Source organism: Bartonella sp. AD24XZML, from assembly GCF_042196485.1.
Lineage (GTDB): Bacteria > Pseudomonadota > Alphaproteobacteria > Rhizobiales > Rhizobiaceae > Bartonella.
This window is the reverse complement of sequence record NZ_JBHIQH010000034.1, coordinates 57,672-115,342: the sequence shown is the minus strand read 5'-3', so window position 1 is coordinate 115,342 and position 57,671 is coordinate 57,672. Positions and strand designations below refer to the sequence as shown.

Annotated in this window: 48 protein-coding genes, 1 tRNA gene and 1 other RNA gene (2 of these 50 cut by a window edge); 32 read left to right on the top strand and 18 right to left on the bottom strand. The window is 35.9% G+C overall.

Annotated features, from left to right (window positions below):
- Together ACFIMX_RS03365 and ACFIMX_RS03360 are read left to right on the top strand one after the other, a co-directional pair.
- On the top strand, window positions 1-473 hold the final stretch of the coding sequence (locus tag ACFIMX_RS03365) for a Gfo/Idh/MocA family protein (protein ID WP_375618255.1). The gene continues 484 nt to the left of window position 1, outside the view; the window shows 473 of its 957 coding nt (coding positions 485-957); its start codon lies beyond the left edge, outside the window; it ends in the stop codon at window positions 471-473.
- Window positions 474-522: 49 nt separating this feature from the next.
- Window positions 523-1,641: a DegT/DnrJ/EryC1/StrS family aminotransferase gene (locus tag ACFIMX_RS03360; protein ID WP_375618185.1), complete on the top strand. Its 1,119-nt coding sequence runs from the start codon at window positions 523-525 to the stop codon at window positions 1,639-1,641.
- Between the two features lie 324 nt (window positions 1,642-1,965).
- Here the strand turns inward: ACFIMX_RS03360 and ACFIMX_RS03355 are convergent, their stop codons facing one another.
- From ACFIMX_RS03355 to ACFIMX_RS03345, 3 genes are read right to left on the bottom strand one after another with little or no spacing between them, the layout of a single operon-like run.
- The gene (locus ACFIMX_RS03355) at window positions 1,966-2,232 is read right to left on the bottom strand and encodes a hypothetical protein (protein ID WP_375618186.1); all 267 of its coding nucleotides are present in this window, start codon (window positions 2,230-2,232) and stop codon (window positions 1,966-1,968) included.
- A complete protein-coding gene (locus tag ACFIMX_RS03350) occupies window positions 2,222-2,608 on the bottom strand; it encodes a hypothetical protein (protein ID WP_375618187.1) in 387 nt (128 codons plus the stop codon). The genes ACFIMX_RS03355 and ACFIMX_RS03350 overlap by 11 nt, the downstream gene beginning before the upstream one ends.
- 27 nt (window positions 2,609-2,635) lie before the next feature.
- Window positions 2,636-3,232 (bottom strand): DUF1134 domain-containing protein, encoded by a 597-nt coding sequence (locus ACFIMX_RS03345; RefSeq protein WP_375618188.1) that lies wholly within the window; start codon window positions 3,230-3,232, stop codon window positions 2,636-2,638.
- 214 nt (window positions 3,233-3,446) lie between these two features.
- On the opposite strand from ACFIMX_RS03345, the gene chpT reads away from it, so the two are divergent.
- On the top strand, window positions 3,447-4,085 hold the full coding sequence (gene chpT, locus ACFIMX_RS03340; RefSeq protein WP_375618189.1) for a histidine phosphotransferase ChpT: 639 nt from the start codon (window positions 3,447-3,449) through the stop codon (window positions 4,083-4,085).
- 224 nt (window positions 4,086-4,309) lie between these two features.
- On the opposite strand, the gene ctrA is transcribed toward chpT, so the two are convergent.
- On the bottom strand, window positions 4,310-5,011 hold the full coding sequence (gene ctrA, locus ACFIMX_RS03335) for a response regulator transcription factor CtrA (RefSeq protein ID WP_273790819.1): 702 nt from the start codon (window positions 5,009-5,011) through the stop codon (window positions 4,310-4,312).
- A gap of 565 nt (window positions 5,012-5,576) precedes the next feature.
- Here ctrA and ACFIMX_RS03330 point away from each other — a divergent pair.
- Window positions 5,577-5,963: a flagellar export protein FliJ gene (locus ACFIMX_RS03330; RefSeq protein WP_375606932.1), complete on the top strand. Its 387-nt coding sequence runs from the start codon at window positions 5,577-5,579 to the stop codon at window positions 5,961-5,963.
- Between the two features lie 124 nt (window positions 5,964-6,087).
- Here the strand turns inward: ACFIMX_RS03330 and ACFIMX_RS03325 are convergent, their stop codons facing one another.
- Entirely contained in the window at window positions 6,088-6,378 is a 291-nt protein-coding gene (locus ACFIMX_RS03325; protein ID WP_375618190.1) for a DUF1153 domain-containing protein, read from the bottom strand.
- A gap of 389 nt (window positions 6,379-6,767) precedes the next feature.
- Here ACFIMX_RS03325 and mnmA point away from each other — a divergent pair, with 389 nt between their 5' ends.
- Window positions 6,768-7,991: a tRNA 2-thiouridine(34) synthase MnmA gene (gene mnmA / locus ACFIMX_RS03320; protein ID WP_375694025.1), complete on the top strand. Its 1,224-nt coding sequence runs from the start codon at window positions 6,768-6,770 to the stop codon at window positions 7,989-7,991.
- A 273-nt stretch (window positions 7,992-8,264) separates the two neighbouring features.
- Here the strand turns inward: mnmA and ACFIMX_RS03315 are convergent, their stop codons facing one another.
- A complete protein-coding gene (locus ACFIMX_RS03315) occupies window positions 8,265-9,074 on the bottom strand; it encodes a TrmH family RNA methyltransferase (protein ID WP_375640411.1) in 810 nt (269 codons plus the stop codon).
- 763 nt (window positions 9,075-9,837) lie between these two features.
- Between ACFIMX_RS03315 and ACFIMX_RS03310 the strand changes: the two genes are divergently transcribed.
- Entirely contained in the window at window positions 9,838-10,746 is a 909-nt protein-coding gene (locus ACFIMX_RS03310; protein WP_375640413.1) for a cation diffusion facilitator family transporter, read from the top strand.
- 1,291 nt (window positions 10,747-12,037) lie between these two features.
- Here the strand turns inward: ACFIMX_RS03310 and ACFIMX_RS03305 are convergent.
- On the bottom strand, window positions 12,038-12,877 hold the full coding sequence (locus ACFIMX_RS03305) for a DUF1460 domain-containing protein (RefSeq protein ID WP_375694024.1): 840 nt from the start codon (window positions 12,875-12,877) through the stop codon (window positions 12,038-12,040).
- 547 nt (window positions 12,878-13,424) lie between these two features.
- Here ACFIMX_RS03305 and ACFIMX_RS03300 point away from each other — a divergent pair.
- Complete coding sequence (locus ACFIMX_RS03300) at window positions 13,425-14,645, top strand: MFS transporter (RefSeq protein WP_375618195.1); 1,221 nt, start codon at window positions 13,425-13,427, stop codon at window positions 14,643-14,645.
- An 870-nt stretch (window positions 14,646-15,515) separates the two neighbouring features.
- On the opposite strand, the gene carA is transcribed toward ACFIMX_RS03300, so the two are convergent.
- A complete protein-coding gene (gene carA, locus ACFIMX_RS03295) occupies window positions 15,516-16,712 on the bottom strand; it encodes a glutamine-hydrolyzing carbamoyl-phosphate synthase small subunit (RefSeq protein WP_375618196.1) in 1,197 nt (398 codons plus the stop codon).
- A gap of 259 nt (window positions 16,713-16,971) precedes the next feature.
- On the opposite strand from carA, the gene ACFIMX_RS03290 reads away from it, so the two are divergent.
- Window positions 16,972-17,424 (top strand): GatB/YqeY domain-containing protein, encoded by a 453-nt coding sequence (locus tag ACFIMX_RS03290; protein WP_375609255.1) that lies wholly within the window; start codon window positions 16,972-16,974, stop codon window positions 17,422-17,424.
- A 675-nt stretch (window positions 17,425-18,099) separates the two neighbouring features.
- Here ACFIMX_RS03290 and ubiC read toward each other — a convergent pair.
- From ubiC to ACFIMX_RS03270, 4 genes are all read right to left on the bottom strand, one after another.
- Window positions 18,100-18,606, bottom strand: a complete 507-nt coding sequence (gene ubiC, locus ACFIMX_RS03285; RefSeq protein WP_375640416.1) for a chorismate lyase — start codon at window positions 18,604-18,606, stop codon at window positions 18,100-18,102.
- 1,097 nt (window positions 18,607-19,703) lie between these two features.
- Window positions 19,704-19,955, bottom strand: coding sequence for a GlsB/YeaQ/YmgE family stress response membrane protein (locus ACFIMX_RS03280; RefSeq protein WP_375611967.1), 252 nt, complete (start codon window positions 19,953-19,955; stop codon window positions 19,704-19,706).
- Between the two features lie 857 nt (window positions 19,956-20,812).
- On the bottom strand, window positions 20,813-22,504 hold the full coding sequence (locus ACFIMX_RS03275) for a Na/Pi cotransporter family protein (RefSeq protein ID WP_375640417.1): 1,692 nt from the start codon (window positions 22,502-22,504) through the stop codon (window positions 20,813-20,815).
- 69 nt (window positions 22,505-22,573) lie between these two features.
- Window positions 22,574-23,791 (bottom strand): mechanosensitive ion channel family protein, encoded by a 1,218-nt coding sequence (locus ACFIMX_RS03270; RefSeq protein ID WP_375640418.1) that lies wholly within the window; start codon window positions 23,789-23,791, stop codon window positions 22,574-22,576.
- A gap of 134 nt (window positions 23,792-23,925) precedes the next feature.
- On the opposite strand from ACFIMX_RS03270, the gene dnaG reads away from it, so the two are divergent.
- The 3 genes from dnaG to ACFIMX_RS03255 all read left to right on the top strand — a co-directional run bounded on the left by dnaG (window position 23,926) and on the right by ACFIMX_RS03255 (window position 29,322).
- Complete coding sequence (gene dnaG, locus ACFIMX_RS03265) at window positions 23,926-25,863, top strand: DNA primase (RefSeq protein WP_375640420.1); 1,938 nt, start codon at window positions 23,926-23,928, stop codon at window positions 25,861-25,863.
- A 374-nt stretch (window positions 25,864-26,237) separates the two neighbouring features.
- Complete coding sequence (gene rpoD / locus ACFIMX_RS03260) at window positions 26,238-28,253, top strand: RNA polymerase sigma factor RpoD (RefSeq protein WP_375640467.1); 2,016 nt, start codon at window positions 26,238-26,240, stop codon at window positions 28,251-28,253.
- Between the two features lie 607 nt (window positions 28,254-28,860).
- The gene (locus ACFIMX_RS03255) at window positions 28,861-29,322 is read left to right on the top strand and encodes a YcgN family cysteine cluster protein (protein ID WP_375640421.1); all 462 of its coding nucleotides are present in this window, start codon (window positions 28,861-28,863) and stop codon (window positions 29,320-29,322) included.
- Between the two features lie 29 nt (window positions 29,323-29,351).
- Here ACFIMX_RS03255 and ACFIMX_RS03250 read toward each other — a convergent pair whose 3' ends face one another.
- On the bottom strand, window positions 29,352-30,095 hold the full coding sequence (locus tag ACFIMX_RS03250; protein WP_375618203.1) for an SIMPL domain-containing protein: 744 nt from the start codon (window positions 30,093-30,095) through the stop codon (window positions 29,352-29,354).
- Between the two features lie 169 nt (window positions 30,096-30,264).
- On the opposite strand from ACFIMX_RS03250, the gene ACFIMX_RS03245 reads away from it, so the two are divergent.
- Window positions 30,265-30,341: transfer RNA gene (locus ACFIMX_RS03245), tRNA-Ile, on the top strand.
- A 1,694-nt stretch (window positions 30,342-32,035) separates the two neighbouring features.
- Entirely contained in the window at window positions 32,036-32,218 is a 183-nt protein-coding gene (locus tag ACFIMX_RS03240) for a hypothetical protein (protein ID WP_375640423.1), read from the top strand.
- On the opposite strand, the gene ACFIMX_RS03235 is transcribed toward ACFIMX_RS03240, so the two are convergent.
- Window positions 32,142-32,456 (bottom strand): helix-turn-helix domain-containing protein, encoded by a 315-nt coding sequence (locus ACFIMX_RS03235; RefSeq protein ID WP_007347852.1) that lies wholly within the window; start codon window positions 32,454-32,456, stop codon window positions 32,142-32,144. The genes ACFIMX_RS03240 and ACFIMX_RS03235 overlap by 77 nt on opposite strands.
- A gap of 608 nt (window positions 32,457-33,064) precedes the next feature.
- On the opposite strand from ACFIMX_RS03235, the gene ACFIMX_RS03230 reads away from it, so the two are divergent.
- From ACFIMX_RS03230 to ACFIMX_RS03215, 4 genes are all read left to right on the top strand, one after another.
- Window positions 33,065-33,190: a hypothetical protein gene (locus ACFIMX_RS03230; protein WP_375618204.1), complete on the top strand. Its 126-nt coding sequence runs from the start codon at window positions 33,065-33,067 to the stop codon at window positions 33,188-33,190.
- Between the two features lie 15 nt (window positions 33,191-33,205).
- On the top strand, window positions 33,206-33,460 hold the full coding sequence (locus ACFIMX_RS03225) for a hypothetical protein (RefSeq protein ID WP_375640424.1): 255 nt from the start codon (window positions 33,206-33,208) through the stop codon (window positions 33,458-33,460).
- 306 nt (window positions 33,461-33,766) lie between these two features.
- A complete protein-coding gene (locus ACFIMX_RS03220) occupies window positions 33,767-34,078 on the top strand; it encodes a hypothetical protein (protein ID WP_375640426.1) in 312 nt (103 codons plus the stop codon).
- Window positions 34,079-34,130: 52 nt separating this feature from the next.
- Window positions 34,131-34,301, top strand: a complete 171-nt coding sequence (locus tag ACFIMX_RS03215) for a hypothetical protein (protein WP_375640427.1) — start codon at window positions 34,131-34,133, stop codon at window positions 34,299-34,301.
- A gap of 530 nt (window positions 34,302-34,831) precedes the next feature.
- On the opposite strand, the gene ACFIMX_RS03210 is transcribed toward ACFIMX_RS03215, so the two are convergent.
- Window positions 34,832-35,011: a YegP family protein gene (locus ACFIMX_RS03210; RefSeq protein WP_375618206.1), complete on the bottom strand. Its 180-nt coding sequence runs from the start codon at window positions 35,009-35,011 to the stop codon at window positions 34,832-34,834.
- A gap of 389 nt (window positions 35,012-35,400) precedes the next feature.
- Window positions 35,401-35,940, bottom strand: a complete 540-nt coding sequence (locus ACFIMX_RS03205; protein WP_375618207.1) for a helix-turn-helix domain-containing protein — start codon at window positions 35,938-35,940, stop codon at window positions 35,401-35,403.
- A 359-nt stretch (window positions 35,941-36,299) separates the two neighbouring features.
- On the opposite strand from ACFIMX_RS03205, the gene ACFIMX_RS03200 reads away from it, so the two are divergent.
- Window positions 36,300-37,352 (top strand): DUF475 domain-containing protein, encoded by a 1,053-nt coding sequence (locus tag ACFIMX_RS03200; protein ID WP_375640428.1) that lies wholly within the window; start codon window positions 36,300-36,302, stop codon window positions 37,350-37,352.
- A gap of 451 nt (window positions 37,353-37,803) precedes the next feature.
- Here the strand turns inward: ACFIMX_RS03200 and pncA are convergent, their stop codons facing one another.
- Both pncA and ACFIMX_RS03190 read right to left on the bottom strand, forming a co-directional pair.
- Window positions 37,804-38,412, bottom strand: a complete 609-nt coding sequence (gene pncA, locus ACFIMX_RS03195) for a bifunctional nicotinamidase/pyrazinamidase (protein WP_375618209.1) — start codon at window positions 38,410-38,412, stop codon at window positions 37,804-37,806.
- A gap of 46 nt (window positions 38,413-38,458) precedes the next feature.
- Entirely contained in the window at window positions 38,459-38,995 is a 537-nt protein-coding gene (locus ACFIMX_RS03190; RefSeq protein WP_375618210.1) for a hypothetical protein, read from the bottom strand.
- Window positions 38,996-39,155: 160 nt separating this feature from the next.
- On the opposite strand from ACFIMX_RS03190, the gene ettA reads away from it, so the two are divergent.
- The 14 genes from ettA to ACFIMX_RS03120 all read left to right on the top strand — a co-directional run.
- A complete protein-coding gene (gene ettA / locus ACFIMX_RS03185; RefSeq protein ID WP_375638341.1) occupies window positions 39,156-40,805 on the top strand; it encodes an energy-dependent translational throttle protein EttA in 1,650 nt (549 codons plus the stop codon).
- A 586-nt stretch (window positions 40,806-41,391) separates the two neighbouring features.
- Window positions 41,392-42,330: an ArsR/SmtB family transcription factor gene (locus ACFIMX_RS03180; RefSeq protein WP_375640431.1), complete on the top strand. Its 939-nt coding sequence runs from the start codon at window positions 41,392-41,394 to the stop codon at window positions 42,328-42,330.
- Between the two features lie 2,488 nt (window positions 42,331-44,818).
- Window positions 44,819-45,196, top strand: coding sequence for a hypothetical protein (locus ACFIMX_RS03175; protein ID WP_375618214.1), 378 nt, complete (start codon window positions 44,819-44,821; stop codon window positions 45,194-45,196).
- 1,370 nt (window positions 45,197-46,566) lie between these two features.
- Window positions 46,567-47,076, top strand: coding sequence for a lytic transglycosylase domain-containing protein (locus ACFIMX_RS03170; RefSeq protein WP_375618215.1), 510 nt, complete (start codon window positions 46,567-46,569; stop codon window positions 47,074-47,076).
- Between the two features lie 83 nt (window positions 47,077-47,159).
- Window positions 47,160-47,550, top strand: an RNA gene (gene rnpB / locus ACFIMX_RS03165) — RNase P RNA component class A.
- A 264-nt stretch (window positions 47,551-47,814) separates the two neighbouring features.
- Entirely contained in the window at window positions 47,815-48,813 is a 999-nt protein-coding gene (gene rsmH / locus ACFIMX_RS03160) for a 16S rRNA (cytosine(1402)-N(4))-methyltransferase RsmH (protein WP_375618216.1), read from the top strand.
- Window positions 48,810-49,214, top strand: coding sequence for a hypothetical protein (locus tag ACFIMX_RS03155; RefSeq protein ID WP_375618217.1), 405 nt, complete (start codon window positions 48,810-48,812; stop codon window positions 49,212-49,214). The genes rsmH and ACFIMX_RS03155 overlap by 4 nt, the downstream gene beginning before the upstream one ends.
- Window positions 49,214-50,956, top strand: coding sequence for a peptidoglycan D,D-transpeptidase FtsI family protein (locus tag ACFIMX_RS03150; protein ID WP_375618218.1), 1,743 nt, complete (start codon window positions 49,214-49,216; stop codon window positions 50,954-50,956). Before ACFIMX_RS03155 ends, ACFIMX_RS03150 begins: the two co-directional genes overlap by 1 nt.
- A 23-nt stretch (window positions 50,957-50,979) precedes the next feature.
- A complete protein-coding gene (locus ACFIMX_RS03145; RefSeq protein WP_375618219.1) occupies window positions 50,980-52,431 on the top strand; it encodes a UDP-N-acetylmuramoyl-L-alanyl-D-glutamate--2,6-diaminopimelate ligase in 1,452 nt (483 codons plus the stop codon).
- Complete coding sequence (gene murF, locus ACFIMX_RS03140; RefSeq protein WP_375640435.1) at window positions 52,428-53,849, top strand: UDP-N-acetylmuramoyl-tripeptide--D-alanyl-D-alanine ligase; 1,422 nt, start codon at window positions 52,428-52,430, stop codon at window positions 53,847-53,849. The genes ACFIMX_RS03145 and murF overlap by 4 nt, the downstream gene beginning before the upstream one ends.
- A gap of 22 nt (window positions 53,850-53,871) precedes the next feature.
- Window positions 53,872-54,942, top strand: a complete 1,071-nt coding sequence (mraY, locus tag ACFIMX_RS03135) for a phospho-N-acetylmuramoyl-pentapeptide-transferase (protein ID WP_375640436.1) — start codon at window positions 53,872-53,874, stop codon at window positions 54,940-54,942.
- Between the two features lie 4 nt (window positions 54,943-54,946).
- Window positions 54,947-56,341 (top strand): UDP-N-acetylmuramoyl-L-alanine--D-glutamate ligase, encoded by a 1,395-nt coding sequence (gene murD, locus ACFIMX_RS03130; protein ID WP_375640437.1) that lies wholly within the window; start codon window positions 54,947-54,949, stop codon window positions 56,339-56,341.
- A 142-nt stretch (window positions 56,342-56,483) separates the two neighbouring features.
- The gene (locus ACFIMX_RS03125) at window positions 56,484-57,638 is read left to right on the top strand and encodes an FtsW/RodA/SpoVE family cell cycle protein (protein ID WP_015856642.1); all 1,155 of its coding nucleotides are present in this window, start codon (window positions 56,484-56,486) and stop codon (window positions 57,636-57,638) included.
- On the top strand, window positions 57,631-57,671 hold the 5' portion of the coding sequence (locus tag ACFIMX_RS03120; RefSeq protein ID WP_375694023.1) for a UDP-N-acetylglucosamine--N-acetylmuramyl-(pentapeptide) pyrophosphoryl-undecaprenol N-acetylglucosamine transferase. The gene runs 1,096 nt beyond the window's last position; only the first 41 of its 1,137 coding nucleotides appear in the window; the start codon lies at window positions 57,631-57,633; the stop codon falls past the right edge of the window. The genes ACFIMX_RS03125 and ACFIMX_RS03120 overlap by 8 nt, the downstream gene beginning before the upstream one ends.

Sequence of the window (57,671 nt, the reverse complement as noted above, 5' to 3'; positions counted from 1 at the left end):
GGGATCTTGCCCCTCATGATCTCTCAATGATTTTGGCGTTGACAGGATGTGAACCTTCCGAAATTCGCGGTGAGGGGGCTGCTGTCGTTGATCAGATTTCTGATTTTTCTCATATTCATATGATTTTTCCAAATGGCGTGCGTAGTCATCTTTTTACTTCACGCTTGAGTTCTTATCGTGAGAGGCGTTTAATTGTTGTTGGAACAAAGGCTATACTCGTTTTTGATGATATGGAACCGTGGAGTCGTAAATTGGCAATGCACTATTTTGCCGTTTGGAAAGAAAATCAAGAGTGGGCTTTTAGCATGGATGAGCTGAATTATATTGATGTTTGTGAAGATTTGCCGCTTACTTGCGAATTACGGCATTTCCTTCATTGTATTGAAACGCGTCAATCACCTCGTACAAATGGTGATGATGCTATTGCGGTTTTACGGATTTTAACAGCTGCTGATGTCAATTATGATAGATAAAAGAGATAGGTAGCGCTTTTGCATTCTTGTGATGATCAATGGAGTTAATATGCAATTCATCGACCTTGGGGCGCAGCGTGCGCGTATTGAAGATAAAATTAATTTTGCAATTGCGCATGTAGTCGCTAGTGGTAAGTATATTTTGGGGCCAAAAGTGACAGAATTTGAAGAGAAATTGGCAGAATATCTTGGCGTTAAACATGTGATTGCATGTGCTAATGGAACAGATGCTTTGAAGATGCCTCTTATGGCTAAAAATATTGGTCCAGGGGATGCTGTTTTTTGTCCTAGTTTTACATTTTCAGCAACGGCTGAAGTGGTTGCTTTGGTGGGGGCTAAACCTGTTTTTGTTGATGTTTTACCTGATACATTCAATATTGATGTTGAAAAACTTTCTCACGCTATCGAAATGGTAAAAAAAGAGGGACGTCTAAAGCCAAAAGCTATTATTGCCGTTGATTTATTTGGGCTTTCTGCTGACTATGTGCAAATTGCTCAAGTGGCTGCAAAGGAAAATCTTTTTATAATTGAAGATGCTGCTCAATCTATGGGGGGGAGAAGCGGTAATACTATGTGTGGTGCTTTTGGTGATGTGGCTGCTACAAGTTTTTATCCTGCAAAACCATTAGGATGTTATGGTGATGGAGGCGCTATGATGACCAATGATGATCATTTTGCAGAACTTTTACGCTCTATTTTGTTTCATGGTAAAGGTGAAACGCAATATGACAATGTACGTATTGGTATGAATTCGCGTCTAGATAGCATTCAGGCTGCAATTTTACTAGAAAAGTTTGCGATTTTTGAAGATGAAATGGAAAAGCGTGTGGAAATTGCTCAACGCTATTCCAATGGCTTAAGAGATATTGTTACAGTTCCAGAAATAGGAGAAAATATTCGTTCTGCTTATGCACAATATACGATTAAGGTAAAAGAACGGGATAAATTAAAAGATTTTTTACAAAAAAATTCTATCCCTACAATGATTTATTATAAAACTCCTTTACATCAACAGCCAGCTTATAAACACTTCCCTTATGTAAAAGATTCCCTTTCTGTTTCAGAGTCTTTAGGAGAGTGTGTTTTAAGTTTACCAATGCATCCTTACTTGACACAAACGGATCAGGATATGATTATCAAAAAAATAAGAGATTTTTATCACTCCTGAGAGCGTGTTTTTATCCTTAAAATTATGGTCAAAGCTTTATTGGTGATTCATCTTAGAAGGTATTTTTTGTTAGAGTGTGTGGACAATGTTTTGGTATTATTTCCTTTCTAGGACCTATGAAATGTTGTCCTTTAGAGCGGTGATATGATTAGAAAGTGAAGCTTCTAGACAAGAAGATATTTTTTAACAGAACGGTATGGGCTAAAAAACTTTGTCCTTTAGCTTAGCAAAAAAGTCACGTTTAATAAAAAGGATTTGGGTTATGAAAGTTACAATGAACCTTTGTTGATTTTACTCTTCATTTAAGGTGTTTTAAAAGATAACTTATTTAACGGGGCTTTTGGAGAGAAAAGTTATTTTTTGGTGAATACGTGATGCTAGGTCATTTTTGCTTTTGGATTTTTGAATCAATGTGTTGATGGGTGATGTATTCCCCTCTTGTAGCGCTATTTGAGCTGCTAATGTTGCTGCAAGTTCTTTTGTTTCTTCTCGGAGTTCTTCTAGCAATTGGTGGTTAGCGGTCGTGTCCAGCTCATGAGTTTGGATTTTTTGTAAGCGTTGCTGATAGTGTGCGACTTTTTCACGCATCATTTGTCTTTCCTTTGGAAGTGTGTAGTGTGGCGATATTTTGTTTGATTGCTATCACTTCTTTGGTGAGAGTATCTTTTGTGGGGAGGCATAGCCGATAAAACTGTTCTGTTACTTGGCTCAGTTGTATTTTTTGTTGGACATATTTTTTTTGCAAAAATTCGTACTTTTGTTGGTTGTTTGCTAATTCTACAGCATGTTGTGCACGAAGAAAATCGTGATTTGCTTCTATTTCCGCGAGTGATAATGGCATTTTCGCACAAACATCTTTATACGCAAAATGAACGGCTTTACGCCAAATAAAAGGAGATAAAAGCACCAGTAACCAGGAAGTGAAAGCAACTCCAAGTATAAAAAAAAGAAATGATTGAATAAGCATAATATCCCTTTTCAAATAAGAATACGTTTAAAACGGATTCCATGTCGGTCTAGGTGTTAATTTTAAATATCCTATATTGATACCAAGGCGTGCGCCGACTCCTGTACGTATTGGGATTAACAAGGTATTATGGTATTTTAGGACATGAAAACCAACACCTGCAATTAAATAGGCCGAACCTGAAATACCACCATAGCGTCTCCATAAATTATTTATGCCATTAAGATTGTAAACTAAGATCATTAAACGGGAGCCTTGGCCGCCAAAATCCCATCCTACTGAGGGACCTTGCCAAAAAACTTTATGTTGACCATAGCTTTTGGTAAAAACCATTCCTTCGCCATAGGTTAATCCAGCAAAAAAGGCACCAGAAGCTTCTTCTCCTAAAATATAGGCATTGGGATAACCGTATTTTGAAAAAATATTTTGAATTGCAACAGCCAGACCACTAGCTGTTTTTCCAAAAAAAATATGACCAGAATCAATAATTTCTTGGAGTGAATAATGAGGTTCGTTTTGCTCTATTGGTTTTAGTCGAGCTTGTGTAGTGTTTATGGTGATGAATAAAAGGAAGATTAAAGATATAATATTTTTGTACCAGTATTTGAGCAGAGAGAGAGCCATGGAGTTTTCTCCTTTTATTAGTGATAAACAAAAAGATAATATTAGAATTTTCATTCTATTCAAATAAAAAATAAGCTATAAGGTTATTTAAATTCTTGAATTTATTTCTGAATTTTTTAACATGATTGTTAATGTTTCCTATTATGCATCAGATGTTAAGAGTTTTTCTTTAAAATAAAGTTTGTTTTTTTGAATCTAGGAGTTTTCAATCATTATGACGTTAGATATTTCTTTGAAGCCTATGGATCTTGCTGCTTTGCTTTGTAGTCGTATTTGCCATGATTTGATTTCACCTGTGGGGGCTATTCAAAATGCAATGGAGCTTTATGATGAAGGAGGAGCTGAAGAAGATGCTTTACAATTGGTGCGTTTATCCGTTGCGAGTGCTGCTGCACGTCTACAATTTGCGCGATTGGCTTTTGGTTTTGCTGGTGCAAGTGGAGGACAAATAGATACACGGACTGCAGAGCAGGTTGCTCAACAATATATGAAAGAAGAAAAAGCAACTTTAAAATGGCAAGCTTCTTCTTTATTGTTAGAAAAAGATGAAGTTAAACTTTTGCTTAATTTATTATTGATTGCAAACGCAACAGTTTCTCGTGGTGGTGAAATTGTTGTTATGATTTTGCAAGAAGAAAATAAACGTTCTTTTCGATTTGAGGTTTTCGGTAGAACTCTCCGTATCCCCCCTCATTTTCTTGCGTTATTTCATGGAGAAGTTCAAGAAGAGCTTATTGATGCACATGTCATCCAATTTTATTACACAATGTTACTTGCTCAGATGACAGAGATGAAAATAAATATTGATGAAAGTGATGGTTGTATTGTTTTAGAAAGTGTAAAAAAGCTTTGAATAAGAGAGAAGCGCTTAAGCTGTGTTGGGAAAAGTGGCTTCGATTGAACTTATGAGCGATAAGGTTATATGTGTAAATTGGGTGTGGTTACTTCTTAAGCTTTAAGCGCTTTCTATATGAGATTTTTAGTGTGCGAGTTCTCTACTTTTAATAGAGAAAAGATCTCGGGGAAAAAATCTCGGCCCGCTACACTCCGAGATTTTACAATGTGCATGTTCACTGTTTAAGCGGTTTTTCGTACGTTCTCTTCAACTGGATCACGTAATACATAACCACGTCCCCAAACTGTATCAATGTAATTTACACTGGAAGAGACTGCTTCCAATTTTTTCCGCAATTTACAGATAAAAACATCGATAATCTTTAGTTCTGGTTCATCCATTCCACCATAGAGATGATTGAGAAACATTTCCTTGGTAAGGGTGGTGCCTTTGCGTAAAGAGAGAAGCTCTAACATTTGGTATTCTTTACCGGTTAAATGAACAGGGCGCCCTGCAACTTCGACAGTTTTTGTGTCAAGGTTAACGGTGAGATCTCCGGTAACAATAACCGATTGTGCATGTCCTTTTGAACGACGAACAACTGCATGGATACGTGCAATGAGCTCATCCTTATGAAAAGGCTTCGTCATATAGTCGTCTGCCCCAAAGCCAAAACCACGAACCTTGTCTTCAATGGCATTCATACCAGAAAGGATTAAGACAGGAGTTTTTATTTTTGCCAACCTTAGAGTCCGCAAGACATCGTACCCTGACATGTCAGGCAAATTCAGATCAAGCAAAATGATATCATAATCATAGAGTTTTCCTAAATCGATACCTTCTTCACCCAGATCAGTGATATAAACATTAAAGTTAGCCGACTTTAACATCAGCTCAATGCTTTGAGTAACTGCTCTATCATCTTCAATTAATAATACGCGCATTTTAGATCCCTCACTTTGCTCCTTCACGAATCATAAGGAGCATTTCTATTTTATATCAGTTGGCAAAACCACTGTTATAAAAACAATTCATTAAATCAAACACTTATAACAAAGCGTTTATGAACATTTCAGTAGTACGCGTAACAATCACTACTAAATTCCCCACTATCCATGATAGTGGTTAACAAAATATTTTTATTTTTGAAAGAGGCTACAAAATTATTTTAGAAAAATCCTATATTTTTTAACATAATAAAAAGGGAGAGCTTTTTCTATAAACTTTAACTTAAAAAAAATTTGTAAAAGAGCTTTATAAATTACTTTTTTACAATTTCAGTGTTTATTTACTGAGCTTTAAATCTCTTCAGTTTATAATGGGGGAAAAATTAAAGAAATAGTTATTGTTCTATTAAAGCAGATTGTATTTTCAGATGCTTTAATGAAAGGCAAAAATTATTATAATTTCAAGTTAATAGACTGTTTTTGTCGGATAGATATATAACTAAAAGATATTTATTGGGTGTGAATGCGAGTTTTGAGTTGGCGCAATCAAGGAGTAGTGAGTATGAAGCCACGAGAAAATATGGTGCGATTGAGGATGTTTCAAGTGCGTGGAAAGCGCCGTGAAATTGCACAGCTTGAGATGATGATCGCAGAATTTGAACGAATGGTGTTAGAGTTGGAAGCACAGATTACTCATGAAGAACGTAAATCTGGAAACAATGATGTTCACCATTTTGCTTATTCTGCTTTTGCGCGTGCAGCGCGGCAAAGACGTGATAATCTGATCAATTCAATTCGTGATTTAGAACTTCAAAAAACAAATGCTGAAATTGCTCTCCATGAAGCTAATACAGAGCTGCAACGTGCACAGCTTTTGGAAGCACGAGAAAAGAAGATTGCTGCGGATGATAAGGATATTTTGATTCAATCTAATTCAATGGTTGGCTAATTTAATGGCTGGATGATAAAAGAAATTATTGAAAAATCCATTCTTTCAGGTTTATCTTTTGGATATAGTATAAAACAGCCAAACTTTTATCAAGTTTGGCTGTTTTATAGATTGCTTTATGTTATTAATCAATGGCAACTTCATGCCTGTAGTGTTGAATCTTGGTCGTTCGTAATCCCGCTAAACCGTGTTCATCGATTAAACTTTGCCATGAAAGAAATTCTTCTACAGTCAAAGTATAACGGTGGCACGCTTCGTCAAGACTTAACAATCCACCTCTGACAGCCGCAACAACTTCAGCTTTGCGACGAATCACCCAGCGCCGTGTTGTTTGTGGCGGTAGGTCGGCAATTGTAAGCGGACTTCCATCTGGCCCAATAACATATTTCATTTGTGTTTTTATCAAGTTGCTCATTCGTATCCTCTACTTTAGTCAAGGACTTGATTCGTTTATAGAGCATGAAATTTAAAAAAGAGCTAAAAGCGCTGAAAGAAAAAATTAATAAAGTGATTGGGTATGTAAAAAGAAGCTCAAGTTGAAGTGTGTAGAAGAGATTCTTGCAATATTTTACTGGATTTTTCAAAAGAGAAAAAAGGATTTCTCCTAAACGATTACCATTATGCCTTATTTCCATCATTCTTTTTTTGTTTGCAGCAGCTCTTAAGAAAGTAATGCCTATGGTTGTGGAAAGGATAAAAAAATAATATAAAGACAATCAATCATGTAAAAGTGCTAAAGAGCGTGCATCAGAATGTCAACATATAGGTAGCCATTAAACAGAGCATTAAATAGAGAATGAATACATGTTTTTAAACAGTCTTGATTTACCAGGGCAACCTGAGGATTTTCGCATTGTTGTTGCAATGTCGGGGGGGGTTGATTCATCGGTTGTTGCAGGTCTTTTGAAAAAGGAAGGGTATAATGTTATTGGCATTACGTTGCAGCTTTATGATCATGGGGAAGCAACGCATCGGGTGGGGGCGTGTTGTGCAGGACAAGATATTGAGGATGCACGCTGCGTTGCAGAAACACTAGGAATACCGCATTATGTTCTTGATTATGAAAAGCGCTTTCGTGAAGCTGTTATTGATCCTTTTGCAGAAAGTTATGCTCATGGAGAGACCCCAGTACCATGTATTGCATGTAATCAAACGGTTAAGTTTGCTGATTTATTAGCAACGGCACGCGAATTGGGGGCAGATGCTTTGGCTACGGGACATTATATTCGTTCGCGTTCCCACGGAGCGCATCGAGCACTCTTTCGTCCTCTCGATAATGATCGTGATCAGAGTTATTTTCTCTTTGCAACGACACAAGAACAGATTGATTATTTGCGTTTTCCACTTGGTGACCTTCCAAAAGCCCGCGTTCGTGAAATGGCAGCAGAAATGGGCTTTGTGGTTGCCAATAAGCATGATAGTCAGGATATTTGCTTTGTTCCACAAGGAAAATATTCAGATGTTATCGCAAAACTGCGTCCAGAAGCAGCTAATCCTGGCGTTATTGTCCATATTGATGGAAAGATTTTAGGTAAACATTCGGGAATTGTTAATTATACGGTTGGTCAACGTCGTGGTATTGGGGTGTCAACGGGTGAAGCGCTTTATGTGGTTTATCTCGATGTGGAAAATGCACGTGTTATTGTTGGACCGCGTGAAATGTTAGAAACGCATAAGCTTTTTTTACGTGATGTGAATTGGCTTGGTGATGAGTCGTTAGATAATTTTCCTTCTCAAGGTATTGAGGTGGCTGTAAAGGTGCGTTCAACGCGTCCTCCTCACCTTGCGCGTTTACATTATAAAGAAGGTATTTTTTCCGTTGATTTATTGGAATGTGAAAATGGTGTGGCACCAGGGCAAGCTTGCGTTCTTTATGATGGAAATGGTCATGAGGCGCGTATTCTTGGGGGAGGATTTGTAACACATTCAGAACGTGCAGCCGATACTGAAATGATGTTGAAGCGCGTTTTATGCAATTTCGAAACAAAAGATTCTGTTTTCTCAGAACTAAAAACAACAGCTTTATAAAGCATAGTAAATTGATTTAATGATATCTTTTAACCTTAAACTTGAATGAGAGACTTCCGGAAGATTTTCTCATTGAAAATTTGTTTTATGATTGAATCCATCACATTATATCTTCTGCACGTCATAAGTGGGGTTAGGGTGTGGAAAGTGATGAAAAAAATGTAAAATGTTTTTTATCAATGCTTTCAAAGGCTAAGGAACGGCAATATTATTGGAGACTGGTAGATAACACACAACATTAGGTATGTTCTATAACTTGAAGTGTTATCATCTTTAGTGGTCAAAGTTGGTAAAATGAGCAAGTGCAATACCTGAGGCTGTGGCAACATTAAGGCTGTCAAAACCGTCAGTCATGGGAATACGTAAGGTGTTTGATTGTTGTAGTATATGGGGTGGTAAGCCATCGCCTTCTGTTCCAAAAATAAGTGCCATTCTTTTGGTTTTGTTGGCTTGTTTGAGAGTGTGTGAGGCAGAAGGGGAGAGTGCATAAAGATGAAAGTTTTCATCGTTTAGAGCAGCTATAATGTCATCTATATCAGCGTTTTGTGTATAGGGTACTTTTAAAGCAGCGCCGGCAGAAACTCTTATTGATTTGCGATAAAGTGGATCGCATGAGGTTTTGTCGACAATAATGCCATTACTGGCAAAGGCTGCTGCATTACGAAAAATTGATCCCATATTATCGTGATTCGAGATACCACATAAAATAAGAATCAAAGCTTTTTCTGGAAGATATTGTAAAAAACTTTGTAAAGATGGCAGTATTTTGCGTTTACCAATACCCAGAACACCACGATGAACATGGAAACCGGTGATATTATTCATAACTTTTTGTGGAACGCAATAAATGGGACATAGGGGCTGTGTTTTTTCTAAAAGCGGTAGAAGTCCAGAGAGACGGTTTGCTACGATAAGCAGTGAGATGGCAGAAAACTCTTTTGAGTGCAGTAATGCGGACAAAGTTACTTTGCCTTCAGCAATAAATTGATGTTGCCGTCCAACAAGATCTTTTTCACGGATATTATGATAGGCTTTTAGGCGTGGATCATCTGTTTCATTGATTGTTGTGATATTCAAATGCATGCGAGATTTTTAGTGCTTTTTTCTTATGATTTCCAGATGTTAGAATTTTTTTTATTTTAAAAGAAGAGATAAAAAATACTTTTTTAAAACTTATGGTAGAATTTATGTTGACAATATGCAACCATAGGTATAATGTGAAAATACTGATACGGAATCATATATTTTTCTCGTATCGGGTGCAGTGTCTTGGGTCCCCGCTATTTCCCAAGTTCTGTATGCCCTTAATTTCTAAGGGAAAAGAATCTGGGTCCCCAATGCCCAGATTCTTTTTTTGAGGGTAATCATTGTTCTTCATTTCTATATCTAAATTTTTTAGTAAATCATATTTTAAAATCCAGTTGATCTGTAAGGTTACAGTAGAGTGCTAAGATATTTTTTCTAAGGTGCAAAGATGGCTTATAGATGGGTTATAATGCATATCATAAGACTAAAAAAATGCATGATTATGATAGATTTGAGCAAAAACAAGTTTTTCGTTTATGAGAAGTGAGATGGCTTTAAGTTATTCAGAAAACGATTAATAATGAAGGTTATGTGTTTGATTGCTCTTGGGAAAGCTCTTCGTTCTATTATTTTCTCTCTTCTTTATTTATTGGTGCTGTTCGTGTAACTAAGCAGTTTTTACGATAATAATGGTGAGCTGAGGCGTTTATTGTATGATGAAGCTTCTGTAATATTGAGGAAAGATCGTCGTTATGCCAAAAGTATAATGATATGGTTGAAAATATTAATTCCCTATTTCGTGAAGAAAAGGATGAGGTTCATGGATGTAAAAATCAATATACAAAGCTTAACTTTATACTCTATTTTTATTGCGTGTATTGTTTTTGCTTTGAAATATTGGGCATATCACATCACAGGTTCGGTTGCACTTTATTCTGATGCATTGGAATCAATCGTTAATATCCTTGCGTCATTGGCAGCATGGTGGGCTGTTAAAGTGAGTATGAAGCCAGCAGATCATGATCATCCCTTTGGGCATCATAAAGCGGAATATTTTTCCGCAATTCTTGAAGGGGTACTCATTATTATTGCGGCAATTGTTATTTTAAGAGAAGCATGGATAGCTCTTTCTACCGTTAAATTGTTGCAGAAGCCTGGAATATGGCTTGCTATTCATCTTATTGCAACTGTCATAAACTGTATGTGGGGAATGGTTCTTATTTGGCAGGGAAAACTCCATCGCTCACCGGCTCTTAAAGCTGATGGAGTACATTTTATAACTGATGTTTTTACGTCGCTTGCAATTTTAATTGGTTTGATTGCTGGTTTTGTTGGAGGATGGGGAGCTTTAGATCCAATTTTAGCGATAATCGTTGCTGTTAATATTCTCTTACAGGGCTGGAAGGTGATTAGAAATGCTGTTCAGGGATTAATGGATGTTGGCGTTGAATTGAATGAAAGTATGCGGATTCGGGAGCTGATTTCTGCAAATGCATCGGGTGCGCTTGAGGTCCATGATTTGCGGACGCGTGTTGCTGGGAGGGTTACTTTTATAGAGTTTCATTTGGTTGTGCCTGCTGTAATGCAGGTAGGAGAAGCACATAAAATTTGTGATAAAATCGAAGCTGTTCTTCAAAAAGAATTTGATAATGTACGTATTTCTATTCATGTCGAGCCTGAAGATGAGGCAAAATTGCCTCCCGGTACAACGGTAATCCCTTTTATATAAAAAGATTTTTCAAATTGTCTGTTATGTTATAATGGCTGTTTTTTATGATGGAGCGATTCATACCTCTCGAAAATACGATGATGCTCTTTTGTTGATTTTATTTTTGCATCAATCAAGTATACAAGGTTAAACAGAGTATTTAAGGCAAGATTTATTCTATTTCGTTAAAACACTGTCATTTAAGGTGTGGTGAGATAAGGCATATAAAATTTGATCTATTAAGTGTTTTTAGAGTATGGAGTAAATATTCAAAATAGGACTTACTGCTGTATTCTTTTGTAAGTGAATCTCATGAAATGATTAGCAGCTTAAATCCATTTAAGAAAACGGACTGTTTACAGACTGTTGGGAGTAGATGTTTCGTTGCTTAGGGCGAAGAGGAGTGAAGCCTTCGTAATAAGTTTAATGAGATTTAATTATAAATTTTATATAAAAGTTATGAATAGGGTTTTAAAGTTTGTGATCATAGATTAATCATCATTATTGTTGCTAATAAATGTATTGTTTTATCGATACAATGGATTCTGTTTAGAGTGTTCTTTATTGCATGAAGGATGGGGACTCATTAAAGAATGAAAAAAATAATGCTCATGTCTCTACTCTTTGAAGGATATTATTGTCGTTGCTGTAGAAAATCGCAAAGCTGAACTAAAGAATGATGCTAAAGATAGAAACTGGTTTTAATTGATGCTTTCATATTTTCATTCCAATCTGGCATCAAAATTTTACAAGGACTCGTACAGTACTGGTGCATCCTAATCATAAATATGCTTCTACATTAGAGCTATTTTAATTTGATAGACAATAACAAAAAACAAAGAATTTATAAGGAAAACAATGCTATAAAGTCAAAAATTTATATGCAATAAATTAGAGAGGTAGATCGAATTTTTATAAAATACTTTATGAAACAACACTAAACATATCTGGCTTTACTTTTACTTATTTTTACAAACGTTCGTTTGTGTCTTTTGTGTTATATTCGTAAAGATCAGATTAGCGGTAATCTAAAGATAACTCTTGGTTGAGAATATGAAAGGAAAGCGTGATACTATAGTAGACTTTTTTCTGTCTTTATCACTCAACCAGTATAAAGTGATTATAAATCCGTGATTTCTCCAAAAATGATTTTGTCATACCTATAAACAAAGTTAGATCAAAACGACTTTTTTCTCTTAAAACTGTAAACAAATATATTGTATCCGTATAGCTTGAACAAAGTTAGATGTTTACCTGAATGACGATAGTATATATTTTAAGGATAGAGAAGATATTTCATATCGCTATGATGTTATTCAAGAGCTCTTAAAACAATGATTCCTGGTGTTTTTTCAACATAATTCATAAAAGGAGAATCAACGACTTTTTCGTTTTCTTTTCGTGAAGAAGCATTTCTTAACATTGGCCCTTTATCTGTCATGATAAAGAAGCCCACATGTGTTACATCCAATCCAGTAAGTTTTGTATAAATACCAATGAAATCACCAGACTGTAAACGACCTATAACCTCCTCATTAATAAAGTTACTTGGAATATACGTTATCGTGCGTTTCACAACTGGCAACCCAGGTAGATAGCTTTCACCATCAGCTTTTTTGTTAAGATATTTTTCTATTTTTACCGCATGGGGACTTATTTCAGCGGTAATATCAGTGGCGAGTTTATATTCTCTATAAGCCCAATCTGTAAAAAAATGTTTCCGATTTAAAAAATGAACATTACCGTTAATATAACGTGTTTTTATGACGTTATTTATGAATTCTGTTTGGGATGTTGATTTGCGCAATGCTTCAACATAATCCAGATAAGTGAAGCAATCTAAGCCTCTAAAGTCAATAATCAGTTTTTCTGGTGTATTTTCTAAGCCATGTAACATATTTGCTTGGTAAGGTGTCCCTAAAAAAGCTTCAGAAAGAAAGTCAATCATGGCTCCTTTTTCGTGATCATTTATTTCTGAACGTTTTTTGAGAAGAGCATTTAATTTATTTAAAGTATAGGGATCTAGCTCTACGCTGGTTGTTTGTTGTGTTTCTATTTTATTTTCTATCCCCCCCTCTTGTGAATAAGAATTTTGGACATCACGTCCTATCACTAACATTAAAGTGAGAATTAATAGGGATATTTTTTGCATTTTATACACCATTTTTAAATTTAACAGTTCACGGACAACACGTACTAAAAGAACTGTTTTCTCATGCTTATTAGCATTTGTATGTAATAATAACATATAATATTGATTGATTCAATAAATATAATCAGTTTTTACAGTATTAATATATTTTTACGATGATTATTAAATATTTAAATTATTATATGTTATTGATTTATCTAATAGAGTTGATGTTTTAAAAATTAGCAGTATGATAAGTGGTAATAATGTATTATAAAATTAATCATAATATCTATAAAATTATTTTGATATTCTATGTCTTACGAGGAATTGTTAATGATTTATTCTCATAAGTATTTTTTCATTTAATATAAAATATATTTTTTATAATTTGATAATTATATATCAAGTAAAAATAATTTTATATTTTTATCTTGACTCTTTTTGTAATTTTTAATTTGTTATTATTTTGTATGTGAAAAGTATAGGGTATAGAATACTTTTAAAAGGAAACGGGAGTTAAAAGAGAGCGGGGGAGTCATTGTACGCGTAAAATAGTGTGTATGTTATGCAAGACCAAATGCTCAATCCGAAATTTGTTCAGCGTGGGCTCATTTTAGTGTTCATCACTTTATTATTAGATATTCTTTGTATTGCGATCATTTGTCCTGTTTTGCCTGAATATTTTTCTCAATTAACTGGAAAAGAGGTCAGTACATCTTTTGTAGAAAGAGGAAAATTACTTGCAGCTTATTCAGTGATGCAGTTTTTGTTTGCTCCTGTTATTGGCAATCTCTCTGATCGTTATGGTCGTCGTCCTATTTTGCTTCTCTCTATTATCTGTTTTGCTCTTGATAATCTCATATGTGCTATAGCATGGAGCTATTCTATGTTATTTATCGGGCGTCTTTTGTCAGGGATAAGTGGCGCTAGTTTTGCAACTTGTACAGCTTATCTTGCGGATATATCCGATGATAAAACCCGTACACGCAATTTTGGTTTGTTAGGCATTGCATCCGCATTGGGGTTTATTTTAGGATCGTTTATTGGTGGTTTTTTAGGTCAGTTTGGTCCGCGTATTCCGTTTTATTTTGCTGCTGGTTTTTCTCTCATTAATTTTATTTTTTCTTGGGTTATGCTTCCAGAAACCCTTTCTTTATGGAATAGGCGCTTTTTTGATATTAAGCGGGCAAATCCCTTAGGTGCTTTTTGGCATCTGAAACAATACCCGATGGTTCTTTGGGTGTTATTGGTCTTTTTTCTTTATTGGTTTGCGGAATCTGTATGGTTAAGCATTTGGGCTTTCATTGCAAAAGAACGCTATGATTGGAGTTCTTTTTCTATTGGACTCTCCTATAGTGTTTTTGGGATAGGCCAATTTATTGTAGTCGCTCTCATTTTGCCTTATTTTTCTAAACGATGGAGTGATTGGCATATTGTTATAGTGGGGCTTTTGTTTGCCTCTGTTGCTATGCTGGGCTATACATTCGCGACGCAGGGGTGGATGGTATATATGGTTTGTGTGTGTACTATGCTTGAGTATCTTGTTCATGCACCTATACGTGCTATTGCTTCAGCGCAGGTACCGACAAATGTACAAGGAGAACTGCAAGGAGCGATGACATCTGTTATTTCGTTGAGTTTAACATTTGGTTCTGTTTTTTATGTGTTTCTTTTTGAATGTTTTACAGATAAAAATGCACTGTTTTATTTTTCTGGTGCTCCTTTTGTTGGAGGCTTTTTTCTTCTTGTTGTTGCGACAGTTATTTTTGTCTTGCGGGTACGTTAATTTATTGAGAGGGGCTGGTACGTACTATTTTGCTAGAGAATGCACAAGATAAACAAAATGTATCATTTTATAGGCAGAAAGTTTTTTGTGATATTTATTTCACAAAGTGTTGTATAGAATATCGATATATCCTTCTCATTTTAGTGAAAATAATTTTTTTATTTTGTGATATTGTTTGTATAGGGGAGTCCGTATTTTTTCTATTGCTTGCAAATTAATATCCAATGCTAATGCAGCAGCATATTGAAAACAAAGATTAAAACGTATCTGAGTTAGATTTATCAGTATTGTATGAAAAATTCCAAATTTTATATGGAAAATTGGAAGTAAAATATTGCTTATATTTGTTGCCATAACTTCTGGAATCAAAAGAAAACCTCATTTTGGAAGAATATAAATTTGTAAAATTGAAAAGATGTTTTCTGTTTTGCGATTACTTTTTTATTCGACTTTACAGTTTTCTAAACCATCTACGGCAATATCTTTTAAAAAGTAGAGATTTATTGCATTGTCTCACACTTTATTTTTTTTATTCTTTAGGAGGGATTATGTTTCTCATGCACAATAGAATGCTTAAAATTGTACTGTGAATCAAATACTTATTTGAAGGTTAGGCACTTTACTCTTTTTAAAAATGGTTTTTATCGACCCACTTATCTTGTTTGGGGGGAGAAGTCAATGATTTTGATGGATACGACCTTAAGAGGAGAGGAATGAGAAAAATTTAAGCTATTCAGAGCGCTCTTTTTAGTTTCAGAATGATAAATAAGAATATTTATTCAATAAGTTGTAGGTATAAAAATAATATAATTGTGCGTAGGAAGATGATATAATTTGAAGGAGAGAAGCTAAAAGGTGAGGCTTTTTATTTTAAGATATTTTTTTATAATTCATAATGAGATCACTAAAATGCTGAAAGAGGTAGTGGCTATCTTGTGGTCCCGGAGAAGCTTCAGGGTGATATTGAACAGAAAAAACAGGTTTTCCAATGATTCGAATACCACAGTTTGAGCCATCAAAGAGAGAAATATGTGTTTCTTGAACATGTTGTGGTAAAGAGGCAGAATCTACGGCAAAACCGTGATTCATCGATACAATCTCAACTTTTCCAGTGTTAAGGTCTTTAACTGGGTGGTTGGCACCATGATGTCCTTGGTGCATTTTCACGGTCTTTGCACCAACTGTAAGAGCGAGAAGTTGATGACCAAGACATATTCCAAAAATTGGTAAATTATGATCAATTAATGTTTTGATTGTTGGAATGGCATATTGAGCCGTAGCTGCGGGGTCTCCTGGTCCATTAGAAAGAAAAACGCCATCAGGGTTCATTGCCAGAATTTCTTTTGCAGTTGTGTGGGCAGGCACAACAGTAATGCGGGCTTTTTGTGTTGCCATAAGGCGAAGAATATTACGTTTAATACCGTAGTCAATTGCAATGATATGAAGATTGTGCACATTGTTTGTACCGTATCCTTTATTCCAACTCCATGGTTTTTCATCCCATTGCATTGATGATTGAGATGTCACATCTTTCGTAAGGTCAAGATTGACGAGACCGTGCCATTTTTGCGCACGTTTCTTTAAAGAAGGAATATCAAAATTTCCATTAGAATCATGTGCAATGACAGCATTTTGCGCACCTTTTTCACGAATAAGAATTGTGAGCGCACGTGTATCAATACCACAAAGTGCAATAATTTTACGCATTTTAAGCCATTGATGAAGATTTTCATTGGCACGATAATTTGAAGGATTTGTAATATCTGCCTTGAAAATAGCGCCAACAGCACCATGACAATTGAGAGGAGAGAGATCTTCAATATCTTCGCTATTTGCCCCTACATTTCCTATATGAGGAAAAGTAAAATTAACGATTTGTTGTGTGTATGACGGGTCTGTGAGGATTTCTTCATAGCCTGTGATGGCGGTGTTAAAACACACTTCAGCTTCAGCGATACCTGTAGCACCTGCTCCTTTGCCTTCAATAACGGTTCCATCTGCTAAGACTAAGAGGGCTGTAGGTTTTTTGATACTCCAAGGGTGGCTGGGTGAAGTCGCTTGTATCATAGTATGTATCCACAATTTATTCTCTGAAAGGTATAATGATCAACTTTACACAAAAATCATACCTTTAGCAGATGCTGTGTATATTATTCTGGTAACGTTTTGCTTGAAGTAGGCAGTATAAGTACATTCCATGAAGAGGTAAAGTCTTGTTTTAGCTTTTCGAAGATCGAGTCCTTAATTATTTTTTTTATCCTCCATTGCAAGATGGATAAAGATTGGTTAAAAGGCATCTTCTTCTTGAACAAAATTGGATAAATTTATGTTGCGTAACCAGATTGATGGGGCTCTTAGGGCTGCTTTGAAAGCGCAAGATAGTGCGCGTCTTGCTACACTTCGTTTAATGAATGCTGCAGTTAGGGATCGTGATATTCTTTATTATGATGAGGGGAAGCTAGAAGTGGATGATCAGCAGATACAGTCTGTTTTCACTAAAATGCTTCAACAGCGTGAAGAATTGATGCGAGCCTATAAAGAGTCTGGTTGTTTGGAATTGGCAGAGAGAGGACAAGCAGAAATAGAAGTTATTCGTGAATTTCTTCCCTATCAACTTAAGGAGATGGAAGTAGAACAGGTTCTTTGTGAAGCTTTGGCACAAACAAAGGCTGAAAAATTACGCGATATCGGTAAGGTGATGGCATGGCTTAAGGAACGGTATGCGGGGCAAATGAATTTTTCTAAAGTGTGCAATAGTCTTCGTAAGAAATTGCAATAGATCTTGTTAATTCAAGGGGATTGGAAAATATTTTTTATTATGCGTCGCCTTTGTAAGTCAGTAGGATGTTGATAAATTTCATTTATTTGTACACACATACTATTATAAAAAAAATAACTTTTTGATATCAACGAAACTTTTTGGGCTCTCATAGAGCAATGAAACATCTTTTATGTATTATATTTTCTGTTTTTCAAAGCTGTTAGACCATTAAAAAACAAAAGTATTATAGAGTTTTTACTTTTTTAAAAAGATCTATTGTCAGCACTGTTAAAAATTTTAAAATAGGATGATTAAGGTAATTGATACAGATTTCCAATTTTGGGGAGTGTATTATTGTCTTTTTTGCTGTTTCAAAGTATTTTTTTGATAAAAAGTTTCCGTATTTTAGAGTGGTGATTATTCAGCAAGAAATTTAAATATAGATGGTTTTATCAATATGGTGTGTATCTTTTTAATTCAAGTGCTGGTTTTAATGATAAGAAAATCAAAACTTTAAAACGTTTTTTCTAGGGAAGAGATTTTTAAGTTGAGTTTATGAAATAAAAAGATCTTTTGAAAAGAAGTCTCTGTTTGTAATGTGTTCTTGAGATAATTTTGAAATTCTTTTCTCTGATTAAATCCCTTATAAGCTATATAAAATCTATAAATTATGCAGAATAAAATGAGTAACCTCTATTTGTGGGGATACAGTGGTGAATCTGTTAAAAATAGTTCAGTTAGCAATAATGGCTTACCCGTTAACCGCAAGCGGGAACGACGTGCCCATAGTGCACCTTGTTGACCAATATGAATGTAATCGCGGGTTAATTTGTCATTGTTAAATAAATAATGTCCTAGAGGTACAGTTCCCAAATGCATTAAGGCTTGATTGTGTAGGAGGGTTTCTTGTGGAATTACAGTGCGTCCAAGGAGCCAAGGTTTATTATCTCCCATTAATATGACTTCACGTAGCCAATAACGCGCACTTTCGGGGAGATGCTCTGCTTCTTCTGTTAATTTATCTCGCGTAATAAAACATTCGCGTTGTGGTTGAACTTGGAGGCAGGTACAATATTTCTTTAATCGAAGCGTCATTGAGCCCGATTCCATGAGCCAATCGCGAACGTTTTCTGGTATTGGAGGACTTTGATCAGAAAACCACTTTAGAGGTGGTAAGATGGAATCTTCAAGATCAGACATCGTTTTACTCCACAGCTAAAGTCTTATTCCATATGTTATGTTGGGTTAAATAGATAGCTCTATTGTAATACAAGGAGTATAAAAGCAGTAAGATTTTAACAGGAAGATATCAAAGGGAAAATCGAAAGCAAAGGTCTTTAAAAGAAGATATGCAGGAAGTATATATTATAGGATTATTTTCATTTAAAAAAGCAAAATAAAGTATTATGTTTTGTTCAAGGCGCTTTCACAATGTGTTACGGAAATTTCTTTATCGCATGAGAGCAATGGGAAAAATGTTTCGTGCTTTAAAATTCGTTTGTAACGCATATAAAGAAGAGCTAAAAATTCATCTATGCAAGATGATATAAAGAGGAAGTTTTAAGAGGAACAAAACTTTATTTTATACTTTAGAGAGTGAAGAGATATTCAAAACTTTTGAATTGAGATGTAAAGGAGATCGTATTCTTTATAATAAAGAAGTTTATATTAATGCATATATTTTTGAAAACTTTAAAATATATTATATTATTAAAATTGTTAAAAATTACTTCATATAACATAATATGTATTAATTCTATAATAAAGTTACATTAATATTATTTCATATTTATTTTATATACTATTTTATTTCATAGATTAGAAAAAATTATTTATCATTTTGTTCTTTCCGTCTCTCTTTATTTCTTAAGATGCAAAAAAGCTCTTCGATTTTTCTTGGTAAAAAGGGTATTGTTGATAGAGTGTAAGCTATTAAGCATTATACGGTAGAATCTTTAATCATCGTTAGTGATTTTTGTAACCTTATGGGTTGTTATTCCAGTGAGATAAGCTGGATTTGCGCACGTGGTACAAAAATCAGTTCGTATTTCGTTAAAGTAACGCAACATATCTCTCCTGATATGCGTAAGTTTATATAGGTATGAAATGGTGCGTTATAAAGTTCTTTACTGCATTTGGTTTTATAATACGGTGATGGTGTATGCCTAAAATCGCAGCTTAAGCATCTCACCATCATATCAAAATTGGTAACAACAAGTTACAGGGGAATATTTCAAACTCTGCTAGTTGTTTCCTAGTTTTGTATTGAATCCCAAAAGGTGTAAAAAATAAATACTCTATGATCGAATTTTTTGTCCTATCCATATAAGAATACAGGCTCCTATAAAACCTGAAATAAGATAGCCAAGCCAACCAGCAAAACTTACACCTAAAAGACTAAAAAGAAAGCTTGCTAGCGCAGCGCCAATAATCCCTAAGATAATATTTAACAATATTCCTGTTTGGCTTTTCATAATATACTGTGCTGCCCAACCTGCAATCCCGCCGATAATAATAGCTGCAATCCAACCTATGTTTGCATTTTCCATGATACCCTCCTTTGCCTGAATTTAAATTGTAACTAGAGTAAACTTTGTAAAAATCAAGGTTTATTCCTTTTTTACCCAGTGGAAAGGATATTTCTGTTAGATATTTTACTTATTACTTTCCTTTATATTAAAATAATAATCACATTTATATTATATATAATAATTAATAAGTATAAATTATATAATACATTTTAATTTATAAACAAATTAATTAATTGAGAAATATGAATAAAAGAAGAAAATATTAGTGAAAATGTTTTAAGAACTCATAAAGTGTATTTATAAGCTTTTTAAGCTCTCTCTTACATTTAAAAAACAATTGTGATTAAAGTAATAAGCAAAATGGATATTTAAAAATTTGGAGCTTGCCAATTGATATCAATGATTTTTGAAATGAAAACTGTTTCGTTGACACGTTATAGCATGGCTGTATAGGTTGAACCTCTACCAATCTTGATATAAACGTTGCATTTTTGTGGGGTTTTGTATTCCTTATAGAGTATTTCTGTTTCGTTGCTACTGTGAAGCGGTTCCCTTTTTACAAGGCGGGTTTAGGTTAGAACTATCATACTCTTGACCTATTCTTTATGTGTTTAACAGTTTTGGCTTTGAGATGGTTAGGCATTTTTACGTCTTTCTTCAAGAGTTCTATTCTATATACTGCTTTGTTTGTAATGTGCAAGCAAATGACTTTGAGCAATTCATCATGAATAGATTTTAAATGAAAGAAACTTACGATGAAGAAAGCTCATTTAAATTGTCGAATAATAAGATATTTTGATTAAATCAATATCTTGACCATATTCAAAATTGAATAATCGATGTGATGTGTGTTTTATTCAAGTTATTTGAAAAGTTTAATTTTTTTCTGCTTGTTCTTCAGCAGGGTTGCGTAGACGAGAATTTTGAAGAAGTCCCTGTTCTTCTAAAATGGGGTAGATCATTGAGGTCAAAAGAGAGTTGATTTGTTTGAGGTCGCGCACAGTGTCGAGATGAAGACTGGATGATTCTACATTTTTGAGATCCCCTTCACGCAGACGTTTAAAATGTTTTAAACTCATCTCTTTTTCTAAGTTTCGTAGTTGATCTTTTTTTTGTACCAATAGGTGTGCAGTGTGTGTATCACGTGAGACGAGAACGTTAAATGCTATATGCGCGTTGGCTAGTACAATGGCGTGGAAACGAAGGAGGTCACTCCAGCCCTCGCTGCTGAACTGTAAACCTTTTTGTTGTTTCTTTTTAACCAGCATCAACATATTATGAATAATGATATCGCCTGCTTGGTCTAATTTTATACAGGCGCCTAGAAGTTCTTGCGTTTGAAGAGCTTCTTCGTCAGATAATTTTTGTCCCGCTAATCGGGCAAGATAAAGTTTGATGGCGATATGTTTTTTGTCCAATATGGTGTTGAGTTGGTTGAGTTCACGAATAATATTGGGATCAGGCTTTTCATAAAGTCCCATAATTTTTTCTAGCATGATGTCTACAAGATCACAAATATGAATGACTTCACGCATGACATTTGAGAGGGCGAGAGTTGGGCGATCAAGAACACTGTCATCAAGAGCTGTTTGATCAGATAAATTGAGCGTTTTGTCGGCTTGCATTTTTTTTGCACTTATATTCACGATCTGAGTGGTTAATTTTAAAACCCATTTTGAAAGCGGTATTCCAGCAAGGAGAATGAAAACATTAAAAATGATATGGGCGTTGATCACTTGAGTAGGGGCGTTATTGCCAAGCCATGTGATGGGAGGGTGAAAGGAGAGAAATAAGATAAGTATAAGGATTGACCCTGCCCCACGCATGAGTAAATTTCCTAAGGGAACGAGGCGGGTATTAGGAGAGGCGTTGCGCGTTAAAAGTGGTGCTATAAGAGAAGAGCCAAAGTTGACACCAAGAACCATGACAACACAGAGTTGCGTATGGATAAGATCGTAGTTGGCAAAATTGACCAGCAAAATGATTCCTGCAATGGATGAATGTAAGAGGTAGGTTAAGCCAGCAGCCAACAAAAAAGTGGAAATAGGATCGCTTGAAAGATAACGAATGATGCTAGGCAAAATTTCGCTTTCACGTAAAGGTTCTGTCGCGGTACTTATCATTTCTAAAGATAAAATCAAAAGACCAATACCGATGACAATACGTCCTATTTGACGCCATTCACGTTTTTCTGTTGCCATGAAGATACAAGTGCCAATTAAAAGACACAAGGGTACAACAAGAGTGAGGTCATAGGTGAGAATTTTTACAACGATTGCTGATCCTAATTCTCCTCCACGTACAGCCATAAGTCCTGCTACTCCAGAGACAAAACCAGATTCAACGAAAGAGCCAACGAGGAGTGTTATTGCTGTAGAGCTTTGTAAAATCATTGCTGTAAAAAGCCCAAAACTTACGGCAAACAATGGTTTTGAAATGACGTGGCACATTTTATATTTAAGTCTGTCACCATAGGCGCGTTCAACTCCTGTGCGCACCATGCGTGTGGCCCAGAGAAGTAAAGAAATAGCGCCGGCAAGATGAAGGAGTACCAATGAACCATTCATGATACTTTATTCTTTCTTTGTTGTTGTGAATGTGGTTGCCTCAAATTAATAAATTGAAGTTTATTGTTTTTATTTCACTTTTGCTTTTAATACTTGATTAAAATCATAACCGCTTGGATTTTGAAAAACCTTTAGACCGAAACAGGGTAGAATGGAATAGAGGTGATCAAAGATATCGCCTTGAATTTGTTCATAGTCGATCCAAACGGTGGTGTTCGTAAAGCAATAGATTTCTAAGGGTAAACCATTTTCTGTAGGAGGTAATTGTCGTGCCATATAGGTCATATTAGGGTTGATGTTTAGATGCTGTTGTAGATAAGCAAAAACATAAGCACGAAAAGTTCCAATGTTGGTTAAACGGCGCGTATTGGCTAAGATATCATGATTTTTATCTAATTGAGCATTCCATTGATCAATTTCTGCTACTTTTTGCGTGAAATAATTTTCTAATAAATTAAATCGGGAAAGATATTTTTGTTCTTCTTTTGTGAGAAAATGGATACTTGATTGATCAATAAAAAGAGAGCGTTTGATGCGTCTTCCACCCGATTCTTGCATTCCACGCCAATTTTTAAAAGGGTCGGTCACAAGTTTACGGATAGGAACTGAGGTGATGGTGTTGTCGAAATTTTGAACTTTAACAGTATGCAAGGCAATTTCAATAACATCACCATCGGCACCGAGATTGGGGATTTCAATCCAATCCCCAACACGAACCATATCAGTGGATGAAATTTGAATACCGGCAACGAGAGAAAGAAGCGTATCTTGAAAAATTAACATGAGAACCGCGGCCATTGCACCAAGACCGGAGAAGAGAATAAGAGGGGAGCGGTCAATCAATGTAGCGACCATTAAAATTGTTGCAACAGCAAAAAGTGCAATTTTAGCAATTTGAATATAACCTTTTATTGGTTTTAGTCGTGCTGTTGGTCGTTGTTCGTAAAGGATGTTAATGACATTGAGACAGGAAGAAATTGTCAGGACGACAAAGAAGATAATGAAGGCGTTAGCAACATTACCGATGATAGTGCTAAATGCATCGGGCAATGTTGAGATAAAATTAACACCAATTGAAAGAATAAAAGCTGAAATGATATCCGCTATGTATTGAATAGCATTATTAATATCGATCGTTGTATTTTTGGGGAGAAAAGAAGAGAGTTTTTTTGCTCCGTGAATAAGTAATTTTCGTCCTAGAAAGTTCACTAAAAGGGCAGCTATAATAAGAATAACAAGCCAAGAAATAGCCTCTAACCACGGATATTGAGCAATAAATTCGATCACTTTTTATTCTCCATTTCTAAAAATATATGCAGTTGAGGGTTTAAAATTTTACAACTGCTTAAGAGGAAGTATTGGAATTATGCTCTAAAGTCGTTAAATATGCAAAAAAGAATTTTCAAACTCTGTGAGAGATAATGCGTTTTCCGCCCGATTTCCTTAATGAACTGCGTACGAGACTCCCAATTTCAACAGTGATTGGTCAACGGGTGGATTTTGATCCTCGAAAAAGTAAGCCTTCACGGGGAGACTTTTGGTGTTGTTGTCCATTTCATGGTGAAAAAACGCCAAGTTTTCATTGTGATGATCATAAAGGGCGCTATTATTGTTTTGGTTGTGGTGTAAGTGGAGATATTTTTACCTTTTTGTGTGAGCTTGATGGACTGCACTTTTCAGAAAGTGTAGAGCGTTTGGCTGATTTTGCGGGAATGAAACTCCCTATTTTGGATTCACAAAGTCATAAACGTCAACTGGAAAAAGCTGACCTTTATGATGTGATGAAAATTGCCACAGATTTTTTTCAATATAATTTACGCGATAAAGGAGGTATGCAAGCACGTCGTTATCTGGATGCACGTGGTGTTACACCAGAGCTTGTAGAGCGTTTCCGCATTGGTTTTGCACCGGTAAGGCGTACAGCTTTGAAAGAAGCTTTGAGTGCACGGGGCATTTTAATAAAGCAAATGGAAGAATGTGGGCTTCTCTCAGTGCATGAGGAGAGCGCGGATTCTTATGACCGATTTAGAAATCGCATTATGTTTCCTATCGAAGATTTGCGTGGACGTGTGGTGGCTTTCGGAGGGCGTGCATTAGAGAAAGAGACACGAGCAAAATATCTCAATAGCCCTGAAACAGTGCTGTTTCATAAAGGAAATATACTTTATAACGCGGCAGCAGCTCGCAAAAATAGTCGCTTTGTTGGCGATGAAAAAATTCATTCACTCCTTGTTGTTGAGGGGTATATGGATGTCATTGCATTGACTAAAGCTGGTTTTGAAGGAGTTGTAGCACCCTTAGGGACAGCATTAACGGAAGCGCAAATTGAGCTTTTATGGCAGATGGGGAAGGAACCTATTTTGTGTTTTGATGGTGATGATGCTGGTTTAAAAGCTGCTTTTCGTGTTGCTGATCGTGTGTTGCCTCTTTTAAAGGCTGGGGTTTGTGTACGCTTTGTTTTGTTGCCACAAGGGAAAGATCCTGATGAAATTGTTTGTGCTGGTGGAGCACAGCTTTTTTCTTCTTTTTTGCAAAAAGCTATTCCTTTGAGTGAGCTTTTATGGTGGCGTGCTACCTATGGAAAGCATTTTGAAATTCCAGAGACACGAGCAGCGCTAGAAAAACAACTAAAACAACAAATTTTTACGATTAAGGATGAAGATGTCCGTCGTTATTATTTGCAAGATGTAAAAAAACGCCTTTTTGATTTTTTTCGTCCCTCTTTTTCGAAAAAAAGGGGGGAAGGGCGATATGGTCAATCTTCACCAAATAGGACCTTTAAAGATCAAACCTTTTCTCTGTTAGCAAATTCTGAAATAGTACGAAATTCTTCGCAATCTATCCCTTTGCGTGAAGCAGTGATTTTACTCACTTTAGCTTACTATCCTGAGTTGTGGTATGAAAATTTTGAAATTCTTTCTGAGTTAGAATTAAAAAATACTCAATTGATAATTTTTCATCAAGCTATGTTGGAAATTCTTGGGGACCAACAGCTTCATGATAAAGAGACGATGGTTGCATTCTTAGAAAAAAGAGGGCAAAAGGCTCTGTTAGAGCGTATGAAATATCTTGTGCAAAATATTGGTATGCGTATTATCCTTGGTGGAGCCCCTATAGAAAATGCACGTGCTATATTAAAACAAGCTGTCTACTTGCATCTTCAAGAACACCACCTACATAAGAGGTTACAGGATATTGAAGAGCAACTTGTAGAAAATCCTAAGAGTGAGGTTTTTGATCTGCTTCGTGAGGTAAAAAATGAGCTGGAACAGATGCAGGCAACAGAAGCGTTAATTGAAGGATTTGGAAGTTGGTTGGATGAAAAAATAGACGGGAATACACAAGATACGATAAAATGATTCGCTTTTTTAATGCGAATCAGTCACTTAAATTTTAGATGAGGAAGTTTATGTGGAGTGACATTTTTATAAAGATGACAATTAAATTTTAGGAAAAGCGGGTAAATTTTAGGAAAAGCGGGAAATTGGTTCTTACGATAGGGTGCAGAGATTATCTCAGAAGGGCTGAGAGGTGTCGGGGAAACTTCTGGAGTTTTCCCGCGTTTTTGTCTGGGTATCAAGTTTGTCTGGATGTCAGGGCGTATACAAAATGTATTCTTTCCAATGGTAATCTCTTAACAGGAAGTATATATTGAGTAACTATTGGTAGATTTTAGTGAGAACAAAAAAACTGGTCACATGGAAACTGTGAAGTGATCGAGTGGAGTTATGGTATGGCAACAAAGGTTAAACAGAAAGATAATGCAGAAGTAACAAACCAAGCGAGTTTGGATAGTCCTCTTCTTGATTTTTCTGATGATGCCATCAAGAAAATGATTAAACTTGCCAAAAAAAATGGTTACGTAACAATGGATGAACTCAATGCAGTTCTTCCTTCTGACGAGGTTACATCCGAACAAATTGAAGATATCTTGGCGATGTTCTCTGAGATGGGGATTAATGTTGTGGATGATGAGGATGAAGTTGAGTCTGAAAATTATGAAGAAGAAGTTACGGTAGAGGGGGGTGATTTAGTAGAAGCCTCTAACCACGCAATTGCAACGACAACGAATAAACGCGAAGTAACAGATCGTACGGATGATCCGGTGCGTATGTATTTGCGTGAGATGGGAGCTGTTGAGCTTCTTTCGCGGGAAGGCGAAATTGCCATTGCTAAGCGTATTGAAGCAGGGCGTGAGACAATGATTGCGGGACTTTGTGAGAGTCCTTTAACTTTTCAGGCTCTTATTATCTGGCGTGACGAGTTAAAAGAGCAGCGTATTCTTCTTCGTGAAATTATTGATCTTGAAACGACTTATGCTGGTCCAGAAGCAAAGCAGGCTCCTGTTATTGAGCGAAGTGAAGTTGATAAGACCGTAGAAGAAAAAATGTCTTCTGGTATACGTAATATGGGGGAGAGCGCAGGAGAGAGAAACATTGAAGACGATGATGAAGAGGACGAGGACGATGTTAACTTATCGCTTGCTGCAATGGAAAATGAACTTTGTCCTCAAGTTATGGAAACATTGGATTTTATTGCTCAAACCTATGTAAAATTACGAAAATTACAAGATCAGCATGTTGAAAGCAGTTTGGCAGAGCGTAAAGAGGGGGCCCTTACATCTTCTCAGAAGAAGAAATATATTCAATTAAAGGGTGAGTTGATTCAAGCAGTAAAATCTCTTTCTTTAAACCAAAATCGTATCGAAGCTTTGGTTGAACAGCTTTATGACATCAATAAGAGATTGATTCATAATGAAGGTAAGTTGAAACGGATTGCCAATAGCTATGGCATTGGCCATGAGGACTTTTTAAAAGAATACCAAGGGCGTGAATTGGACGCAGATTGGATGAATTATATTGCTGCTTTGCCTACACCTGGTTGGAAAGAGTTTTCGGTGCGTGAAGCAAAAGAAATCCAAAAACTGCGAAGTGATATACAAAATCTTGCGCAAGAAACGGCTATTTCGATTGGTGAATTTCGTCGGATTGTTATGCAGGTGCAGAAAGGTGAACGCGAATCAACAATTGCAAAAAAAGAGATGGTAGAATCTAATTTGCGTCTTGTCATTTCAATTGCAAAAAAATACACCAATCGTGGTTTGCAGTTTCTTGATCTTATTCAAGAGGGCAATATCGGTTTGATGAAGGCTGTGGATAAGTTTGAATATCGGCGCGGCTACAAATTTTCAACTTATGCAACATGGTGGATTCGTCAAGCTATTACACGTTCAATTGCTGATCAGGCACGTACAATTCGTATTCCTGTTCATATGATTGAAACAATTAATAAAATTGTTCGTACCTCGCGTCAGATTCTCCATGAAATTGGACGAGAACCAACACCAGAAGAATTATCTAGCAAGCTTTCTATGCCGTTAGAAAAAGTACGAAAAGTTCTTAAAATTGCAAAAGAACCTATTTCTCTCGAAACACCTGTTGGTGATGAAGATGATTCCCATTTGGGTGATTTTATTGAGGATAGGAATGCGTTATTACCAATTGATGCTGCTATCCAAGCTAATCTGCGAGATACGACAACACGCGTTCTTGCTTCATTAACACCACGAGAAGAACGTGTTTTGCGGATGCGTTTTGGAATAGGGATGAATACAGATCACACGTTGGAAGAAGTAGGACAACAATTTTCAGTTACAAGAGAGCGTATTCGTCAAATTGAAGCAAAGGCACTTCGTAAATTGAAACATCCTAGCCGTTCACGAAAATTGCGCAGTTTTCTCGATTCTTAAATAAGGAATGCGTGTCCATTTTAATAACTTCCTCCTTCTTCTTAATGAAGGGGGAGGTGCTTCATGTTGTACTTGGATACTTTCTTGAGAAAAACATAGGAAGAATTTGAACAATCTAGAAAGTTTGCGATGTTTAATGTTTTTCTTAGCTTTGGGGCTTTATACTTCTCTGTCTCAAAAGAATAGATATAGGGCAAAGGATGGTTATGGAGTAGAGAGTAGGGGGCTTTCAAGAAATGAACGATAAAAACATTACCTTGCGTATAGCACGGCTCGTTTTTAAGAAATGAGATCTGTTAGGAATAAACTTATATTGCAACATACGGACTTTTTGATGAAAAATGTATATTCTTTGCGGAATTTTTCTATCATTTTAGGTGACGCATTTTATTCTTCGTTAAGTTTACAAAGAGATGTTTCAATAGGTTATGTTCATTTATATGCGCTATTTTTGAATATTCTCTTTTTATTCAGATAGCTTTTAAGAACATGGTTTAAAGTATACATTGAGTTGAATCTTTTTAAGAGACAGAAATAGATGAAATTATAGAAATTAAACGTTTCATTTTTTTAGATCGTCTTAATTAAAAAAGGTGTGTCTGATTTTATGAGTGGAGAACTTCCCTTTTGGAAAGTAAAAAAATTAGAAGAGATTTCCATTTCTGAGTGGGAGAGCCTTTGTGATGGCTGTGGCCGTTGTTGTCTCCATAAAGTTGAGGACGATGATACGGGTGACCTTTATGCAACCAGTATTGCTTGTCGTCTTTTAGATGAGGAAACCTGCAGGTGTCGAGATTATGCTCATCGTAAATTAATTGTACCAGATTGTATATCGCTAGACATTACGATAGTTAAAACAGCGCGTTGGCTTCCAGAAAGTTGTGCTTATAGATTAATTTATGAGGGAAAAGATCTTCATTGGTGGCATCCATTGGTATCAGAGGATTGTCAGACGATACATACAGCGCATATTTCTGCACGCGGACAAATAGAGATTTACGAAGACGAATTATTATCTGAGGAAGATTATCTTTATCATATTACTGGCCTTCTACGTGAAGGCCAGTAATATGATTTTTTATACAACTTGTTTGTGACTTAATCGATCGCAAAGACTACAGTGACGCTCACGTTATAATTTAATTCACCACCTGCAAAATTTGTATTTGCGTAGCTTACATCTGCTGCTCTACTCATGAGACGTGGTGTTGGGTGATAGTAATCATCCTTTTCATTGATTTCAATAATTTTTCCTAATTTTAAATCGGCTGCTTGCGCTATCGTTTGCGCTTTTTCAATGGCTTCAGTAATGGCTTTTTTACGTGCTTCTTGATAAAATGGCTTTGTATCTGCGTTGGTAAAAGTAATGCCGTTAACTGAATTAACACCTAGTGTCATCGCTTGATCAAAGATTTTACCAGCATTGGTAAGATCACGAATGCGCACGGTTAAAGAATTTGAAACATGATAGAGTTTTTCATTATTCTTTTTTTCGTGGTGTTTATCAGAGGTCGACTGATAAATGGATAAGCCTGATGTTTGCAAATCATTTGCTTGGATGCCATTGTTTTTAAAAGCTTGTATAATATCATTGATGGATTGATTATTGGAAGCTAATGCCTTTTGGGCAGTTTTGTCATAGGTAACAACGGCTAGATTAATAATGGCCATATCCGGTGCTGCTTGACTTTCTCCGATTGCTGTCACTGTAATCGTTGCATTTTTTATTTTATTTTCTTCAGCATAAGCATGTACAGTCAACGATGTGGCTAAGAGTGTAAATGCTAATATAACTGTTTTAACCAGAGAACCCTTCAGTGGTTGAATTTTCTTTTCTATCATATCTATACCTTTATATTTGTCAGTTAATTATTCTCTCATTTTTAAGAGTTTTTGTAAAGAAATTAGAGCACTGAAAAAAAACCAATAGAAAAGAGAAAAAGATGGGTTATAATCTTTGTCAGCTCTTGTATCATAGGGCATTTTAGTTTAGAGAGAAACAACCTATGTGGGGCCTGTAGCTCAATTGGTTAGAGCCAGCGGCTCATAACCGCTTGGTTGGGGGTTCGAGTCCCTCCGGGCCCACCAATAGGGAAATGTCCAATAGAAAAATGGATCGCTTATATAAAAGTTTTGAGATTCTACCTTTTTCGTTTTTTATTTATTTTCCTGTTTGTTTTAGAAGCTTTTGGTCGTTGTTTGTTGTAGTTTTTTCTCTCAGTCGCTTTAATATGATGGTATGTTTTCTTAGTCTCATCAAAGAAGTTCTCTCATTTGCAACCTTTTAGCATTTGGATTAACTGATATGTGTCGCTATTTACTTTCTTAATTCATATACTGTTTTGTGCTTTTTCTGTGTGGTGCTCTTCATAAAATAGAAGGCTAAAAGCTTCATTGGATAAGTTTATTTATACTTGTTCTGCAAATAAATAGACCTCAATAAAACCAATTTTAAAGATTGGACCTGTTCAGAACAAATGGCTCAAAAAACATTTAGTGTAAATTTGCTTTTTTCTTAAGTGATGTTAAGGTCTTTTAGACGTTCGAATAGCATCATCGTGATGAAAGGTTAGTGTATAATAGAATGTGATCTATGGGCATTCATATGTATCATGGGGCAACGATGATAACATTTGTTGATATTTTCTTTTTCCCAAGAAAGGAATTCTATTTGATATTTTGAGAAATATTGTTCATAATGACGGGGGCGTGTTCTCTGAAAAGAATTTTATTAATTGTTCTTTGAAAAGTCAATTGAGTAATTATTTCTATCGCTTTGCATCATCCAGATTCTATTGTAATAAGCATTTTATTATTCTGTAAGAAATATTTTCTATGATATTGGAAAATTCATTAAAATGCCATTTTCTTTTTTTGTGTATTTTTGCTTAATGTTTAAATTATAGAGTTTTCATGTGATCCGAATTATTATTGAAAAGCAGACGTCTTTTTTGATTTTACTCTCATAAGGAATTGGCAATATTGCGGTAACCCTAGCACTTTTTTGTATTGCTAACATTTTTCTCGTATTGATCGTATAGAGAGTTTTATCTTTATTATGAGTTTTTTCTCTTATGAAAAATTATTGGCAGGGAGGGTGTTTTTTTGGAAAAGTATACTTCTTCTTCAAAGTCATACTTTGAAAATATAATTCTTCATTTGCATAAGGGAATTTCTCTCTTGTTGTAAATCTGTATAAAATTTACGTACAAAGATTGTGCGTGGTGATTCGTTTTATTTTTTATAGTATCATTTTTGCTTATGATAGAGACTTATATTAGTATTTACAAGGAGCGTTTAGAGGGGAGGTTACCTGTAAACGTGTTACAGAGTTTTAGGTAATGTGGCTCTGTCTATAAGAATTTATTCCTATAACATTGTTATATTCTTGCTTTGCAATATTGTTAAAAAAACATAGATGGTGCTATGTAGAATAAATTGTGATGTATTTTTTTCAAAAAGCTTTTTCGTGTTCTCTTATATAGAGTTCAGGAGTGTCTTCAGGGATATTTTCACATTAGTTTTTATTGGTCCGAATCGCAAGATCTGCGTAACATTATTCGCGTTTTTGATAGATTATACCAATTTTCATAAGAAGGTCTGGATCGTGTGATGCTTTCTGTTTCACCATGGTGCATGACTAATAGAACTTCATCTGATTTTGTAAAATAAGTTTGTATACAATTGCTTCCATACTGCCTATTGCAAATATTTTTTTCTAAGGTATGAGATATATTTTAAACGCTTTAGCGTTATATAGTGTGACTACATGGAGTATGACTATGAAGAATGATAAAAAATTTGAAACAACTTTATCTGATATTATTGTGAAATGGGAGTCTTTATCGACGTCTCAAAAGCAAGCGATATTGGATAAAGTAGAAAATTCTACAGATTCTGCTCATTCAACAGAACATTTAAGGCTTCAATCTTCTTTTTATCTCCAGATGAAATCAAAGTTATGAGTTTTAAGTCTTCATCGGAGATGTTGAAACCAGTTATTACATATATGGCACTAGCATTTCCCAGTGTATTCAAAATAGCCATGAGTTTATCTACAGAAGGCCTCTTGCCTCCATTTATCATTTGTTGGACGTAATTTTGTCCACAGCCTGCAGCTCTGCTTATTTCAATCATTGTTCGTCCGTCACTTTTTATCAATTCAACTAAGCGTTGGAACCAATCTTTTTCAGTCTTTGTCATTTTTAGACCTTTACATATTTACGCTATAGCGTTAATATTGCGTTGCGAATCCAGAATATATGATACAAGGAGCGTGAAAATATCCATGTGTAGCTCTTCGCTAAGGAAGCATATAGAGTTGTTTTTAACTAATAACAAAATGTCCCCATACACTTTCAGATTCGAATCAATAAAAATGGTTGCTTAGTTCCACGGTTGTGAAAAAGTAAATGTGTATACCAGAAAGGGCGATGCACACTCGTATGTTTATGAGATTTCACTATAATAGTATACGTAGCAGCATTATAAATCAAGATATACCCCAACATCAGAATTTGTAAAAAAATTCTGCGTTGAGGTAGTGTGTGAATATAACGAAGCTTTAGAGCCTTAAGAGATAGGATAATGGCTGTAGAAAAAATGTAAATTGCATAGACAAAGAATACTGATTTCTTCTTTATTGTAATAAATTAGATCACTATCAGATGGTATATCGTATATATGCGTAAAAAAATGGGAAATATCAAAAAAGTGATCTTGGATATTTTATTAAACAGGAAGGTAATCTGATCCACAAAGGTGGTTGTTTGGTAGAATTGTACATTCGATCAATGCCCTTATGGCGATGAATGTGTTTTTATGATGCTGCCGTTTATAATGAAGTCTGTGTTTATAATGATGTTATTATTGATAAAAATGCATTAACATATGGTTGTTTAGTCGTTCGTAAGAGTTCGCATGTTTATGAAAAATAAGAACTTTATCGTTATTTGAATATGAGTGGAGATGCATATGTTTATGCTAATGCGGTCTTTTTTGATCAAGTTTTGAATGCTCAATGTATTGAATTTTGTGGTGATACTCGTGATTTTAGAAAGGCTCGAGTTTATAATGATGCTTTAGTTTGTGGTGATGTAAAGATTTGTGGGAAGGCAAAATTTTATAGAAATGCTGTGCTTTGTGACACTGAAGATTTTTGTAATAATGAAAAATTTTCATATATAGCCGCATTCCTCATGGCGTAAAAAAGGAAGATAGGAACGATTTGGGCAAGGCTTGTATGATTGGATTGCGTCGTTAGTTTTATTTGACGTTCCTTATTTTTTGTATTTTGTGTCAATAAACGTGTCGCAAATAATTGGTGTGAGTGTAGATTTAGCCTCTTTCAGAGATTTGTTTGCGTCATTTATCAATGCTTTAATGGAGAAAATAAGAACGCCGAGAGTGACTGTTCACACTTGGAACATGCAATTTATTGCATTCTTTTTTTGATTGAGGATAAAACAAATTGGTCAAGATGATCACTTGAGCGACAATTAAGGGAGATCCAAATGAGTGTAAACGAAATTTTATTGGGAGCAATGATTTTTGTTTTGTTGTGCAGCGGGGTTATATTTCGATTTTCTTTATATTATCGCAGTCAAGTGAAAATTTTAAAAGAGGAATCTAGAAGAATAAAGCATGAGTTTTTAAGAGATTCTATGAAGATGACTGAAGAACGAGATAGGGCTATTAGAGAGCAAAGTATGGTGATTAAAAGACGCGACCAAGCAATTGAAAAACTGAAAAAACAAATTAAGCAATATGAAAAAAATGAAAAGAAATATAAAAAAATGCTTAAATCTGAAGATGATAAAGAGTGATTGTATTCATATTTTGCATTAAAGGGTTTGGAAATGTGTTAGGAAGATTGGAATGACGAGAGAGATAAACTTTAATAAAGCCAATTATGGTGCTGATGGAGAGATTGTATTGGAAGAGAATATTCAAGTTTACTCTGATTTTATGACAACATTTAAGTTTATAAGACAGAGCGTCGTTGATTATAAAATAAGAGTTTATGATGATAAATCAGTTTATAGGTAGGCTGGTTATTAAAAAGCGCGTCTATACAATCCAGCAATTTTATATTATTACTGGAAACAATTTTGCACGTTCTTTTTAGATGTAAGGTATAAATGCTACGATAGTTTCAGCTAATAGGTATAAAAAATTGCATGATAATAGAAAGAAAGAGATATTTACTTTTTATGAAGATGAAATGGGTAAGTCAGTTATGATTATCAGATACAGAAGAGGAATATGAACGTAAAAGATATTAATATCTTGTAGAGTAAATATATTTCATCATTGATGATTTATCTTCTCTTCATGTGCGTTTATTTTTTATGGAAAATACAAAACTTAAAAGATTTTCTTTTTGATAAAGGCTATAGAGATTTGAGTATGATTGAAAATAAACATATAATCTGTAAGAATATGACTGTTATTTGTGAGCGTCAGAAATAATACAGAACTTCCTCTCATTGAGGGGAAATCAATCACTTTTCATTTGTCACAAAAGTGACTACCATACCATTATACAAAATAGACGCTTGTTTTAATGGTAAAGAACGTTAGGACTGTAGTTCTCTAATAAGAGCCTTATGTGTAATTTCTTTTATTTGCTCAATATTGATTAGGATATCTTGTTTTGTTGGATAACCTTTACTAGAAAAAGCAATTTTTTGTGCATCTCTTGAGATTAAACGCCAGTACCATTGATTGTGAACTCCTTGAAACACCTCAAAATACATGCTTCCCACCTCATAAAATAGCTGATAATTTTCAGGATAAATATTTAACTAATCCGCTTGTAAACATTAATGTATGTCTCTCTAGGAAGTCGTCAATATATTCCCCTTAAATTTTCTGACCTTAAAAAATAATTTCTATGAGAGCTATTATTCTTTTAACAAGAAAAAATTTATTGTCAATAAGATATGAATGAGAATTTTATACTACAAAATTATTTTTTTTAATTTAAAGACACTATACTTTCATTTACAACGCAAATATTTTTCTGTCGTTACAGAAAAAAGTTTATAAATTATATAAAATTTCACCAGCAAGGATAAAGTAAAAAATACTTTTTCCATACTGGTAGAGTTTAATCATTTCTTGTTTTTTCTTTTTAAATAGACGTTTATTGATTAGCTATAACCTCTTTTTGGGATACGCTTCGAATGAGTAAATCAATGAATAAGCTAAGGGTATAAGAATTGGCCATTTTAGCTTTTATATCGATAAGAGAGGTTGTAGTTTTAGGGTTAAAACCATTTGATAAACCTTGTCTTGACAAATATTGCTGCAGTTTTTCATAAGAACTGTCGATTTTTTCTTGATTTAGTTTTTCGTTACGATCACTATCGGCAAGAGTTTCTTCCAGTCCCTCGATTTTTTTAATAAAATAATTCCAGTCAAAATCACCTTTTGTATATTCGGTGTCAAACATTTTTCCTTGTCCAGTTAAAAGCCAATTAATATTGACACCATATAACGTGCGGTATGTTTGTAAGACACTAAGATTGGGTTCTCTCTCTCCACGCTCATAAAAAGCAATGGAATTTTTTGTCATGCTAAAACTTTTAGCTAAGGTTTCACGTGATGGATCGCCTAAAGCAAGACGTACATAACGTAAACGTTTTCCAAATATGGTTTTTGATTCAGTTTCAGGACGTGCCACGAATTATCTCCCTCGGTAAATCATCATGGTATAAATCATTAAATAATAAAAGCACACTATGTATTAATATTCTATGATATAATGTCAATATTATAGCTTTAATTTCTTGTTATTTTTTTTATTTGTGTAGATAGAAAGCAATCTTGCACTTATTGTATTGAAAATTGATATTCACTTCAAAACAAAATTCCTTGTTGCTACATTTGTCTCTTGCTTTTTTTGAGAGAATTTTCATGTAACTTTACCATATATATTCTATACACCTCTGCATTAATAGATGCAACTTTAAAGAGATGCAAACTTTGGATTGGTACTGGGTGTACTTAGATGAAGTAGAAAATAAACTTTGAGGAATGATCATGTCCCTATTACGCTATTTTGGGTTTGCTTTTTTTTTCACGATTATTGGTGTCTTTTTAGGAGGGGTTATTGGTTGGTTTGAAACGGAAAGTATTACTGGTTTTCTTAAATATTTTTTTATTTGCTTTGTTTTAGGAATTTTGGAAATTTCTTTATCTTTTGATAATTCTATTATCAATGCGCGTGTTCTTAGTAGAATGAGTCCATTGTGGCGTCGTCGTTTTCTTATGTGGGGCATTTTGATAGCTGTATTTGGGATGAGAATTGTTTTTCCATTATTGGTGGTTGTCGTTGCTGTTGGGATTAATCCAATTGCGGCAGTCAAATTAGCGATATGGGAACCACATCGATATGCTGAAGTTTTAACCGATGCGCATATGGGGATTGCTGCTTTTGGAGGAACTTTCCTTATGATGGTTGGCTTAAAATATTTTTTTGATTCTGAAAAAGAAGTGCATTGGCTTAATGTTATAGAGAGACCTGCTCAAAAGTTTGGGGCGCTTGTTGGAATTGATATTGCAATTGTTTTGATTTTGATCTTATTGGTTTCAGGTCAGATTGACGCAGAAAATAAAATAACTTTTTTATTGGCAGCACTTTATGGACTTTTAACCTTTATCGGTGTTGAAGTTGTCGGTCATCTTTTGGATACTCCTCAAAAGACTTTAACAACAGTAGCTCACGGGGGAGTAGGGGCGTTTCTTTATTTAGAAGTTCTTGATGCTAGTTTTTCTTTCGATGGCGTGGTTGGTGCTTTTGCCTTTTCACACAACCTTTTTATTATTGCGATAGGTCTTGGTATCGGAGCATTTTACGTTCGTTCTATGACAATTATGTTGGTTGAATCAGGAACATTATTGCATTATCGTTATTTAGAGCATGGTGCTTTTTATGCAATTCTAGTTCTTGCAGTGATTATGTATCTGCAAACGATTATATCGGTTCCTGAAGTTTTAACAGGACTTGTGGGAGTCTGTATTATTGGAATGGCATTATATTCTTCGATTCGTTTTAAGCATCGTCAATTAGATAAACATGTTGTATCTAAGTAATGGAGATTTCTCCCTTTTTCACACTTTTGTTTATCGCATATCTTTGAATAGAAAGAGGGCTTTTATGCAAAATAAAATACTATTTTATTGCTTATTTGCATTTTTTAAAGTTGAGTTCATTGCATAATACTACCCATGAAGGGTATAATATACAATCTCTAGAATACTTTTTGATCTAAATATAAGATAGAAAGCTGATGCTATAATTTTTACCAGCTTTCAATACTATGACAAGCTTTTGCATTAATAGTTCATAAGAGGTCTTTTTGCTGTTTTTTTGAATGATTTCTATTCATACATTGGATTCTCTTTGTAACGTGTAAGAGAATGGTTTTGAAACAGGTTTGAAATGAGAGAATTTACGATATTCTGGACTCTTACTTAAATATGTGCAAAATGATTTATCCTTTATAAATCAGTGTATTATAATGGTAGATTAGAGAAGGATATTTTAAGAGACCATTAAAAGTTCTATACCGGCTTCGTTCATTGTTTTAAGCATAGTGTTTAGTGATCCGTTTACATCAATACCAGCACAGGCATTTAATGAAACACTAACTTTAAAACCGCATTGCATAGCGTGAAGAGCAGAAAATCCGACACAAAAATCAGTTGCTAAGCCACACATAATGAGCTTAGTAAAACCATGTTCTTTAAGATAAACTTGTAAACCTGTTGGTGTTTTTTGATCATTTTCAAGAAAAGCAGAATAGCTATCCATTTTTTGATTATAGCCTTTTCTAAGGATAAGTTGTGCCTTTTCCACTCTAAGAGATGGATGAAATTCTGCTCCTTGTGTTCCTCGTATGCAATGATCAGGCCAAAGTATTTGAGGACCATAGTCAAGAGTGACTGTATCATAGGGCTTTTTTTCAGGATAGCAGGAAGCAAAGCTGCAATGGTTTTTGGGATGCCAGTCTTGGGTTAAGATAATGTGATCAAAATGATTTATGAGATTATTGACGGCGGGTAAAATAGCATCACCTTGTGGTACGGCAAGTGCTCCACCTAGTAAGAAGTCATTTTGAACATCAATGACGATTAAGGCTTTTTTTTCCATAAATATATTCCTATATGAGATGAGCTTTTATCGTATTTTTAAAAAGCTATATGTCGTCTTGAAGTTTTGAAATGATATGCTGGATATTGATATTATTTTTATAATTATCAAGCCAAAAGAGGGGAATGGATAAGTTTTTACAATTGGTTTTATAGTTTTTTACGAATTGTAACCACGTACCAATGGGAAGTGCACTGTATTCATTTGTTGCTACGTGTTGATGCAAAGCTTTCATGATCATTGGACTTGGAACGTCAGATCCCATAAGGCGGCGGTCGTTTTGTAAACGTAATTTAAGCCATATCAAGGCAAGGGGTGAAGTCCATTGCTTTCCGTAGCAAAAAATCGATGAAAAAAGAGAAGGATTTTTTACTGCGTAATATAAAGCCCATAAAGCGAGAAAAGAAGGCGCATAGAGAATTGCTTTTCTTTGTGGTACCATATTACATTGATAAGTCGGTTTAATACGATAAAAATACAATGTTATATCTGGTATGGAAAAGAGAGGCAATGTTTGATAACAGGTTTCAGGTACAGCTAAAAAGATTTGCTTTTTGCTCTTTAGGGGGATGTTTTTTTGCATTCAGGACCATACTGGGGCTTGTGAGATTAGAAAAAATGTACCAATATAAAGCGAAAGCTTTTGATATGACGTAAGTGCTATTTACTGTACAGTTTCAAAAAGCAAAAGCAGTTTTTTCAAAATCCTAATCTTTAATATCGCATAATATAAAGAGAAATTTATGGCACGTCAATTTATCTATCATATGGCTGGGCTTAACAAGTCTTACGGCAATAAAAAAGTTCTAGAAAATATTCATTTGTCTTTTTATCCAGATGCGAAGATCGGTATTTTAGGGCCGAATGGTGCAGGGAAGTCAACTATTTTACGTATTATGGCTGGGCTAGATAAGGAATATACGGGAGAAGCATGGATTTCTGAAGGAGCTCGCTGTGGTTATCTACCACAAGAACCTTTGCTTGATGCGAGCAAAGATGTGCGTGGTAATGTGATGGAAGGTGTTGCAGATAAACAGGAAGTTCTTGAGCGTTATAACGAATTGATGATGAATTATAGCGAGGAAACGGCTGATGAAAGTGCACAGCTTCAGGACATTATTGACAGTCAGAATCTTTGGGATTTAGAAAGTCAAGTGGAAATGGCTATGGCTGCTCTTGGCTGTCCGCCAGCCGATGGGGATGTAACAAAACTTTCGGGTGGTGAGAAGCGGCGTGTTGCACTTTGTAAATTGCTTTTGTCAAAACCTGATTTATTACTTTTGGATGAACCGACAAACCATTTAGATGCTGAAACGACGGCTTGGCTTGAGAGGCATCTACGTGAATATCCTGGGGCTGTGCTTTTGATAACCCATGATCGTTATTTTCTCGACAATGTAACGGGTTGGATTTTAGAATTAGATCGCGGTAGAGGTATTCCTTATGAGGGGAACTATTCTGCTTATTTGGGGGCTAAAGCCAAGCGTTTGGCTCAGGAAGGCCGTGAAGAGGCAGCGCGTCAACGTGCTTTATCACGTGAGCAAGAATGGATCGCTTCTAGTCCAAAAGGGCGACAAGCAAAGTCAAAAGCTCGGATTAAGGCTTATGATGAGTTGGTTCAAGCAGCACGTGAGCGCCGTCCTGGAGAGGCGCAAATCATTATTCCTATTGGAGAAAGATTAGGACAGGTTGTTATTGAGGTTGATAATCTCTCTAAAGCTTATGGTGAACGTGTATTGATTGATTCTCTTTCTTTTAAACTTCCTGCTGGTGGCATTGTCGGCGTTATTGGGGCCAATGGTATGGGAAAGTCGACCTTGTTTAAAATGTTGACGGGACAGGAAAAGCCCGATTCAGGTCAGATACGTATCGGTGAAACAGTTCACATGAGTTATGTGGATCAGAGTCGCGATTCCTTGGTGGGGGATAAAACTGTTTGGGAGGAAATTTCTGGTGGAAATGACATTATTAAATTAGGCAAATATGAGATGAATAGCCGCGCTTATTGCGGGGCTTTTAATTTCAAGGGGGCAGATCAGCAGCAGAAGGTGGCAAATTTATCAGGAGGGCAGCGCAATCGCGTACATTTGGCGAAACTTCTAAAAGAGGGGGGGAATGTGCTTCTTCTTGATGAACCGACAAATGATCTTGATACTGAAACATTGGGTGCATTGGAAGATGCATTGGAAAATTTCGCTGGTTGTGCAGTTATCATATCGCATGATCGTATGTTTCTTGATCGATTGGCAACACATATTTTAGCCTTTGAAGGTGATGGTCATGTAGAATGGTTTGAAGGTAATTTTGCTGAATATGAGGCTGATAAAGTTCGTCGTCTTGGGGCGGAATCTCTTAATCCTAAGCATGCAAATTATAAACCTCTTACACGCTAGAATTTTTTATCTTATCTCAACTTTGTTGGAATAATAGTGTATTTTATTGCGTTTGTTATTTCATAAATAAAGAGTGTGTGTACTCTGTGGGAGTTTTTATTCATTGAAAAGAGTAAGAGACACTTTATGAAATTATAGCCTAAATAGGGTTGTTCTAATCATGATATATAACCGGTTATTTCTTGTAAAATTGCAATGAAAAGGAGGAGATGAAGAGTATAGCACTACTTCTACAAATGCTCTGGTCATTGAGCATTACCATCTTTACTTAATAAAAATGCAAGCTGGCATCATCATGTTATTTATTTTTTCTCAATGGTATACAGTTTTTGTTTTGAGGTGGGCATAAAAGATATTTTTATCTATATGTCCTCTCTGTTTATGAGCTGTAAGAGAATGATTTGGATTGATTTATCATGAATATTATAATGAGAAGCAGATGGATAAGATTTGTTCGTTTTTTACATTAGCCTATTTTTTTCATAGTATGATAAAATAGAGAGCACAAAATAGATGAGAATATGCGTTGTATACTTGAATTTTTTTCCTATAAACAAATGTTTATAGGAATGTTGAGGGGATAATTATGAAAAAAAGTGCAAGTTTAGATGCAATGGTTGAGCTGCTGAAAGCGGTCGCAGAAGTAAGCCATTTACGTGTTCTTAGGCTCTTACATCATGAAGATTTAACAATCCCTGATTTTATTTTTATTCTTGATCAGTCGCAAGCATGTATATCACGATATTTACGTTTATTGTACGAAGCACGATTGATTGAGCGTTATCAGAAGGGGGATAGCCTTTATTTTAAGCTTTGTCATGATTTTTGGGGTGAAGACATTGTGATGGGTGTTCTTTCGGCTTTGCCAAAGAATGATGTGTTGTTAGCGCATGATTTAGAACGTTTGAAGGATGTTAAAAAGCAGCGTCAAAAAACGAGGAAGAAGTATTTCTTACAAAATGCGTTGCAACGGGATGTATTACGGTCATCTTATATGGCAGATCATGGTGTAGAAAACGCTTTACTTGAAATCATTGGCGATAAACCATTTCAGACGATGCTGAATATTGGAAGAGGTGAAGACTCTATCTTAAAATTGTTTTCTAATCTTTATACGCATGGGGTTCAAGTCGTGCTTGATAGCAATGTTTTTCACTTGTCTGTTGGAGATACAACTTTTGATTTAGTTATTCTTCATTGGGTTTTACATTTTTTTGAAAACCCTGAAATATTCCTTCATGAGATATCAAGTGTTTTGCGTCCTCATGGCCGTTTATTGATTGTGGATTTTGTTTATCATGAAATTGAGTCTTCATATTCTGATCAAGTGCATATGCGTCTTGGATTTTCGGCTTTACAAATAGAACAATGGCTTAAAAATACGAGACTTGTTCTAGAACAAACGGTTTGTCTTACTCCTATACAAAATGAAAACAGTGAGAAAGGTATGGTTACGCTTTGGCTTGCTCGTGATCCGCGTTTATTAGTTGACGATATCAAAGATAAACAAGTCAATTTTGCATAAATCGCGTTTGTTGACCTGCTTTATTCTCTGATTTTTCTTAAGGAATAGCGTAGAGATAAAACTTTATTCAATCATTGATAATCTATTGTTTTTTACATTTGTATTATGTTTTTATATGAGAGTATTGGTGTTTTACAGGGGCTTGGTGGCTGTGTACTGTGTAATGAAAGCATCTTCTATAGAGTTAAACCTATGAGGATCGTTATTTAAGGTGTCTTGATATCATATTTGTTTTATTAGCCAATATATTGATTTTTTAGATTTCAATGAGAGGCTCGAATATAGGAATATTTTTTCATTTCAAATTTCCTGTTTCAGAATCCAAAAGAGTCTGTTTGTTTGTTACAAGAGAAGATATTTATCTAAATAATACCGTTTGTAAAAGGAAATACATATTTCTAAATATGAGAGCGGCGGCGATATGATGTAATAGCGCACAATATAATATAGTGATGGCTCATACCTTCATAAATGTCAAAAATGGTGGTACCCAATAGATCTTACGATGTTTCTTTAAACAGGTGCTTAGATAAGAAGTACCTTGGAATTTTTAGTGAGGGGTGCAAAAAGATGCTCTAAAAAGACGAAGGGGTAAAAGGGTAAGACAATGCATGATTTTCATTATTTAAAACACAGCGTTATGAGCGTGTTTGAAAGTCGTAAAGGCAAATGAAAGGGATGGTAAAGATGGCAATAGGTTTTTATCTTTGGGCTTTTATGTTTCGTTCAAAATAAATGATGGCTTTTTTAAGATTACTCAAACAGACGTAAATATTTTTACTCTAATTGGGCATATAAAAGCTGGGACTGTTTACATGGTTCTCATTTGCTCTAGTCTTTATCTCAAGCATATTGCCATGTTAGGAGCAGGTGTTGATTTACAAGTAATAGCAAACGTAAAAGCTTGGTAGATGACGCCATAAAATTACTCATAAATTAGTAATGGATTGAAGTGATATTCTGAATTTTAAAAACATTTTGTACAACAATGGTTATAATAGCGTATCTGACTTTACGTTTATTTCTTCTTACAAGCATTCATATATGGCGTTTGTCTATGTGTTTTTCATTATATTCATAAAAATAAGATTGACGATAATCTATGGATAGTCCGTGGCTGAAAGTAGAAAAGAAAAGCGTGATATTACACTAAAGTTTCGTATCTCTTTATCATGAGAAGTATGAAGGTTATTAAAAAGGTTATTAAATAAGTCCATTTTTCTTGCCAAAAGTGATTTTTTCTTTTTATGCTTACTGCTCATTTTATGATGCAGCCCGTTAGTATAGCGTAAAATTGATAGGGCATCATCGTTTTATGTTTTTTATCCATATGCTTTTTCTTGTTTGTGATGTGCCGTAGTATGGCTATTCATTGATTCAATAGACGAAGGTTTAAAATAAGGGAATCTCACGTTCTTGAGATCTCTCATGTAAGTTGTAAAATGATGAGTTATGATTGTAAATCAATGCATTATTTACGTTAGAAGAACAGACTATAACAATTTTTGAGCATAGAAACTACTGTGTGTATTATTTTACGGGATCATTTAAATGATAGAGATTAAGAGAAACGGTCTGCATTGATCTCGGTTTGTTATGTTAAAATGCGTTAGAGCCTGTTGGTTATTGTAAAATAGTTTATCGTTATTTGGAATGATTATAGGACGTGATTCGAAACAAATACCTTCAGAGTTCTCATTTTTTCATAAAATTAAGCTGTTTAAATTCTTCATTGATTGTTACATGAGAGATGCGACAATATTTTAATAATCATTTACAGAATTTTTTATGAAGATAGATAAGATTTTAAAAATCTACATTTTTATTTTTGTGGTGATTGCTGTTGGAAAAGTGATTCTACTTTTATATAGTTTGATTTTTATAGGGTGGATACGTAGAAATTACGGTTTTTTTTGATTATGATTATCAGAGTTATGAAAGAAACTATTTAAAAGTTATAATGATCGTAGATTCCAATTGATGCTTCTTGAAATAAAATTGCTTCAAATTGGGTCATTTTAAACTTTTTTTGCCTAAATTTAAACATTTTTAAACAATTTATAACTCTTTTATGTTTTTTTGCGTAGAAGATGATAAGAATTTCTTGTTGTTTAAAGAATTTTATTCCATAGCAAGAATATTGCATCGGCTATCTTAGTGGTTGATGTGAGAGGACGATCGGGGAACCTCCTCCCCCCCCCCGCGTGGATCCCCTAGATTGTCTGGCCTGACTGAGGATTTCCTCAGTCAGGCTTTTATAATTGTTTTGGGGGATGTTGTAGCGTGTTATTAGGGGGAAGTGTAAGATCTGTTATTGTTTCGCCTATACTACCTAAATACATAGAGGGGCAGTTTTTGTTGGGCGGATAGTGTTAGCGTATTCATTTTCAATAATTTGATTTTTCTTTATTGAAGCATCGTTGAATGCTATAAGGAGAATCATAAAAGGAATCTATGTTTGTGTTCTATGATCTTTAGGTAAGAGATAATGGAATCTTTTTCGCGTCGTATTGTTTTTATTTTATTTGTATTTTTTATTTTTGGCGCTGTCTTTTTTGCTTCTCAAAGTAGTGCTGTTTATCAGTTTTTTTCCGGTCGCTCTTCTTTTTCTTCTCAGAAGCTTGATGTAACAGAGGAGGAGTTGTTAGAGAGATTGTCTGTATCTTTTCCAGATATTATCAAGCATCTTTCTAAGATGAGTCCTCAACAGCAAGAGGTGTTTATTGCGCAGCTGCGTCGTGATGTAATTGCGCTTGCTTTTAAAAGTGGTCAGAGTCGTGAGCAGGCTCACAAATCTGGTGAAACTGTTGCTATGGCTCTTTCAAAAGCGATTTCTCGTCCTTCCATTGCTAATGCTTATTTTTAGCTATTTTTTTAATCGCGCTTTTGGGTTTTATTTTAAGGAGCAAGAGCTTTTCGTGAAGTCTTGAAAAGTGCGAGGAGATAATTAATTTGTAAGGTATTAACAAAATTTATCTCTCAAAAGGTAAGCAATTGGAGTATAAGGGTAATGTTGCAATCATTACAGGAGTGATAGAAAGTCTATCAAGGGTATTGGTCCAAGTTAATTGCATTATCAATCGCTACAATGACAAAAGCAGTATTGACTATAAAAAAACACGTTAACCGTGTTTTATATGCCGGTTATTTTTTTATTTGATATGAGAAAATAAAAATTTTTTAAAGGATTTAAGCTTTCTTTGTTCTACGGATTTTAGGATATTTATCCACTTGTATGATTTCTGAAAATGAAGTGCAAGGCTGATAAGATGGTAGTCTGTGACAAAGAAAAAAATATTTGAATGAAGATGAGGGTTTATTTTTATTTAAAAGGCTTTGGGGGTATTGAGTTTCCTAACATTTTTCAAAAAAACAGACAAAAGTAATTGTTAAGCTTTGTTGTAGAGATAAAGACGGATATAGCTTTTTTAGCATATTGTTTTATAATGGTAATTTGTCATTTTCATATTAAGTGAGAATCTTAAGAATTGCAAAATTCTCTCGTTTTAAATTTATTCATGGTGAAAAAATCAAAATCACTTTCTTGTGCACTACAAGTGAGAGGCTTGTGTGGATAAAAGCTCTTTCAAAAAAAGAAGTAAAAAGCTTCTTTGAGGCATCTTGAGAGCTAAAAGTCTGTTGCAATATTTTGAATTGGTAAAGAGTATGATGGTTTTAGTATATTTATGAATTTTTTATGCGCAATGATGGGAGCGGGGATTTGTTTTATGATTTGTTGGGGTTTTATCGGACATAAAGAGTGCTGTGGGTGTTTATTAACCAGAGAGAAGTATTGATAACAGTTTATATTTTTTGTGAAACTTTTTTGATATTGAGGATCTTCGGTAAAAAGATATTCTTGTCTCTCTTGCTTTGAGGGATTGATCTCAATAAAAAAATTAATAATCTTATGTAAAAAATGTTACATCTATTTAAGATGCGATTTTTCTAATATAAAAATTGATTTATAGAATAGCGATAGCCGCAATTTATAGATTATATCATTTTATTTAATACGCTATAAGATTAATTATAGTCTCTTTATTTTCTTTATTTTATGATATAGAGCAATCTATGATTTTTGCATAAAGAGATATTCTTTTATTTTATAATTTTAGCTTGAAATTGTCTTACTATTTCCTTTTTAAAGACGTTATTTTGCTTTCTTTTTTGTATAATACATTTGCAAATTACTTGCGGCTAGAATTCGAGAATGTTTGAGTGAAGAGAAAGAAAATGCAATTTTTGAAAATCTTGTTAAATACAGCGTGTGCTGTATTTTTTGTATTTGATGTAAGTTGGACTCATAGTGTCTTAAATGTTGCGGAATCAGGAGAATCCTCAGTGATTGTTGCTTCTAAGATTCCTGATCGTCCTTATGAGTTTCTTATTCAGAAATTTGCGAATAAATATAATGTTCCCGTTAATTTAGCACATGCTGTTGTAAAAGTTGAAAGTAATTATAAGGCAGGTATAAAGGGGGCTGCTGGCGAAATAGGTTTGATGCAAATTAAACCCTCTACGGCACGAGGGTTGGGCTTTAGTGGTTCTGTACAGGATTTGTATGATCCTGCGACCAATCTTGAATATGGTATGCGTTATTTGGCACGGGCCTATAAACTCAGTGGTGGAAGTACATGTGGTACAATCCTTAAATATAATGCAGGCCATGCTGCAAAAAAAATGAATTCTATTTCAGCGAAATATTGCGCAAAAGTAAAGACTTATCTGGCTTCATTAAAATAAAAACATCTGTTGAGAGAGGTTTGTCATAAAATATTTTAAGATGCTATTTTCACGGAGCAGAAAATGTTTTATAAATCAGTATGTCAGTCGGCTGGGCAGCCGCGCTTGTCTGATACTGAAATACGGCAGGTGAGGAAAGTCCGGGCTCCATGGAAAGACGGTGCCGGGTAACACCCGGCAGGGGTGACCCTAGGGAAAGTGCCACAGAAAGTAAACCGCCTATTTTTATAGGTAAGGGTGAAAGGGTGGAGTAAGAGCCCACCGCGCATTCAGTAATGAATGTGGCAAGGTAAACCCCACCGGGAGCAAGACCAAATAGAAATGACGTGCAAAATTTAATTTGCAGCCGATTTCCGGGCGAGTCATTCGGGTAGGTTGCACGAGGCGGATGGTAACATCCGTCCCAGATGAATGGTTGCCATGTAAAGTGTAAGCTTTACTCTACAGAACCCGGCTTATAGGCCGACTGATATTTCATGATGATAGGCGATATTTTATAAGATCAATTATATATGGTCTTTTATGGAGTCTATGTGTTTGAAATGGACACTTGAGCAAAGGGTGTTAAAAAAAATTATAACATTTCTTTAAGTATAATGCGTTAGGATCTGTTTTGGGATAACTTTAGTTTTTTCGTTCATTGTGATTAATGTGAAAGTTGAAGACCAGGTTATTCTAAGATCAGTTGCCATGAGAGAGCTGTTGATTTAAGACAGCATAACTTCAAGACGGATTATTTTGATAAAGCAGGATCAAAGAGCTGAACGCCATATTCCAGTGTTGTTGCAGCCAGTTTTGGCTGGGCTTATGCCATTGGTTGGAGCAAAAGTGATTGATGGCACCTTTGGTGCTGGTGGTTACACGCGCGCTTTGTTAAAGGCAGGGGCACAGGTGATCGCTCTTGATCGTGATCCTCATGCTATCAGTGCGGGACAATCGCTTGTTGAAGAATTTTTTCCACGCCTTCGTTTGGTCCATATGGCGTTTTCACAGCTCGATCGTGTCGTTGAAGAGAAGGTGGATGCAGTTATTTTGGATATTGGTGTCTCTTCAATGCAGCTTGATGAAGCAGAAAGAGGTTTTTCTTTTCAAAAAGATGGTCCATTGGATATGCGAATGGCTCAGACTGGTTTTACAGCAAGCGATGTTGTCAATCATTTAAAAGCAAGGGATTTGGCACGTATTTTTAAGATATTAGGGGAAGAGCGTTATGCGGGACGAATTGCACGGATGATTGAAAAGCGTCGTGTTGTACAGCCTTTTTTGCGTACAGGTGATTTGGCGTATGCTATCGAAGCGTTGATAGGACGTAAGCCGGGAGATCGCATTCATCCGGCAACACGTGTATTTCAGGCTCTTCGTATCTATGTTAATGATGAAATTGGTGAATTGGCATGTGGTTTATTTGCTGCTGAACGCGTTTTAAAAGCTGGAGGCCGTTTGGGGGTTGTCAGTTTTCATTCTATTGAAGATCGTATGGTCAAAAGATTTTTTTCGGCTCGTTCTAGAGAGTGTATGAGATCACGCTATCTTCCTGAAATAAAGGCTGCTCCAGCAACATTTTTCCCTTTGTTTAGAGGTGGGATCACGGCAACTAAAGAGGAGTTACAGAAAAATCCTCGTTCACGTTCTGCGAGGTTGCGTATTGGTGTACGGACTGAAGCAGAGGCTCTTGCAGCAGATATGAAATTATTTGGTTTAGCAGAGATTGCCAGTTTTGAAGGCAGTAAAAAATGACAGTTTTTCGTACATTTGATATGATTTTAGTGTTGATTATGATTTGTATGGCAGGACTTACTTATAAGGTAAAATATGATGTTCAAAAACGAATGAACGAAGTTCTTCATCTTGAGCATGAAATTGCTGCAGCAAAAAATACGGTAAGTTTGCTTCATGCTGAGTGGGCTGTGATGATAAGGCCTTCACGCATGCAAAAACTTGCGAAACGTTATCAGAAAGAACTTGGGTTAGAGGTTATACAGCCGCGTCAAATCGTGGAGTTTAAAGACATTCCGGTACGGATACATGATCAAATTGAAGAAGTGATTAAACAAAATATCTTGGAAGATAATCAGGATATTTTGACAAATAATCGGGCTTCTCAGATCAATAGTGTTGTCCAAAAAGGCGCGCAGTAATGAAATCGACTTTTTTATTCTCACAGAAGAAAAAGCGCTTAAAGAACTCGTTGAATAATCATAATGTTTCTGTTCGTCGTCCCTATTCTAGTCGTCCACGTTTGCTTTTTTCGTTGTTCTGCTTTTTAATTTTATATGGCATCATGGGGGCTTGCCTTATTTCTTATGGGTTGGAAGGCGGACAGATTGAAGAAGCAAAGGGGCCAGGAGTTCTTCAATTGATGGCACGGCCTGATATTGTTGATCGTAATGGTCGTTTATTGGCAACAGATATTAAAACTTATTCACTTTTTGCTGAGCCACGACGTATTATTGATGTGGATGAAACAATTGAATTGCTCTCAACAGTTTTGCCTGATCTTAATTGGCAGGAAACCTATAAGCGCTTAAAAAGAAAATCTAGTTTTTCTTGGATACAGCGGGGGTTAACACCAATGCAGAAGACGCAAATTATGGCTCTTGGTATACCAGGAATTGGTTTTCGGACTGAAATTCGTCGCTTTTATCCTGATGGACCTGTAACTTCCCATATTCTCGGTATGGTGAATGTTGATAATCAGGGCATTGCAGGTATGGAAAAATATATTGATGATGCGGGGTTGAGTGCTTTGCGTGCCGCTGGTCTTGCCATGGAAGAATCATTAAAACAAGTTCAGCTTTCGATTGATGTGCGTGTTCAGGCAATTGTTCATGATGAACTTATTCAGGCTATGAAGCGTTATAAGGCAATTGCTGCAGGAGCTGTTATTTTAAATATACATACGGGGGAAGTTTTGGCTTTGGCATCACTACCAGATTTTGATCCTGGAAATCCTATCGAAGCTTTAAAAAGTGATCGTCTCAATCGGATGACGGCAGGAGCTTTTGAAATGGGATCAATTATTAAAAGTTTTACGACCGCCATGGCACTTGATTCCAATATTTTTCATTTAAACAGTATTATTGATGCTTCAAAGCCAATAAAAGCAAGTAGTGGGTATACTATTCATGATTTTCATGGAAAAAATCGACCCTTAACGTTATGGGAGGTTTTTATTTATTCTTCTAATATTGGTTCTGCTAAAGAGGCATTGGCGATAGGGATTGATAAACATCGTGGTTTTTTACAAAAACTTGGATTACTGGATCGTCTCACAATAGAGTTGCCTGAAGTTGCCCACCCTATTGTGCCACATCATTGGAAGGATATACATTCTATGACGATTTCTTTTGGGCATGGTATGGCAACAACACCCTTGCAAACAGCTGTCGGGGCTGCTGCTTTAATGAATGGTGGTTGGTTAATTGCTCCGACATTTTTAAAACGGACAAAAGAACAAACTCTGCACCATGCAAAACGGGTTTTGCAGGCTAAAACAAGTCAAAATATGCGTTACCTTTATCAATTAAATAGTGATATTGGTTCTGGACGTAATGCAAAAGTAGAAGGCTATCGTGTAGGTGGTAAGACAGGAACAGCTGAAAAAGTTGAAAATGGAAAATATTCTAAAACAAAAAATTTCAATAGTTTTCTTGCTGCTTTTCCTATTGAAGATCCTGTTTATGTTGTTTTAACAATTATCGATGAACCAAAGCCAGAGGAGGGACAGCGTTCAGCAACAGCGGGAATGAATGCTGGACCAATGCTTGCTAATATTGTTCGTCGCACAGCTAGTTTTCTTGGTGTAAAACCCGATTTTAAAAAAGAATATGAGCTTCTTTTAAGTAAAAAGAGCAATTCAAGTTTCGTTAAACAACGGTAAAATGAATATAAAGGTGCGTTATCATGTTGTTGGGAACAGTTTTTACAGAATGTGTTGAAGATGAAAGTCTTTCTTCAATAGAAATAACAGGAATAAGTGTGGATTCTCGGCAAGTTTTGCCGGGCTATGTTTTTGTCGCTGTTCAAGGGAAAAAAAGTGATGGAAGACACTATATAGATGATGCAATAAAGCGTGGCGCACGAGCAATCGTTACAGACTGTCATGCTGTTCTTGAGGATTTATCTGTTCCCATTTTACGTGTTTCTAATGTTCGTCATAGTTTAGCGTTGGCAGCTGCACGTTTTTACGGTTCTCAGCCTGAAACGGTCGTTGCTGTGACTGGTACAAGTGGTAAAACATCTGTTGTCTCTTTTCTTCGGCAAATTTGGACTTATGCTGGATTTTGTGCTGCGAGTATAGGAACGGTTGGTGTTGTTTCTCCTAAACGGAATGTTTATGGTTCTCTCACAACACCTGATCCGGTCGTCTTGCACCGTCTTCTTTATGAAATTTCTCATGAAGGTGTGACTCATGCAGCTCTTGAAGCTTCTTCGCATGGGCTTGATCAAGGACGACTTGATGGAGTCCGTTTAACGGCTGGTGCCTTTACTAATTTAGGGCGAGATCACATGGATTATCACACGGGGGTAGAGGATTATTTGCGGGCTAAAATGAGGTTGTTTGATACACTTTTGCCTGTATCTGCTCCTGCTTTGATTTTTGCTGATGATGTTTATTCACAAAAGGTTATTGATGTTGTTACACAAGCGCGCCGCCGTGTTTTGACAATTGGTCGTAAGGGGCAATTTATCACGATTAATCGTGTCGAACATCAACGCTCAAAACAGTGTATTGAGTGTCGTGTGGAAAATAATATTTATACATTTGATTTGCCTTTAGCTGGAGATTTTCAGGTAGCCAATGCGCTTATGGCAGCGGGGTTAGCAATTGCAACGGGTACTTCACCTCGTAAGGTTTTTTCTGCGCTTGAAACTTTGCAGGGGGCACCTGGGCGGTTAGAGTTTGTGGGAAAGACAGAAAATAATGCCCTTGTTTATATTGATTATGCTCATAAACCAGAAGCTTTGGAGCAGGTTTTGCTTTCTGTTCGTCCCTTTACGCAAGGGCGCTTGATTGTTGTTTTTGGTTGTGGAGGAGATCGTGATCAAGGGAAAAGACCTTTGATGGGAAAAATTGCCGCGGATAAAGCGGACATTGTTATTGTAACGGATGATAATCCTCGCACAGAAATGCCAGAAAAAATACGCAAGGATATTTTACAGGCGGTGCCAACAGCAATAGAGATAGCAGATCGTGGTGAGGCTATTTCTTACGCGGTGGAGCTTTTGAAAGTTGGTGATACATTAATCATTGCTGGAAAAGGTCATGAGGATGGCCAAATTATAGGGCAGACAACTTATCCTTTTTCAGATCGTCTGAAAGCGATAGAAGCTTTAGAGGACCGAAAGAAATGACAGCTTTATGGGATAAGCAAGCACTTGTTGCTGCAGTTAATGGTGTTGTAATGGGAAGCCTGCCAGAAACTTTTTCTGGGGTTTCCATTGATAGCCGTACTCTTGCGGAAGGTGATGTTTTTTTCTGCATTAAAGGGCATCATCTTGATGGTCATGATTTTGCTGCGCAAGCTTATGAACGAGGTGCAGGCGTTCTTATCGTTGCGGAACACCGTTTGAGGGATATGAAAAAGATATCGGCTCCACTCATTGTCGTTCCTGATGTTTTGAAAGCTTTAGAACAACTTGCACAAGCTGCACGCAAACGTTCAAGAGCTAAGATTATCGCGATAACAGGATCGGTGGGAAAAACAACGACAAAAGAAGCTTTGAAACAAGCACTTGCAACGGCTGGGAATGTTCATGCGAATCTCGCTTCTTTAAACAATTGCTGGGGGGTTCCACTCACTTTAGCGCGGATGCCTGTGGAGAGTGATTATGGTATCTTTGAAATTGGCATGAATCATAGAGATGAAATTCGCCCTCTGGTCAAACTGGTTTGTCCGCATGTTGCTCTCATTACGCATATTTGTGCAGGACATATGGGTTTTTTCAAAGATCTTGAAGAAATAGCAAAGGCAAAAGCTGAAATTTTTGAAGGATTAGATGAAAAAGGAATTGCCATTTTAAATGCGGATAGTGATTTTTTTTCTTATCTCGTTCAAAAAGCAAAGAAATGCAGTGTAAAGAAGATCTTAAGCTTTGGTGAGACTAAAGATGCTGATTATCAAGCGGAAGATATACGTCTTCTAACTGATAGTACTTCTATGATTGTGCGTATTGGGGGGAGGGATAGGGAGGTTCAAATTGGTGCTCCCGGACGCCATATTGCGCAAAATAGTTTAGGGGTTATTGCTGCTTGTGATGCTATGGAGGTTGAGTTAGAGCCTGTTTTTCTTTCTTTTCGCTATTTTTCTTCTCAAAAGGGGCGAGGTGTTCGTTATCGACTGTCTTTATCAAATGGGGGTGAATTTTATCTCATTGATGAAAGCTATAATGCAAATCCTGCTTCTATGCGTGCTGCACTTGAGCTTCTTGCTACAGGACCTGTAGGGAAAGGGGGGCGGCGAATTGCTATTTTAGGAGATATGCTAGAGTTAGGGGAGTATAGTGAAAAGCTTCATCGTGATTTAATAAAACCAATACGTCTTTCTGGTGCTAATCCGGTTTTTCTATTTGGTGAGGCGATGAAATCTTTAGTCAGTGATTTGTCTTCTGGTGTTAAGGTTCATTATACTGAAAATATTGAGAAAATTTTACCGCTTCTTTTAGCAGAAATTTCTTCTGGGGATCTGCTGATGGTTAAATCATCCAATAGCCTTTGTTCATCAAATATTGTGACTGCATTGCTTGATCGCTATAAAGCGGTTTCTTCATAGTTTTAAGAGGTTTTTTTGTACAATGATGTTGTTTTTTTCTTCGTTTAGTGATTGGCTTCCAGGTGTGAATGTATTTCGTTATATTACTTTTCGCACGATAGCGGCTATGCTTACTTCGGGGCTTATCGTCTTTTTGTTTGGACCTAGCATCATTGCTTCTCTTAAATTGCGGCAGGGTAAGGGGCAACCGATTCGTGCTGATGGTCCTCGAACACATTTTAAAAAGGCTGGAACACCTACAATGGGTGGATTGATGATTTTAATCGGCATTGTGGTATCGGCATTTTTATGGGGTAATTTATCGAATATTTACTTTTGGGTATCGCTATTGGTTATGCTTTCTTTTGGGGGAATTGGATTTTATGATGATTATCTTAAGGTCGCAAAACAAACAGACAAAGGATTTTCTGGGAAAGCACGATTAAGCTTGGAGTTTTGTGTTGCGGCAATTGCGGCTTTTGCCATCTTGAAAATTGGTTCATCTGGATTAGCTTTGCCTTTTTTTAAAGATTATCTTATCAATTTGGGCTGGTTTTTTATTCCTTTTTCTGCTTTCGTCATTGTTGCGACGGGTAATGCGGTTAATTTAACGGATGGACTCGATGGGCTTGCTATTGTTCCTGTGATGGTTGCAGCTTTATCTTTTGCTCTGATTGCTTATCTTTCTGGTAATATGAATTTTGCTGATTATCTCCAAATCCATTATGTATCGGGAACAGGTGAATTGGCTATTTTATTGGGAGCTGTTGTTGGGGCAGGGCTTGGTTTTTTATGGTTTAATGCACCACCTGCAGCTATTTTTATGGGAGATACTGGTTCATTGGCTCTTGGAGGGCTCTTAGGGACTGTTGCGGTTGCTACGAAACACGAAATTGTTTTGGTTCTTATTGGTGGGCTTTTTGTTGTGGAAGCTTTTTCGGTCGTTATTCAGGTTAGTTATTTCAAATTAACAAGAAAACGCGTGTTTCTTATGGCACCGATACATCATCATTTTGAGAAAAAAGGCTGGACTGAAAGCCAAGTCGTGATACGCTTTTGGATTATTTCGATTGTTCTCGCTCTCATAGGTCTTTCAACACTTAAATTGCGGTGAGAATGTGATTTCTGTTACGTGTTATAAAGGTCAAAAAGTTGCTCTGTTTGGGTTGGGACAGTCTGGACTAGCAACGGCACAAGCATTGATGTGCGGTGGTGCAGAAGTGGTGGCGTGGGATGATAGTCCTTCAAGCGTGCAAATGGCTTTTCGGCACAATATTCCAACACGAGATCTCCGTTATGAAGATTGGTCAGAATTTGTTGCATTGATTGTAGCTCCTGGAGTTCCTTTAAATTATCCTCAACCCCATTGGGTTGTTGAAAAAGCACGAAAAAAAAATATAAAAATTATCGGTGATATTGAATTATTTGTTCGTGCGCGCCAGCATTTTTTACAGCATTATGGTTTTTGTGACCAAGATGTTCCTTTCATTGCGATTACGGGGACGAATGGCAAGTCAACCACAACGGCTTTACTTGCGCATTTGTTGGAAAAAATGGGCTATGATGTGCAGATGGGTGGAAATATCGGAAAGGCAATATTGACCCTTAAGCCCTTTGTAAAAAAACGTATTTATGTGATTGAATGTTCATCTTTTCAAATTGATCTTACTCCCTCTCTTCAGCCGACCATTGGACTTTTATTGAATTTAACACCTGATCATATTGATCGACATGGAAGTTTTACCTGTTATGTGCAAACCAAAAGGCATCTAATTGCTCAGGCTTCTCAGGCTTTCATTTCAGTTGATGATGCAGCTTGTCGGGTTTTATATCAACAGTTACTTCATGAGGGGAAGCAAATTGAGGCAGTTTCCAAGAATCATTTTGTTGAAAATGGTTTTTATGCAGATGGGACCAAGCTCTTTTCTGTTCGTCAAGGACAGCGCCATATGCTTGCAGATCTTGCTCCTATGGCAGTGTTACGTGGGAGTCATAATGCGCAAAATGCCCTTATGGCATTGGCAACGTTGCAGGCTTTAAAAATAACCGATCCTTCTATGAACAAGCATTTAGCAAGTTATAAAGGGTTGGATCATCGTATGCAGCAGGTGCGTAAAATGGGGGCGGTTTTGTTTATCAATGACAGCAAGGCGACTAATGCAGATGCAACAGCTCCTGCGCTTTCCACCTTTAATGATATTTTTTGGATTGTTGGGGGACAGGCAAAAAAGGGAGGGATAGAGTCTCTTAGAGAATTTTTTCCTAAAATTCGTAAAGCCTATTTGATTGGGAGCGCGGCGGAAGAATTTGCTCGCACTATTGGATCTGCTTTTCCCTTTTCTATGAGCTTAACTTTGAAAAATGCAGTGCGTGAAGCAGCTGTTGACGCAATGGGTTTTCAAGCAAAAGAGGTGACGGTTCTTTTGTCACCTGCTTGTGCAAGTTATGATCAATTTAAAAATTATGAAATGCGAGGCGAAGCATTTGTCTCTTTTGTGATGCAGTTACAATAAAAAAGCATCAGTTATAAAAAAATATTTTTGCGTTAAGACTCCAGAATCTTTTTTTGTGTAATTTAGTTTTTAAAGTGTTTGTTAAATAGGCTGGGGAACCATATCACTTTGAGATATTTATAAAATGGATAAGGTGGATATCATGGTGACGCGTGCAGATAGAGATCCAATTGCTAATTGGTGGTGGACGATTGATCGCTCTATCTTTGCAGCTTGTTTAATTTTAATGGGAATTGGCATTATGCTGTCTTTTGCTGCCAGCCCTATTATTGCAAAAAAAATCGGAATTGCTGATAGTTTTTATTTTGTTCGGTGGCATATCATTTTTAGCATTTCAGCATTTTTTACGATGGTTACCATTTCCTTTTTTTCGCTTTCTAATATTCGTCGTTTATGTGCTCTTTTGCTCATTGTAACGCTTGCTCTTATGGTTGCAACCTTATTTTGGGGTCCAGAATTAAAGGGAGCACGGAGGTGGATTCTACTATTTGGTTTTTCTGTACAGGCTTCAGAGTTTATGAAGCCAGCTTTTGTGGTTATGTCCGCTTGGCTTTTTTCAGAACAGATACGCAGGAGGGGAATTCTGGGTTATACGTTAGCGATTCTACTTTATGCCATTTGTTGTGTGCTTCTGGTTTTGCAGCCTGATATTGGACAAACAGTTTTAATAAGTGCAACATGGGGGGGGCTATTTTTTATTGCTGGTGTACCTCTTACCATTATTTTTCTCTTTCTCATTTTAGGCGTTGTAGGAATTATTTTAGCTTATCTTTTTCTACATCATGTGCGCGAGCGTATTAATGGTTTTTTGACAGGTGAAGGGGATACGTTTCAAGTGGATGTAGGACGTGAGGCTATTTTGAATGGTGGTTGGTTTGGGCAAGGACCTGGGGAGGGAACAGTAAAACGTATCATTCCTGATAGCCATACAGATTTTGTATTTTCCGTTGCTGCTGAAGAATATGGTATTATTCTTTGTTTATTAATTATGATGCTTTTTGGCTTTATCGTTATGCGTTCATTGTATATAGCCATGAATACACGTGATTCCTTTATACGTCTTGGTATTACTGGCATAGCAATGATGATTGGCTTTCAATCAGCGATTAATATGGCCGTTAATCTTCACTTAATTCCTCCAAAAGGCATGACATTGCCTTTTATTTCTTATGGTGGTTCTTCGATGGTGGCGATTGCGTTTTCAATGGGAATTTTGCTCAGTTTAACACGTCGTTGGCCAGAAGCGCGCCTTTCAGCTTTTTCTTCCTCTTCTGTCTTGGATACCCCTTATGAATGATAAAAAAGTTATTGTTTTGGTGGCTGGTGGTAC

Bases quoted from the DNA above. Each gene is read 5' to 3' on its own strand.
- ACFIMX_RS03360 (WP_375618185.1), top strand. From the start codon at position 523: ATGCAATTCATCGACCTTGGGGCGCAGCGTGCGCGTATTGAAGATAAA.
- ACFIMX_RS03355 (WP_375618186.1), bottom strand. From the start codon at position 2,232: ATGATGCGTGAAAAAGTCGCACACTATCAGCAACGCTTACAAAAAATC.
- ACFIMX_RS03350 (WP_375618187.1), bottom strand. From the start codon at position 2,608: ATGCTTATTCAATCATTTCTTTTTTTTATACTTGGAGTTGCTTTCACT.
- ACFIMX_RS03345 (WP_375618188.1), bottom strand. From the start codon at position 3,232: ATGGCTCTCTCTCTGCTCAAATACTGGTACAAAAATATTATATCTTTA.
- chpT (WP_375618189.1), top strand. From the start codon at position 3,447: ATGACGTTAGATATTTCTTTGAAGCCTATGGATCTTGCTGCTTTGCTT.
- ctrA (WP_273790819.1), bottom strand. From the start codon at position 5,011: ATGCGCGTATTATTAATTGAAGATGATAGAGCAGTTACTCAAAGCATT.
- ACFIMX_RS03330 (WP_375606932.1), top strand. From the start codon at position 5,577: ATGAAGCCACGAGAAAATATGGTGCGATTGAGGATGTTTCAAGTGCGT.
- ACFIMX_RS03325 (WP_375618190.1), bottom strand. From the start codon at position 6,378: ATGAGCAACTTGATAAAAACACAAATGAAATATGTTATTGGGCCAGAT.
- mnmA (WP_375694025.1), top strand. From the start codon at position 6,768: ATGTTTTTAAACAGTCTTGATTTACCAGGGCAACCTGAGGATTTTCGC.
- ACFIMX_RS03315 (WP_375640411.1), bottom strand. From the start codon at position 9,074: ATGCATTTGAATATCACAACAATCAATGAAACAGATGATCCACGCCTA.
- ACFIMX_RS03310 (WP_375640413.1), top strand. From the start codon at position 9,838: ATGGATGTAAAAATCAATATACAAAGCTTAACTTTATACTCTATTTTT.
- ACFIMX_RS03305 (WP_375694024.1), bottom strand. From the start codon at position 12,877: ATGCAAAAAATATCCCTATTAATTCTCACTTTAATGTTAGTGATAGGA.
- ACFIMX_RS03300 (WP_375618195.1), top strand. From the start codon at position 13,425: ATGCAAGACCAAATGCTCAATCCGAAATTTGTTCAGCGTGGGCTCATT.
- carA (WP_375618196.1), bottom strand. From the start codon at position 16,712: ATGATACAAGCGACTTCACCCAGCCACCCTTGGAGTATCAAAAAACCT.
- ACFIMX_RS03290 (WP_375609255.1), top strand. From the start codon at position 16,972: ATGTTGCGTAACCAGATTGATGGGGCTCTTAGGGCTGCTTTGAAAGCG.
- ubiC (WP_375640416.1), bottom strand. From the start codon at position 18,606: ATGTCTGATCTTGAAGATTCCATCTTACCACCTCTAAAGTGGTTTTCT.
- ACFIMX_RS03280 (WP_375611967.1), bottom strand. From the start codon at position 19,955: ATGGAAAATGCAAACATAGGTTGGATTGCAGCTATTATTATCGGCGGG.
- ACFIMX_RS03275 (WP_375640417.1), bottom strand. From the start codon at position 22,504: ATGAATGGTTCATTGGTACTCCTTCATCTTGCCGGCGCTATTTCTTTA.
- dnaG (WP_375640420.1), top strand. From the start codon at position 23,926: ATGCGTTTTCCGCCCGATTTCCTTAATGAACTGCGTACGAGACTCCCA.
- rpoD (WP_375640467.1), top strand. From the start codon at position 26,238: ATGGCAACAAAGGTTAAACAGAAAGATAATGCAGAAGTAACAAACCAA.
- ACFIMX_RS03255 (WP_375640421.1), top strand. From the start codon at position 28,861: ATGAGTGGAGAACTTCCCTTTTGGAAAGTAAAAAAATTAGAAGAGATT.
- ACFIMX_RS03250 (WP_375618203.1), bottom strand. From the start codon at position 30,095: ATGATAGAAAAGAAAATTCAACCACTGAAGGGTTCTCTGGTTAAAACA.
- ACFIMX_RS03240 (WP_375640423.1), top strand. From the start codon at position 32,036: ATGAAGAATGATAAAAAATTTGAAACAACTTTATCTGATATTATTGTG.
- ACFIMX_RS03235 (WP_007347852.1), bottom strand. From the start codon at position 32,456: ATGACAAAGACTGAAAAAGATTGGTTCCAACGCTTAGTTGAATTGATA.
- ACFIMX_RS03230 (WP_375618204.1), top strand. From the start codon at position 33,065: ATGTGTTTTTATGATGCTGCCGTTTATAATGAAGTCTGTGTTTATAAT.
- ACFIMX_RS03220 (WP_375640426.1), top strand. From the start codon at position 33,767: ATGAGTGTAAACGAAATTTTATTGGGAGCAATGATTTTTGTTTTGTTG.
- ACFIMX_RS03215 (WP_375640427.1), top strand. From the start codon at position 34,131: ATGACGAGAGAGATAAACTTTAATAAAGCCAATTATGGTGCTGATGGA.
- ACFIMX_RS03210 (WP_375618206.1), bottom strand. From the start codon at position 35,011: ATGTATTTTGAGGTGTTTCAAGGAGTTCACAATCAATGGTACTGGCGT.
- ACFIMX_RS03200 (WP_375640428.1), top strand. From the start codon at position 36,300: ATGTCCCTATTACGCTATTTTGGGTTTGCTTTTTTTTTCACGATTATT.
- pncA (WP_375618209.1), bottom strand. From the start codon at position 38,412: ATGGAAAAAAAAGCCTTAATCGTCATTGATGTTCAAAATGACTTCTTA.
- ACFIMX_RS03190 (WP_375618210.1), bottom strand. From the start codon at position 38,995: ATGCAAAAAAACATCCCCCTAAAGAGCAAAAAGCAAATCTTTTTAGCT.
- ettA (WP_375638341.1), top strand. From the start codon at position 39,156: ATGGCACGTCAATTTATCTATCATATGGCTGGGCTTAACAAGTCTTAC.
- ACFIMX_RS03180 (WP_375640431.1), top strand. From the start codon at position 41,392: ATGAAAAAAAGTGCAAGTTTAGATGCAATGGTTGAGCTGCTGAAAGCG.
- ACFIMX_RS03175 (WP_375618214.1), top strand. From the start codon at position 44,819: ATGGAATCTTTTTCGCGTCGTATTGTTTTTATTTTATTTGTATTTTTT.
- ACFIMX_RS03170 (WP_375618215.1), top strand. From the start codon at position 46,567: ATGCAATTTTTGAAAATCTTGTTAAATACAGCGTGTGCTGTATTTTTT.
- ACFIMX_RS03155 (WP_375618217.1), top strand. From the start codon at position 48,810: ATGACAGTTTTTCGTACATTTGATATGATTTTAGTGTTGATTATGATT.
- ACFIMX_RS03150 (WP_375618218.1), top strand. From the start codon at position 49,214: ATGAAATCGACTTTTTTATTCTCACAGAAGAAAAAGCGCTTAAAGAAC.
- ACFIMX_RS03145 (WP_375618219.1), top strand. From the start codon at position 50,980: ATGTTGTTGGGAACAGTTTTTACAGAATGTGTTGAAGATGAAAGTCTT.
- murF (WP_375640435.1), top strand. From the start codon at position 52,428: ATGACAGCTTTATGGGATAAGCAAGCACTTGTTGCTGCAGTTAATGGT.
- mraY (WP_375640436.1), top strand. From the start codon at position 53,872: ATGATGTTGTTTTTTTCTTCGTTTAGTGATTGGCTTCCAGGTGTGAAT.
- ACFIMX_RS03125 (WP_015856642.1), top strand. From the start codon at position 56,484: ATGGTGACGCGTGCAGATAGAGATCCAATTGCTAATTGGTGGTGGACG.